Raw genomic sequence first — 57,671 nt, 5'->3', positions numbered from 1 at the left:
CATACTGACGTTGATAGGAATAGTTATTTTTGACAATTTCCAGATTACGCAGTTTTTTAGCATAATTACTAGGATTACTAAATTCAGTAATTATCCAATCTTGTTGATATAATTCTGGATAGTTTTCTATGACTGGTAAATCTTGTAATGCGTCCCAAACTGTCGGAGATTTTTGATTAGGGAATGTAATTTTTTCTGGATATTTTGGAACTTCTATATTTTGACGTGAACCGAGTAAAAATAACCTTTCCCGATTTTGTGGGACTCCATAATTAGCTGCATTTAAAACTTGATAATTTGCATTAACTTGATAACCACTTTCGGAAAATTGACTAATGATTTCTGCAATAAATTCTTTATGTTTCCCGACTGTCATTCCTTTGACATTTTCTAATACAAAAAACTTAGGTTGTAATTCTCTAACCAACCTAATAAAATGGAAAACTAAAGAGTTTCTGGGATCATCAAAAGAACGTTTTCCGATTAATGAGAAACCTTGACAGGGTGGACCACCAAATACTACATCAATTTCTTGATTAGCAATTTGAGAACTATTCCTAATTTCTTCCCCTGTTGTTTCTTCCACGCTTTTACATAATACAGTCCAAAAGGGAAAATTAAATTGATGAATTGCACAATGAATTGGGTCTATTTCCACAGAAGCAAGGACATCAAACCCAGCTTGTTCAAAACCTAATGTCATCCCTCCTGCACCTGCAAATAAATCAACTGCAATTGGTCGTTTTTTGGCCATTTTAACTATTATCTACTTTTTCATTGCTAATATTTCTTTGGCTGTGCGATCGCACACTCCCAATTCTCCCAAAGAATAGCGCATTTCTTGATAATCTGTCAAGGTTTTTTGTCTTTTTTGACAATTCAATAATAATTCCATAGCAGCTTGAGTAATATTCTCTGTTGTGGCTTTTTCCTGTAAAAATTCTGGGACAATTTCGCGCATGACAACTAAATTTACTGGAGAAGCAAAGGGAATTGAACCTTTAAGAATATGACGTGCAATCCAAGCTGTGAGAGGGTGTAGACGATATACTACAACTTGGGGAACATTTAATAATGCTAATTCTAAATTCACAGTTCCCGATTTAGCAATTGCAAAATCAGCCGCTGCGAAAACCTCTCTTTGTTGACCTAATACTACCGTAGCTTTCAAACCATAATCTTTAATTGCCGCTGTAATTGTATTTCTAAATTTTTCCAAAGATAGAGGAATCCAAAAATGGACATAAGGTAATTTAGATTGAATATTTTGGGCGGTTTTAAAAACAATTGGTAATAGATATTTTAATTCTTGATGACGAGAAGCTGGTAACAAAGCAATGGCAATTTCTGCGTCTTTAATTCCTAATTTCTCCCTGGCAATTTCTCGACTGGGTGTGTTTGCCATTCTATCAATTAAAGGATGTCCTACCCAACAGACATTTGCCCCATTTTGTTGATAATATCGCGCTTCTTCTGGAAAAATTGCTAATAGTTTATCTGTAAAACCAACAATGCGGTTAGTATTCTGAAAACCCATTGACCATACCCACTCTTGGGGAGCGATATAATAAGCAACAGGAACATCAGGTAAATTTTCCTTCATGTAAGTCCCAATTCCCAAATTAGGACCCATATAATCAATTAGTACAACCAAATCAGGGGGATATTTTTTTAGGTAGGCGATCGCACTCCGTTGTACTCTTAATGTAGGAATAACATAAGGCAAAGATTCAATCAAACCCATTGAACCAATACCGCTAGTATTACCCAAAATTTTCGCCCCAGCTTGCGCCATTTTCTCCCCACCCAAAGCCACAATTTCTAAGGTCAACCCAACAGCCTCAGCTTGACGTTGAAGTGCTGCAATTAATAACGAACCCTGCAAATCTCCAGAAACTTCACCAGTGCTAATAAATATTCGCATTTTAGATTTTAGATTTTTTACTTCCTTTTCTGTTTTCTTAATTCTTCTTTTCTGCCTTCGTGTCCTTTGCGTCTTTGTGGTTTTTTAAAACTTTATTATTCCCACCAAAATAGAGTCACTAGTAAATTTTGAGGACGGGAAAACCCCGCCCTAGATTTGATTTCCTATTCATTATTCATCACTGAGGTTTTTTTTGCCTTTTCCGGGAATTAAACCTCGTCTTCCTGGCATTTTGGAAAGTAGCAAGAAACGCCGAAGATGTTTTAACTCTTCCGTATCTCCTAAATTTTCTAACTCTTGTAAAGCATCTTTAAACAGTAAATCAGAATGATAAAGAAGACGGAAAGCCTTTTTAATTAATTGAAAATCGCTAATAGCAATCCCTGAACGTTTTAATCCTACCAAATTGAGCGATCGCACTCTTGCGGGATTTCCCTCGACTAACATATAAGGAGGTACATCTCTATCAATGCGTGCCATACCGCCTATCATTGACATTCCCCCAATATGGACAAATTGATGCACACCTAAAACACCGCTTAGTCTAGCTCGTGATTCAATATGTACATGACCCGCTAATGCTACAGAGTTAGCAATAATAACAGAATCTTGAAGCACACAATTATGACCTACATGAACATAAGCCATTAATAAATTGCCATTACCGATCACTGTCGCTTCCCCACGTCCAGTAGCACGGTTAATTGTTACGTACTCACGGATAGAATTATTGTTACCAATTCTTACCCAAGTCGGTTCTCCCAGGTATTTGAGGTCTTGAGGCTGCATACCGATAACAGCGCCAGGAAAAATCTGATTTCCCGTACCAATTTCACAAAGTCCCTCTAAGACAACATGAGGGCCAATCACGGTATCTGCACCAACTCTAACATTCTCTCCTATCACAGCATAAGCACCGACTTGCACTGTTGGGTGGAGTTTTGCGTTAGCATGGATGACAGCAGTTGGATGAATAAGTGTTTTCAAAGGTGAATCTCCCAAAATAAGTGCTTTTTTGTATTAAGTATTTCAGTTAAGAAATCTGTCGGGTAAAGTAAGTTATGTGTGAGGGCGAAAATTGAGAATTAGTCAAAAGTTGTGTTTAATTTATTCAAGTTTGCTGCATGGTGCAAGGTATCTCAACATTAGCCATTGAGATTTGATATTAATGACCAATGACTAACTAATCAAAGAAAACATCAATTCCCCTTCAGCGGCTAATTGTCCATTAACTTCCGCTTTTCCTTGCATTTTTCCAAAACGACGCTGCTTTACCCACAACAGTTCCAATGTCATTACTAATTGATCTCCGGGAACAACTTGACGACGAAAACGAACTTTGTCAATACCGGCAAATACGAATAGTCCTCCTTGTGAATCTGGCATTTGTGTCATTACCACACCCCCCACCTGTGCCATTGCCTCAATAATTAGCACACCGGGCATCAGCGATCGACCTGGAAAATGCCCTTGAAATTGGGGTTCATTAAAGCTAACATTTTTAATACCCACGGCTTTTTTTCCAGGAACATAGTCAATAATCCGATCTACCAGTAAAAATGGATAACGATGGGGTAATAGTTCCTGAATTTCCTCAATACTAAAGGTAGTTTTAATGGTCTGTGGATTGCTTGCTGACGGAGAATTAGATTCAGTAATAGTGGACATTAGTGGTACTTTATGTGAGTTATTAGACACCAAAACAAGTAACTTGGGGAATTTTAGATCAGTTCTAAAATCTTTTTTGCTAGTTTAATGTGTAAATTATGACTAGCCTTGTAAGCCAAAAAATGAGCTATGGGGAAATTTCCCAGCAAACTCAAATCTCCTACTAGATCCAAGATTTTATGACGAACTGGTTCATTTGCAAATCGTAATGGTGGATTTAACCAACCTTGGGAAGCACAAACTAGAGCATTATCTAAACTACCACCTTTAATTAATCCCGATTTTTGTAAATGTTCAATTTGATGCTGTAACCCAAAAGTTCGCGCAGGTGCAATTTCTGAAACAAAGTCAGCAGAAGACTTTTCTAAATCTGTACTCATTAAAAAACTGTGCCATTGATTACCAATCGCCGGCAAATTAAAATCTATACCATAGCTAAAACGAGTTTCTGGTGCGGGTAAAGCGCAAACAAAGGCATCACCCTCATAAATCCAGATAGGTTCAGTAATAATTAAAGGTGCAGTTATTTTCACTACTTTTTGAGAAACTAAACCGACTTCCGCAATTTTCTGACACCAAATTTCAGCCGAACCGTCTAAAAGGGGTATTTCCGGTCCATCAATTTCAATTTTGACATTATCAACCCCCATAGCCGCCAAAGCCGCCAATAAATGCTCTACAGTGCGAACACAGACTTGATTCTTACCCAATTCAGTAGAAAGCACAGTCTGACTCACAGCCGCAATTTGAGCGGGAATAATTGGTGAACGAGGTAAATCTACCCGGACAAAAAAGCGACCACTTCCCGCTGGTGCTGGTAATATTCGGACTTGAGTTTTGACACCACTATGCAACCCCACACCAGTCTGAGTAATTTCCCCAGCTAAGGTATGTTGCTGCATAGTCTCACAATCTGTGATATTGTAATTAGTATTGCCCATATCCTATCTTAAGTAGAAACCCTGATTAATATTGTCCTTATTATTTACCAAATTAAAATCTTTCCCCAATCCCAAAATTAATCCGACTTTCATTATTATCAGTGATCCCGTAATCTATCCGAATAGGTCCTAGTGGTGATTGTATCCGCAAACCTAAACCATAGCCATAACCGTCGCCACTTTTATTTAATAATTGTGCGGCTTTGGTACTAGTTCCCAGGTCACTACCATAATCAAAAAATAGTGCGCCACTGACAACGGAGAAAACGGGGAAACGATACTCAACCGCAGCTTGAACATAACTGCTACCAGATCCTAATCTACCTTCACCATAACCCCGTACCGAGTTACTACCACCCAGAGTAAAGGCTTCATAGGGAGGTAAATCTCCTAAAATCGTCCCACCTTGGACGTTAAATGCGAAAGTTTCCGGTTTTTTACCAAAACCAATCAATTTAATCGGTAAATACTGACTATAGTTACCCCGTAACCTAGTCATAAAGATACTACCTGAACCTACAGGTACAGATTGATCAAGTCCAAAGCTGAGAAAAGAACCTTTTGTAGGTTGTATGGAATTATTGCGGAGATCCCTTTGCGCTCCCAGCTTGAGTAGCAATAAATCATCTTCCCCTGAAGGCGAAACGGTCAAAGGAATTTGATTGGTGATATTACCGCTACCATCAAATAGCGCCCCTTCCGTTCTCAAATTACCGTCAGCATCACGACCAGAAACCCTTTGATACTGTAGTCCAGCGGAAGCCACCCACGTTGCATCTTTGTAAGGATTATCCGATAGAGGACGGGTAAATGTAATACCACCACCTAACCGAGTAATCCGAGGGCTAACCTGTGCATTTGTATTCGTAATATTATTAGGGTCAAAGGTTTCTATGTTTTTATCTTTACCTTCAAAAATCAAAGAAATAGAACGGCGACGGAAAATATTAGTTGTATAAGAAGTGCGATAAGGATCACCAGCAATCCAAGGATCAGTAAATCGCAGATCAAATAGTAGTTCCCGTTCTCCTAACTGTAGCTCTGTCCCCAATTTTTGGTTTCTTCCCCCCAGGTTTTGCTGCTGATAGCTGATAGTTCCAAACAAACCACTAGCGGAACTAATTCCCGCCCCTGCGGCAATAGAACCACTGCTGCGCTCTGCTACATTTATTACCACATTAACTTTACTGGCATCAGTACCGGGGTCAAGGGAAATATTAACATCTTCAAACAGCCCTAAACCAAAAACCCTTTGTAAGTCTCTTTGGACAATGTTACGGTTAAATACCTGCCCAGGTTTTAACTCTACTTCCCTGGTAATTATATAGTCTTTTGTCCGCCCCCGAATTGCTTCTCCCTTCTCGTTTACCTCTTGTCCTTCCTTATCGCGGAATTTAACTTTAACGTTTTCCACTACCCCTTCTGCTATCTGTAGGGTGACAACTCCATTTTCTGAGATTTTCGGTACTCCAATTAAGTTAGCCAATACATAACCTTGGTCTTGATAACGTTTGGTTAATTGTTTGATTCCCTCTTGTAATTCCCGCAAGTTGAGAATTTTGCCATATTGACTACTAAATATTTCCTTGACAGTTTCCGCAGGAAGTACGGAAGCTACACCCGTTCCAGGATTAGCCTCTAATTCTACTTGACTGAGAATAGGATTGGGGGTGACAATAAAACTCACCCGCACACCCAGAGGAGTATCTTCTGGAACTGCTTGCACATTGGAGAAAAGCCCAATTCCCACAATCCCATTAATATCTTCTTGCAGTTGAGAACGGGTTGCTGTCTGTCCCGCTTGCGTACGAATGACTTTGTAAATTTCCGCTTCTAATTCCGGCGTGATTTTTCCCGTCTCTGTTTTCACAACTACTTCTGACACCAACACCCGCGCTTCCGTTGTTTCTGGATTAGGAGATGATGTAGGTGGTGTTGTGGGGAGATTCTGGTTTTCTTGATTAGATTCAGTTCCAGCGGGTTGGGTCGGCTTTGGTTGTGGAACTTGTCCTGTGATCGGAAGTTTTGTGCCGTTTGGCACAATCACAGCGGCATTACTTACTGTTGCTGAATTGGTTGTTAAAACTTTAACAATAGGGTAATCTTGGAGAGATTCTTTTTCTATAATCCCTGGAGCAACCACGGGGAGATTGTCATTATGGGCCACCATGGGGGGATTGCCCCTACCTTCGTTTTTGTCAATTTTATCAGGATTCTGCTTGTCTAACTGGTTTTTATCTACTGTCAAAACTTCTGTTGTCTGAACAGCTTGAGCATTTACTCTCACAGAAGAACCAGCCATGGGGAATGTAATGGCTACCATTGCCACTAATCCCCGTGTTAAACTTGTTTTAATCATTTTTATCTCTACTACCACACACCATTAATCATTAATCGTTCACCATCAACCAGAAAAATTATTTACCATACTCAAGTAGTTTATACTACTTTTAATACTCTCTGCAAAACCTCCTGGTAAGCATCCTCTACATTTCCTAAATCACGACGAAAACGGTCTTTATCCATAATTCGGTTCTCAGGATCGGTTTGGGTTATGTCCCATAAACGACAGGTATCAGGACTAATTTCGTCAGCTAACAGTAATTGCTGTTGTGAGTCCACACCAAATTCAAGTTTAAAGTCTACCAGGGTAATCTGGCATTTTTCCCAAAACTCCTGGAGAAATTTGTTGATTTCCAATGCTAGATGGGTAATTTGATCAACTTGTTCCGGTGTCGCTAATTCTAAAAGCAATAAGCGATCGCGCGTTAGTAAAGGATCACCCAAATAATCATTTTTGTAATAGAACTCCACTAAGGGCTTTGATAAAACTGTACCTGGTATTAACCCAGTTTGCTTACACAAACCACCAGCCGCAATGTTCCTCACCACCACCTCCACGGGGATGATTTTTACAGCTTTTACTCGCATTAGATTCGGGGCTGGGCTATCAATAAAATGAGTTTTAATACCCTGTTTAGCCAATTGTTGAAATACTTGGCTAGAAATGCTACAGTTGATCATCCCCTTGTTCTCAATGCTGCCGCGTTTTTGAGCATTAAAAGCCGTAGCATCGTCTTTAAAATCAGCCAAGAAAATTTCTGGATCTTCTGTAGCGTAGAGAATTTTAGCTTTGCCTTCGTAGAGTTTAGAATTAACAGACATGATAAGATATTAAAAACTGTTTTTGGTAGTGGACGGCTTTGATGAAATCAGCTTCACCATTTTATCTTTAGTTATTAGTCATTGGTGAACAGGACTTTTCGGAATATTTCACCTAACTAAAAAATATGTATAAATCATTAATTCGATTTATTTATATTTATGTAGCTAAATATACTTAATTTTTCCGGCAGGTGGCAGTAACCATGTATCCAATCTGAATGTGTCTGATCTTCTCCCAAAATTTGATTTGCAAAATAAATAAAATATTTTAGAATATACTAATCTATCTTCAGGAATATAGTCATAACTTACAGAAGTTTATATATAATCTGTTGTTAATAAATAAGGGGATCATCAAACATGATCAATTACTCTAAATCTCCACCTATAGCTCATAAAACAACCCAATTAGTGCTAAATCTCGCTTAAGTTCCTGACTTATAAATACATATCCAGGTATTGGATGTAGCAAAAACCGGCAGGGCAAGCATTCTGTTACATTGTATTTTCGTATCGGCTCAATAAGTAGATCTGATGTAGAAAGGGCTATGTAGAAAGGGCTGGTAACGGTATATGTTTTATAGAGCATTTGAGTAAATGGAGAAAAAAATAGTGAGTATCAGTAAAGACGATTTTCTCTATCCCCGTAGTCGCTACTATGGTCATGTAAAACCAGAAAACTTGGTATTCAACGCTAATTTACAGGAGTTTGCTCAAAAAGTTGGCTATATCTGTAACCTAGAAACAGGTGGGAAAATTCCCACTGAGGAAGCATATAAACAAATAAAGTTACTTTGGAAGCAGTTGAAGCAATCAAAAAAACAACTGAAAATAGGCGAACAACCTTCCCAAAATAACAGTTTTGAAGAGGGTAGTTAACTAGTTAATTATCATGTTTTAGCCAAAGATACCGCAGGGTGGAAAAGTCCCTGTGGTTTATTTCACAGGTCACGGAAACCGGTAATTAAGAATTGAATTTTTCATGGTTGAAGACTATTTTTTGATAATAATCTTCAAGTTGTTGTGTAGCAGATGACCATCCCCATTTCTCCGCTTCGGCACGGGCATTTTTACGGATAATATTTATTTCCTGTTTTTCTTTTAACAGATCTATAGTAGCATTAATCGCTTCTTGAATATCAGCTTGGGGATCAAAAAGATATCCATTTACACCATCTGTGACAATATCAGGTATACCTCCAGAACGGGCAGCTACAACTGGACAACCGGAGGCCATGGCTTCTAGCAACACTAACCCCAGTGTTTCTGTACGGGAAGGGAAAATAAAAGCATCAGCACTGGCAAAAGCAGAGCCTAATTCTTTACCCATCAGATAGCCAACAAAATAAGTATTTGTGCCAGCAAAGTGTTTTTCTAAAGCTTGGCGGTGGGGACCATCTCCCACTAATGCTAATCTAGCATCAGGAATAGCTGCTAAAATCGGTTTAATGCGTTCAATTTCCTTTTCTGCTGAAAGACGACCAACATACAATAATAGGGGGCTATCTGGATGATTTTGGGAAAGATGCGATCGCATTTTGTGACTAGCTAAATCGGGAGAAAATAACTCAGTATCTACCCCCCGTTGCCACAAATCTACCCTTTCAATTCCATGTTCGGTAAGTTCCGTCATCATGGCCGTGGAAGTACACAAGTTTAATGCTGCTTGATTATGGCCGACTTTTAGTAACTCCCATAGTAATCCTTCTAACATTCCTAAACCGTAATGTTGCAGATATTGTGGCAAGTGAGTATGATAAGAAGCCACCAAGGGAATTTTCAGAATTTTACTATAAAAAATCCCTGATAATCCTAGAACTGCCGGATTCACAACGTGAATAACATCTGGCTTAAATTCTTCTAGAGCCTGACCAATAGCAGGGCGAGGGAGTGCCATTTTTAACTCTGGATAGAGCGGTAAAGGAAAGCCACTAACCCCGTAAACTTTCGCACCTTTATGTTCAGTTATGCCACCGTCGGGGGCAAATACTAAAACTTGATTACCACTGCGTTGTAAATGGTCAACGGTATGACGGAGGCGTGTCACAATGCCGTCAACTTTTGGCAAAAAGGTTTCTGTAAATAGGGCAATTCGCATAAAAAACCAGAAAGCAGGAGTCAGGATTTCAGGAGTCAGGATTTCAGGAGTCAGGATTTCAGGAGTCAGGATTTCAGGAGTCAGGATTTCAGGAGTCAGGAGTTCAGGAGAAAGAACCATAGAAACTTCTCTCTATAGTCACCTGTCACCTGTCACCTGTCACCTGTCACCTATTTTCGATGCCAAGAAACCTTGGGAAGAATTTGTTTGTGATCAACTCGATTCTGATACTTGACGGCAAAGTTTAATAGAGAATCAAGTAGAGAATCCGAGAGGAGGTGAGGTTGTAAACCCAAATCCAAGAGTTTGGTATTTTTCGCATTGAAATAGTGTTCTTCCTTTTCCACTCTAGGATTATCTATGTGGTTAATATCCACATTTAACCCCATAGCGTTACCGGCTTTTTTCACCATCATTGCCAAATCACCGACACTAAATAGTTCAGTAAATTGGTTAAACACACGAAATTCTCCCGGTTCAGCAGGATTGGCAATAGCTAATTCAATACATCGTACCGTATCCCGAATATCCAAGAAGCCGCGAGTTTGTCCACCTTTACCGTAGACGGTGAGGGGATGTCCTACGGTAGCTTGAATACAGAAGCGGTTCAGTGCTGTACCAAATACACCATCATAATCCAGGCGGTTAATTAACAGTTCATCCATCCCCGTTTCATCGGTTAAGACACCGTAAACTATACCTTGATTTAAGTCTGTAGCCCTTAACCCCCAAATCCGACAAGCAAAATGGATATTATGGCTATCATGGACTTTACTCAAGTGATACATTGAACCGGGCTGCTTAGGATAGGGCAGAGTATCCTTGCGGCCGTTGTGTTCAATCGTGATGTATCCTTCTTCAATGTCAATGTTAGGAGTTCCATACTCACCCATGGTTCCCAATTTCACCAAATGGCAATCTGGGAAATCTTCCCGCATGATGTACAGCAAATTCAACGTGCCAACCACATTATTGACCTGGGTGAGAACAGCGTGTTCACGGTCAATCATGGAAAATGGTGCTGAACGCTGTTCACCAAAATGCACTATCGCAGTTGGCTGAAATTGGTGTAAGGCTTTGTGCAGAAACTCGTAATTAGTAATATCGCCGATAAACAGATCAATAGACTTACTAGTCAAATCTTGCCATCGCTGGAGACGCTGTTGAATTGGTGCGATTGGGGTTAGGGTTTCTACACCCAGTTCATTATCCCAGTGTCGTCGCACCAAACTATCTAAAATGCCAACTTCATAACCTCGATTAGAAAGGTAAAGCGCGGTTGCCCAACCGCAATACCCATCACCACCAATAACCAGGACTTTCATCTTTACCAGTTTTTACTCGCTGATAGCTAAATCTATCAGGTTTATGTCCCCTCTTCATCATTAAATTCTTACTAAGACAGTAATCAGTTAAAAATCAAAAATAAAAAGTAAAAAATAATTCTTACTGCTTACTTAACTACGGACAACTGACTACTGACTAATTTTATACTTTTGAGCAATATAGTAAAACAAGCGATAATAATTTTGAAAGTCTTGACTGTCGCTTTGTCCTTGCCTTGCCAGTAATATTCCAATTCTGCTTGAGTAATGGTCAACTTAATTATAGTCACCTTTTCCTTAACTTCTACCGTCAGGACGCTAAAAACCCCTTGATTTGTCCGAAAATTATATCCTTGTTCTTGATGTTCTTGAGTTTTGGGTGAGAATTTTAATACGGGCTTACTGGCATAAGAGCGAATTTCTACGTTTTCCTTATTTGGTAAAACTAATACAACTCCATCACTGTTGTCTGGGTTTCTTAATTCTTGCCAAGTATGGGGGTAGGGAAACTCAAAACCATAACGATCATTTTTATATGTCTTCCAAGTCACATCTTTAACTTGAAAATCCTTAGCATTACACCCCCAAACAATCAGGCATGAGCCAAGACTTAAAGTAGTAGCATATAGTATCTTTTGGACATAAGTTACACCCATAACAAAATAACTTGTCGAAAAGGACAACAGAAAAGAGACAGGGTAAATAATTTTGCCTATAAACCTAAATTACCATGTTAATATCAGGACTTATGCAAAATATCTCTCAAAACCTCTTTCCTTCGTGATCTTCGCCCCTATCCCTGACGGGACGCTCCGCGAACGTGGTTCATTAGTTCGTAACTTGTGGGTAAGTTCTAAATGTGCCTAAACGTAAAAATGTAAATTATTGCTTATTAGCATAACGATAATGTAGAGATGTTTCATGAAACGTCTCTACATTGTGTTTCACCTCAAGGATACCAGAAGCTACACTAAAGCAGTGGTAAAGTTACTGATTCCTAAAGTACCAGTTAAACCTGTCACCTCAATGATGGCATCAGTAGTGGCACTAAATCCTGCGGTAGCGTCGTTAATAGCGACAAAAGTACGAGTACCAAAGGTAAATTGAGCAGCAGAGTTAGCTGTAAACACAGCAGTAGTTAACCTAGCTGCAATTCCGGTTGCATCAAGTGTTGCCACAGGTGTGGTAACATTATTGAACCCGCTGCGGGCAGTGGTAACGAGGAATAAATCATTGCCAGTAGTAGCATTGAAGTCGGTAATGACATCAAAGATACCCAAGGCAGAATTAGCTAAAGTGCGGTAGTCAAAACGGTCTGCTCCCAGCCCTCCAGTTAAGGTATCTTTTCCAAATCCTCCAGTGAGGATGTCATTACCAGCACCACCGTTGAGGATGTTATTAGCACCGTTACCAGTAATGACGTTATTACCCCCGTTACCAGTACCGTTAATTGCTGCTGTTCCTGTTAAAGTCAGGTTTTCAACGTTAGCAAGAGCCGCAATGGTGTAAGTAACACTAGATTGAATGGTGTCTGTACCTCCATTAGCAAGTTCCGTAATGATGTCAGTGGTGCTATCTACAACGTAAATATCGTCACCAGCACCACCGATTAAGGTATCTGTACCAGCACCACCGTTGAGGATGTTATTAGCACCGTTACCAGTAATGACGTTATTACCCGCGTTACCAGTACCGTTAATTGCTGCTGCTCCTGTCAGTGTTAGGTTTTCAACGTTAGCAAGAGCGGCAATAGTGTAAGTAACACTAGATTGAATGGTATCTGTACCTCCATTAGCAAGTTCCGTAATGGTGTCAGTGGCGCTATCTACAACGTAAATATCATTGCCTAAACCACCAATTAAAATATCTGTACCAGCACCACCGTTGAGGATGTTATTAGCACCGTTACCAGTGATGACGTTATTACCTGCGTTTCCTGTACCGTTAATTGCTGCTGCTCCTGTCAGGGTTAGGTTTTCCACATTCGCTGGTAAAGTCGTGGTGACAGAGGCTGTGAGAGTATCGGTTATCGTCGTAGTAACTGTTGTCACCGCACCAAGACTAGCATTAGTAGGAGAAGACAAAGTTAAAGTAAAGGTTTCATCTGCCTCATTAAGGGAATCATTGAGAATGGGAATATTGATGACTTGACTAGTAGCACCAGGGGCAAAGGTTAGAGTGCCATTGGTGGCGGTGTAGTCTAATCCTGCCGTTGCAGTACCGTTAGCAGTAGCATAGTTAACGCTGACGGTTTGGTTGCTTGCTTGGGAAAGAGTGACGGTGTAGGAGGCGTTTTGAGGAGTGGTTAAACCTTCAACAACAGTCTGATTGCTGGGACTAAGATTAATCGTGGGTAACTGAAAGTAGTTGCCAAAATTAATGCCAGTCAATGTTTGCCCCGCTGTCAAGTTGACTGCATAGGGAGTGGTGGGAGAGGTTTGTCTCCAGCCTGTTTGATTCACTTCCCGGATGGCATATTCTCCTGGTCCTAAGTTGCTGAAGGTATATTGACCATCAGCGTTAGTGACTGTGGAAAGTTCCCAAGGATCTAATTGTCCATTGGTAACGCTATCAATGTAAATTGTCCAACCGGCTAAGGCTCGTTCACCCGTGTCCCAGATACCATTAGCATTAGCATCGTTCCATTTACTGCCTTGGATGCTTCCAAGTTGGATTACTCCCTTGTCATCTTGAAGTACGAAGTCACCAAACTGTTTAGCCGACTTGATAAAGCTTGGATCTCCAGTACGAAGATAATCTATTACTGCACCAACTTGAAATTGTCCTGCCGCAACTCCTGCCGCATTAACCAAAGCAAAAGCAGCAGCTACGGCTTGGGGATCAAAGGGGTCTACAGGTTTGGGATCAATAATAATGTCTGAAGCAAAACTAGAAGCAGCAGCGGTTCGTGTTGTGGTTGTAGGAAAGAGAGATTCTGCCTGAGTAACACGCCAACTATCAGCAAATGTAGTATGGACGATAGGGTTATTTTCCCACTGTCCAGGATTCAATTGTAAGTTAGTACCATCACGCAAGGCAAAGTCATTGCTAGTAATACCGTCGCCATTACCTAAAAGTCCTTGCAACAAACCAAAACGATAATCAGCAGGATTAACATCAATATTAATATAATATCGACTAGTGTTAATCGTATCCTCATAGACAAAAGCTGTTACTAGATCATCGTCATTGGTATTAATAATACCATCTAGACCAGCATAAGTAAAGGTATATTGAGAGCCTTGACGTTTTATCTGACCGATACCCAAATCAAGGGTTTCACCACTCAATAAATTGTAACTTTGTCCATCAATAGATAGTCTTTGATCCTGTGCTAAATCTATATCATAGTTAATAATGTAACCACCAAGATTTATAGCAAAAGCAGTATTGACTGAAGCACCAATCCAATAAGGTGAAGCTTCTTGGCGAGTTTGCACTTGAAAATCATCTATCAGGGATTTGACAAGAATAAACTCCCCAACGGCTTGAAATTCATAGGGTTTTCCATCAAAAGTTGACAGATGTACATCACCCCAACCGTGACCCTTACCGACAACACCCGCAACACTGAAAAAGATGGAAAAATCTTGACCTGTAATAGGGGATACAGAACCTAGCGTCCCACCAACCGTAACCTTGTAAGCACTGTCCCACGGATCTAAACTAGCTGCTGGAATATAAATTTGTTCGATGTAATCAACCGCGTTAATAGTACCGCCAGCAACATTATCTGTTCCATTAAACCCCATACCAGAAGGTAAAAAACTAGCAGTATTGAGCGGTAAAAAACTAGGAGTGTAAATTAAACCACTATTATTCCCCGCTAACGTCAAATTTAAGTTAGCATCCGTGCTAAGACCGCCGCCAGGAACTCCTGTCCAAACTAAAGTTGCTTTAATATAGCTACCTGGAGAACGGGATAAATAACCTAAATTTACAGTTGATCCCTTGAATGTATCCTCAGCAAGTAGTTCTCTTGTTAGGGTGTTTGTCGCATTTCCTAGGTTGTTTGCGAATGAATTAGCAAGGACTAAATTAGCTTGATCTGTGGGTTCCCATAAATTTGTAAAAAATGGACTTGAACCTGGCCCATTTACAGAGGTATGGATAAGTAGTCCTTTCTCCGTGGAATCTAGCGGATCAATCAATGTTGTATTGGGTGCGGCTGGACCATCTAGCGCACCTGTAGGTATGGGAGCATAAGGGATATTAGGAATAATGGCAGGAGTACTGCCAGAAGGTAACAAAATGTTTTTAAACCGCGCCCTGAATGCAACAGGCCCACCAATCGCCGAAGGCATTGTTTGGACATTTTCATACCAAAAATTATCCTTAACATCTTGATTGAATAAGTAAGTCGACGCCAATACTAAGTCGGCTGGTGCAAGCGCTTGCTCTATCTGAATACTCTGTCCACCTACAGTAATTGTTGCCCAGTCATTCTCACCTTTCAAAGTCTGTAATGTCACAGCACTGAGAATATTACCACGCACCAACCTAGAAAAAATGTCTCCCTCATCACCAGCGCTATCCGTCTGATTGATATGAGCATCAATAAAATGCCCGTATTCTTCTAACAAAACCGCAATAATGTCTGTCTCCGTAGCTGTATCAAGAAAATTAGAAGCGAGATAAATCTTATTCGTGCTAGTCCCATAAGCACCACTAGCGTTACCAAGAATGCTACTATCAAGAATTTCAATTTGCGGAAATGAACTAAAATCACCTACAAGCCATTGAGAACGGAGATTTACGGCTACTGTATGGTCATATTGTGTGCCAAATGCTATTTCAAACAAATTCCAGAAGTCATTTAAACCAGCAAAGTTTTTCAGTTGGTTATAGGTCTTGTTGAGAGTGGCCTGAAGAAGATTAGTCATAACATCCTTTCCATCAACTACTTGTTTGCATTTACATTTAATCGATCAAGACTTATGAGACTGGCACTAGCGATCGCCCGGATACATGAAAGTAATCGCTATGTAGTAGCGTAAATGGTTTTTGCGGAAATAAATTTTTGCGGAAATAATTTTTAACATTGGATTTAAATATCGGACTATTATGTATTTAATATTACTTTATTTTTCTATGTAAATCCTAGTCAATAACTATATTATTAAGAAATGTAACAAAATAGCCATTAAAACGGCTTACCATCTTGACAACCAAGAAAAGAACAGATAGAGTGATATACATACCCGGGTAAGACCACTAGAAAGTGATATGCAAACTAAGCAAAAGGTTACGCTATATTTGTCGCCAGAATTGCACAGAAGACTGAAAATTCGTTCTGCTGTTGACTCAGAACCGATGTCAGATATGGCAGAACGAGCGCTTAATTTCTACCTGACGAACTCAGAAGTAGTAGAAGAATTAGAAGCGTCTTCTTATGGGCGAACCCATCGGCTTTATTCCTGTCCTACTTGTGAAACTTCACTGGTGTTACGGAATGGAGAACTAGTGGATTTGGGTAATCCAGCGGGAATAATAGGTGAAGAATGTTTACCTATTGACAACAGAGAAAAAGATCAAACCCATCCTAAGAGTGAGGAAGAATTAGTCCCTTGCTAGATAGGAATTGTTAATGATTAATTCATAGTATGGCTTCAGGCCAGGCTACCGTTATTAGTGCTGTCTCTATAAGGTCTCAAGTAGGTCGATAGTATGAAAGAAGAGCTCAATATTTTAATTCAAGCTCAATACCCTTTAATCTACCTTGTGACCTCCGAGGAAGAACGGGCAGAGCAGGCAATTTTTAAAGTCTCTCAAGAGTTAAAGCCCCAAAGGCGAGTATATGTGTGGACAGTAACTCACGGTATCGTGGAGTACGGTCAACCTCGCAGTACAACCCAACACAATACTGTTTCTCCCGAAGCAGCGATTGATTGGATAATTCGTCAAAAAGAAGCCAGTATATTTATTCTTAAAGATTTACATCCCTTTATTGATGCGCCAGCAACGACTAGATCGCTCCGGGACGCGATCGCTAGTTTCAAAGGAACGCACAAGAACATTATTTTAATGTCCCCTGTGCAACAAGTTCCCATTGAATTAGAAAAAGAAGTTGTTGTTTTAGATTTTCAATTGCCTGACATGGCTGAGTTGAATAAAGTTTTAACTGCCCATCAAGAGCAAAATCGGGAACGACGGCTGACAACCGAGGCGCGAGAAAGGCTTCTTCGAGCGGCTTTAGGTCTAACTAAAGATGAAGCTGAAAAAGTATACCGTAAAGCACAGGTAACAACGGGGCAATTGACGGAAAATGAAGTTAATATAGTTCTGTCTGAAAAAAAACAACTCATCCGCCGTAACGGTATCTTGGAGTACCTCGAAGAAGATGAAACCATTGATGCCGTGGGTGGTTTGGAAGAGTTGAAAACCTGGCTAACCCAGCGCTCGAACGCCTTTACCGAAAGAGCGAGAGAATATGGTTTGCCTCAACCTAAAGGAATGTTAATTCTCGGTGTTCCCGGTTGTGGTAAGTCACTAATTGCTAAAACTACCTCCCGTTTATGGGGTTTACCAATTCTGAGATTAGATATGGGGCGGGTCTACGACGGCTCAATGGTGGGTCGCAGTGAAGCCAACCTGCGGAACGCCCTGAAAACGGCAGAATCAATTTCCCCCACGATTCTGTTTATTGACGAATTGGATAAATCCTTTGCGGGTAGCGGTGGTTCTGGCGATTCTGATGGGGGGACATCAAACAGAATTTTCGGCTCTTTCCTCACCTGGATGCAAGAAAAAAAATCTCCAGTTTTCGTAATGGCCACTGCTAACCGCGTAGAACGCCTACCTGGGGAGTTTTTGAGGAAAGGTCGTTTTGATGAAATTTTCTTTGTGGATCTGCCCACACCTGAAGAACGTCAGGATATCTTCGGTATTCACCTGACCAAACGCCGGGAAGATATTGCTAGATTTGATTTAGGACAACTAGCAAAAATGTCCGATGGCTTTTCGGGGGCAGAAATTGAACAGGCGGTCGTGGCGGCTATGTATGAAGCCTTCGCCCAAGATCGGGAGTTCACCCAATTAGATATTATTGCTGCATTGAAGTCTACTTTGCCGCTGTCACGAACGATGCAAGAACAGGTCACAGCCTTAAGGGACTGGGCCAGACAGCGTGCTAGACCCGCAGCCTCCTCTGTTGCTGAATATCAGCGCATGGAGTTTTAAAAGCTTTCCTCTGCTATATCAGGGGGAAAGGTTAGTCACAAGACTAACAGTTAGAAAAAAGCCGTTCCCAAATCATGCGGCTTCGCTGAAAAAAAAGAACCGTTGTCGTTTTTCTCATCAATCTTCTTATTGGAGGAAACCCAAATGTCTCACTTTAGCACTCTGCGTACCAAGATCACCGATGCCGAAATTCTCAAATCTTCTTTGCGCGACTTGGGTATCAGTGTAAAAACTGAAGCTGATGTTCGTGGTTATAATGGTCAACGTCTCCGCTCCGACATCGTTGCTGTATTGGAAGGCGAGTACGATTTAGGTTGGTCTCGTAACAGTGACGGTTCTTTTGACCTCATTGCTGACCTTTGGGGTGTTGCTAAGAAGCACAACCAGACTGAGTTAATCAACTCTATTAACCAAAAATACGCTGTTAATAAGACTTTGGCTGAAGTAAAACAGCGCGGTCTGCAAAACGCTAACGTTAAGTTGGTATTGCAGTAACAATTTCTCTAGCGCGTTCCCAAAGTGAAACGGGTTAACCTTCTAATCAGCGGTTAGCCCGCTTTTTTTGTGGGTAAATTTTCCATCAGAGTAGACACAACAAAAAAGTTGTGTTATAATCAGATTATCAAATACTTTCAAACACTTTCAAACACTTTCAAACCCACTCAAAGGAGAAGTTCATGTTTACTGTAGTTAACGGAAAAAGGATAACTGAAAATGATCCCAAAGTTCGAGCAAAATGGAAATTTACCTGCTGGTATTCATCCTTCCACCTGGGAAGAAATCAAAGATGTTCTAGCTTTTAATGAAGACCGTCAACAACTTTTAGAAGGTATGAAAAGAGTTAGTGAAATATTAAAACAAGCAGGGTGTAATAGAATTTATATTGGTGGTAGTTTTGTTAGTAGAAAAACATATCCAAAAGACTTTGATATTTGTTGGGATGATGAAAAAGTAGATTTTGAGCTTCTAAGTAATTTAGATATAAACTTATTAGATGCTGGTAGGAATAAAAGACTGTTACAAAAGAGGATTTATGGGGGTGAAATTTTTCCTGCATCAGCTTATGCTAATGATTATGATACTTTTTTAGAATATTTTCAAAAAGATAAGAACCTAAATAATAGAGGAATAGTTGCCATAGATTTATAGAACATCAAACAAAGAATATTACTCTAATTTGGGTAATATTCTGACTAGAATGAAGAGTAAATAAGGAGGTTAACAATGATTTTGAATGAACGTCAATATATGATTACTAAAGCTCAGATAAAAAAATTTCAATCAGCAATAGAAAATCTGGAAAAAAAAGTACCCCCACAAGATAATAAAAATGAACAGTTACGGCATCAATCATATCTAGCTTCACTTAATGGTGAAATAGAAGAACTATCAGAACAAGTCGAAGAATATGAAAAATTGAAAGCACAGCAAATAGAAAAGTTAGAATGTAATTCTTTAGAAGAATTACCAGAAGCATTGATTAAAGCTCGAATTTTTCGCGGTTTAACTCAGGGACAATTAGCCAAACGTTTAAATGTGAAGGAACAACAGGTGCAACGTGATGAGGCTAATCAATATGCTAATTCTAGTTTCACAAAAATTTTGAAAGTTCAACGTGCTTTGGATATTGAGATTAGAGAGGAAGTAATTTTTAAATAACTTTCTCAAGTAATGAGACTCTATTTATCAACAAAAATAATAAACTACTTTCAATTAATTTTTACTTAAATTATTTAATCATGGTTGTTAATAATTTCCACAGCATTACAGAAGTTTTACCAGCAATTATTGGATTTTCAATTGCTGGAATACTGATATTAAAATCTATATTTTCTGTTAAAATTCCTCAATATAATGAAAATCCTCCAGGAATTTTAATCTCAAGTTTTATTTTTATAGCATCTGGCTTTCTTTTTGAGATTATTTATATTTGTTGGCCTTCAATTCAATGTTGGGCTAAAAATAACTCTAACATTGCCTTTTTATTTACAATTGTAGGAGGTTTCTGTACTAATGGATTTTTAAAAAAATTAGCAGATGATAAAGAAAAGAGAGAAATATCTGTTTTATTTAGAAACTCTATTGATTCACAAGTAAAATCATTACAGTTTATTAATCTTTATTTATTATTTACTTCAATTAAAGAAAATATCAATTATATAAAAATCTACAAAAATGATCTGCTCACTTCTAAAGCCTATGAGACAGCATTGAATAAGATAGGCATTTATGATGAAAAAGATATTGATATAATCTCCAAATATTCAAATGAATTACAACAATGTTCTAATTATATTGAACGTTTCTTAATTGAATTAGATGAACATATTACAGTTAAGAAAACTCATGTTAATGAAACTGAGTATAAACCTCAATATCAAAGAACTTTAATAATTGTTAAAATTGCCATCTTAACAACTTCTATTTTTGGTATATTCACAAGCTACTATTTATCAAAACGTTATTTAACTAATAATTTAGGAAAGTTACAGAATGAGTTTTTTAATGATTATGAAGAGATATTAGATAAGTTTAAAGAGGAATTAAGTTTTAGTGAATTCTATATAATGAATAGAGTTATTTCTAGTGATTTATTTGATAAACTAAAATATATAAGAAATAATTTTATTGAAAGTAGCAATAATTATAATGTATCCTCCCGAAAGCCTATCTATCTCTATAGACTTATTATAAAAGAACCAGTTTCTATAAAAGAACCAGTTTTAAATTTGGATAAAGATATTTACCCTGATGAAACCATTCTAAAATGGGTTATCAATAGTACAGAAGATATTGTTACATTTGGTGAATCACCAGAGGATGCAAAAAATAACTGTAATAGTATAATTGAACATTTAAAAAATAAGCATAACTTGGAAACAGAAATTCAATATTCTGATATAATTACTGAAATTATTTCTCCTTGGAATTAACTAAGCGAATTGTATATTTCTACAAAAGCAGTGCGACAGGGAACTAAATAAATTAAAAATGATTCTTTTGCAGAATTTGCTAATAACTAACTGATTTAACGCAAACAACGAATTACTTATACTGTAGACTGTAGTGCGTCTACAGTGATTAGTGTCTAAAAGATACATCAAAATTCAGCTTCAGATCGGGTATCGTAAACAAGCTGGAGACATTTCTCAAAGTCATCACCTTGCCAAGTTCCAGCAAATTGTAGCAAATCTTTGGCTTTAGATCCGCGTAATATTGGTTCTCCATCTTTTACAGGAATACTGCTTGATTTAATAGCAGAAGCATTTATTTTGGTTTTGAGATATTCGAGATAGTCGAGGGTTTGTTCCAGAATAGGTTCTGGTGCGTTTTCAATTGACGCAATGAGTTTTTCTTTAATGGTGGTCATGGGGTGCTAGGGAGATAACAAGTTCATAGTATTAATATTTTAGTAGTTAATAGGACTTACGTAAGATGTGGCTGAACACCTTATTCTTGGGTAGGGGTAATTCATGAATTACCCCAAATTCGGTTCTTTTTGCGTAAGTCCTGGTTAATTACAAATTAAAATAAATAATTGTCTGATAGCGAAGCGTGGCGTAGCCATATCAGGATGTCCAGGATTTGAGGATTTACAGGATTTAATAAAAGTTGTGACTTGAGTAGGTATGAAAAATATGTTATTAAAATCATCCTGATTAATGTAAATATATTTAACAAATACTGGTTTAGATGGGTTAGGTTTAGTATAATGCTTACTCAGGTGATTTATAATGATGCTGTGTAAAAAAGATGCTGGTTTATGAAAATTGATACAGAAGCGATCGCTCATCGGCTTAACCAAGCCTTAACCTTTGACGGCATTATTGCCAAAGTCTCTGTTAAAAATGATTGTCTCAAAATAGCCCTGGAGTCAGTGGCAGTTACAAAAAAAGATCAACTGTTACCAGTTATCATGAGAGAAATAGCCAATTTCAAATTAACATCCATTAAAACTGTAAAAATTTACGGAAAACAAATCAAAACTTTTGATCCAAATTGGTATCATAATTTTGATTTATATCCACAAAATAACTATGATTATTCTCAATCAAACAAATCTAAAAATAACAGAAATACATCTAATGATCAAGTAGAAATCCCAAAAGGTAAAGTATCTCAAACTGAATTTGAAGAGGCATTAAGAAAATGCTCAGAAACAGCTAACTCCGCCTATAATCGTAGTTCAATCTATGCACATAAAATAGAATCAGCTATCAAAAAACTTAATAGCTATATTATAGCAATCAATTATGAGATTTTAAGTAAAAAAGGTGCTGATAAATTCCAATTTGCTACTACATTAAAACAAATACAGTCAGATATTAAAACATTATCTGAAGATAGTTTAGAAGATTTGGTTATTTCTTTAGATAAGAAAAGAAAACATCTCAAAAATTTTACAGTTGCTTTATTTGGCAGAACTAAAGCTGGTAAAAGTACCTTACGAGAAACACTAACTCGCGGTAATGGTAGCACAATTGGTAAAGGTTCACAACGTACAACCAGAGATGTAAAAGAATATTCTTGGGAAGGTTTACGGTTACTGGATACACCTGGAATTGAGGCTTATCAAGGTGATGATGATACAAATAAAGCTAATGATATTATTGATCAATCTGATATTGTTTTGTTTTTAACTAGTGATGATTCTGTGCAACCTGGTGAATTTCAAGCAATGGCACAATTGCAGAAAATTAATAAATACTTTGCTGTAATTCTCAATGTTAAACATGATATTTCTAATAATTTAGAAGATTTAAAGATGTTCATTGATATTCCAAAAATGGTATTTGATGAAGATAGGTTATCACAACATAAAAATCATATTCAAAGTCACATTCAGGAATATTTGAATTTAGATAATGTAGATATAGTTCCTATTCATGCTCAATCTGGGTTTTTGAGTACCAAATCAGAATATCAAGAGTATAGTAGTCAACTTTGGGAGTTGAGTAAAATAGAGGAATTATATTCTTTAATTGCCTATCAAATTTATACTCATGGTAAGAATTTACGCTTATCAACTTTCGCTGATAGCTTGAAAAATTTTATAAATTCAATTAATCAAAAATTAGCTGCTGCCAAATCTCAGTTATCTGTTCAGTTAAACTTTATGGAACACAAACAAAGAGAAATCGAAAAGATATTTGCAGAAATCGAAAAAGAAGGTGATAGAAAAATTAAAGATAAATGTGACTCTTTATATGATCTGATAGAAAATCAAATAGGTAATTTTGTTGATAATTATTCAGATATGGATATCAATAGAAGACAGAGAGAATGGAAGAAAATAGTTAATGAAAAAAATATTGAAGAAACTATGAAATCTTGTATAGAGGCAATATTTTCAGATTTAGGAGAAAAACTCAAGGAATTTGAACAGGAATATGAATATGATCTGAAAAATATTCAAATTGATATGGCAATGAATTTGAGTAACATTAACAAAGACGATACAGGAAAGTGGATAAAATGGGGTAGTGTAGCTGTTGGTGCTGTTGGTGCAGCAGCTTTTGTAGCAGCAAATTGGTGGAATCCTGGAGGGTGGGTTGTGGGAGCAGGGTTAGTAACTACTCTTGCTAGTATGGGTGGTAGTTTTGCTGGTGACTGGAAAAAAGCAGATGATGATAAAAATTATAAAAAGGATATTGCAAAAGAAAAAGATTCACTGAAAAAACAGGTAAAACAAAAAAGAGATATCACAATAAAAGCCTATGAAGATTCATTTTTTAAGAATGTAATTGAATATGAGAATAAAGTGGTTTCTCAAATAAAAATATATATTCAGGGATTATCGGAAATAATTCAAAAATTAGATGATAGTTGCCATGAAATTGCAAAAATAAACAAACAAATGCAAGAAGATTTCGATAAATTAAAATAATTACATCAGGAGAATAAAACAATGTCAAATTTTCAATTTAATGCTAAATCCCAGAAAGTTAACCAACTTTGCCAAGAAACAATAGATATTTTAGAAATTCGGACAGAAGATGAAGTTAAAAAATTAGTTGATGATTTTCAAGACTCCTGGGAAAAATATCAACAACAGAAAAAACTATCTATTGCTTTTATTGGACAGTACAACGCTGGTAAATCTACTTTAATTAAAGCCTTAACTAGAGATGAAAGCGTGAGAATTAGTGCAGAAATATGTACTGATAAAGTTACAGAGTATGCTTGGCAAGATGTATTACTATTAGATACGCCAGGAATTTATGCAGGTAATAAACAACATGATGGTATTACTTCAGAAAGAATTTCTAAATGTGATTTATTAGTGTTTGTCGTTCCCAATGAATTATTTAACCCCCAAGGTGCAGCATTTTTCCAAAAAGTAGCTAACCAAATGCAGAGAGTTGGCCAAATGGTGCTAGTAGTTAATAAAATGAGTCGTGAATCAGGAAGTCCCCAAGATTTATTATCAACAATTACACAAGTTATAGAACCATTTTATCCTCAACAATTTTACACCTGTTTTATTGATGCTGATTCCTACCTCAAATCTCAAGACCCTAAATATATCAAATATCAGCAATCTTTACAAACTAAATCTAATTTTCATGATTTTCTTGATTCTCTGCAAAAGCTAATTCAAAAAAATGAACTTTCCGCTAAATTAGTGACTCCTTTACATCGTGCTGTTGATACTCTAGAGAAATCACTAAACTTTTTAAGTACAGGTGATAAAACAACCCGTAATTTATTAGAGAGATTACGACGCGAAAAAATCATCGTACAAGCATCTCAAACTAGAGCTAGAAATGCTTATCGTTCTGAATTGGCTAAACTTAAACATGAAGTGATCATGCTAAGTGAAAAAATAGCTAGTATGATTGATGGACACCATGCGAAGGAAGAAATTGAAGTAGAAATAGAAAAAGTCACACAAGAAATTACCACTTTGTCAGAGAAGATTATAGGAAAAATTCAAGCTGTTTTAGAAGAAGAATTAACAAACCTTCAAAAGAAATTAGAAGACTTACAAAACTCTCAATTAGGTAAAACTATTGATAGGGAAATAGTTATTGATTTAGTAGATGGTAAGAGGATTAGCGATCCTAATATTCCTGATGAATTTGGACAATCAATCTTAGAAAAAAAAGGTGGTGAAATCCTGCAAGAAATTGGAAATTTATCATCCAAAGTATCCAGAAAATTAGTTTATAAGACAGGAAAATTTCTGGGGTTTAAATTTAAACCATTTGGTGCTATAAAGGCAGCTAAATTTATCCGAGTTTTAGGACCAGTTATTGCTATTGGTGGTGTAGCATTGGATGCAGCTATGACAGCTAAAGAAGAAAAAGAATATGAAGAATATAAACGTGAGCTACGTAATGCTAGAAACCAGGTAAGAGAAGATTTTAGAAAGGTAGCTGAAGAAATGGTAGAAGAGTATGAATTAAACATTGAGGAAGCTATAAATTTCTATGATAAGGCATTAAATGATATTGAAACCGAGCAGCAAGAGTTGAGGAATTTTGACCAATCTAAACATGAGATATTAACTCAAATTGAGAATAAACGCCAGGAGATAAAGCAGGAGATTAAACAATTAATCAAGTAGTATATCCCCGACTTCTTAAATAATTCATCTATAACATGATAGAACTAATCAAAGAAGTTGGGTATATTTAAACATCCTGTAAATCCTTAAATCCTGGATATTCTGATTCTGACAAATGATTTTTAGAATAGAGTTTTCACAAACCAGAAGTTATGCTATGATCTTATAGGATCATAAATCAATCTTTATAAAAATGAAAAATATTGATTGTAATTAGGATATCAAAATCATGAACTCTCTGGAATTAAGACAAAAAATCGAACAAAATTTATTAACTATCTCACCAGAAAATTTGAAATTTATTGATGAATTTGTGGAATTTATTAAATATAAACAAGAAACAAGTTTATCAGAAAACACTAACTATAGGCCAGCTTCAGGACGTTCAATTTTACGTCATGCTGGTACATGGGTAGGGGATGACTTGGAACAATGTCTGAAGTTAGTCTCACAAAACTAGAGGTAAAGTGAAAATTAATAATCGTATTAATCCTTTTGAGGGATGTATCTTTTTATATGTAATTTAGATATAAACTTATTAGATGCTGGTAGAAATAAAAGGTTGTCACAAAAGAAAATTTATGGAGGTGAAATTTTTCCTACATCAGCTTATGCTAACGATTATGATACTTTTTTAGAATATTTTCAAAAAGATAAGAACCTAAATAATAGAGGAATAATTGCCATAGATTTGTAGAACATTAAACAAGGAATATTACTCTAATTTGGGTAATATTATGACTAGAATGAAGAGTAAACAAGGAGATTAACCATGATTTTACAGCGATTTCCGGTCATATAAGGTACATCCTAGCCCCCTCATCGCACCCCCCTGAATCCCCCCGCAGCGGGGGGAAGAAAAGGATAAACTTTTGATATTGGAGGGGGTTGGGGGTGGGGTTGTTGTTGTTGTTCCAGGTTTGATGACAATTTGCTGTAAATGAAGGTTAATATATGATTACTAAAGCTCGGATTAAAAAATGTGGGATTTAACTCAATTGTGCCACAAGTTGATTTTCTAATAAGGTGTTATTTGTCAATAAGTCCTCAACGGTAATTCTTAAAAACCGTTGTTCATCAACTTGAAAATAGATTTTAATGCGATCGCTTCCCGGAAACCCAGGAGGTGTGAGTTTAGCGATTTTACTGGCTTCTGCTGTATCATTAAGGGGCTTGACAATGGTTGCGGTACTATCAAGCTCACGAGTAATTAAACGGTAGCCGTGCTGTCCAAAGGCATCACCATCAAAATATACCTCTGTTGCGCTGCTTTCTGCTCCTAATTCCCCAATTATTAATTCAATACTTGGTTGATTTTCCACAGAAGCACCCAAAACTAATTCTACCGGTTGACTCATGGGGTAAACTTGTCCGGTTTTAATGATAGGATGCCAATTATGTCGCTGATTGCGACGATCCCAATAACGCACACCATAGCTATGATAGAGATAGTCCTTGATTTGTATTCCTTGAGTGATTTGTAACGCACCCTGAGCGATAGCTTCAAAAGGCAGTTGACGACGGATTTTTTCTGGTTGAAAATACTGTTCTACCCACCCCTGTACTGCTGGTAATTGGACAGTTCCACCGACCAATAATACTGTATTAATATCATCAATTTCTATACCGTAGCGCCGCCCTTTTTGTAATAGCGTCATCATGACACTATCCAGTTTGTCGAAAAATCCCTTTTCCTGCAAAATATTCTCAAAGGTATCACGATCAAGATCCATTTCATAACTTGTAAAGGTCTGATCATCAAAATAAACTTCACCAGCTTGATCTTGAGTAGATAACTGAATTTTCACCCGTTCCGCTAACCGTGCTGTCAGGGAACTAACTGGTAATCCTTGGGTTTTAGCAAAATAATCTACTATCCAGTTATCAATATCAGTTCCGCCCAGATTTTGCCCTGCTTTCGCCAATACACGCGCTGTTTTGGTCTTTTGTTTAGAATCTTCACCAAGACTTCTATCACCCCATTTGAGCAGAAATCCCAGGGGTTTTGTTTTGGCTTGTGTTCCTTGATCTAAACTGACTAAAGATAAATCTAAAGTTCCACCACCAAAGTCAATAACTAACAAAGTTCCTGGATCTGTTAAACCATATCCTAAAGCCGCAGCGGTGGGTTCATCTAACATCCGTATCTGTTGGACGGGTAGTGATTGACAAACTTTAGCTAACCAGTAACGATAGACTTCAAAACTGTCTACAGGTGCGGTTAAAACCAAAGAATCTATACCCCCTTCGATGATTGCCAATTCTGCAATTACTTCAGTTAAAAACCATTTTCCCACTTGTTCAAAAGTAATATTTTTACCATCAAGTTCTGGTAAAAATCCCTGGATATCTGCACCAATTCCCCGTTTAAAGTTACGGAAAAATCTGGTATCGGTTTTCAGATCCAAACCGCGATCACATACCTGTTGACCAGCTATAATTTTACCAAGTTTGGCATTTTCTACATACACTAAACTGGGAATCAGTGGGGGATTAAGATATTGTTGCGTTGATAACCCAGGTAAATTAAGGGTTTCTGCCTGTTTGGTAACGGGATTCCAACGAGTGATTACTGTGTTACTTGTACCAAAATCAATAGCGATCGCCATATTTTACGCCATATTTTATCAAATATTTTATCAATTAGTCATGGAAAATTATTTTCGCATTTGATTTACCGAAGCTGCTTAGATTATAAATCCAGACTTAAGGTAGTACCGCGGGGCGGAAGTCAAAAGTCAGAAGCAATAGCAATGGTCGGTAAATATCGAGTCAAAGGCTTTTAGTCCAGTTGTGCTGGGGGTTTAATCCCCATTGTTTAACGCGAAATTGATATGCGGAACCCGGGACTTGAACCCGGAAGCCTTGCGGCACTAGAACCTGAATCTAGCGCGTCTGCCAATTCCGCCAGTTCCGCTGACATTGAATTGTATTTACATCATAGTTTATTATTGTTGCTTAACTATTTGCATTTGTCAAGAAAAAATTTGCGAAAATGGGGAACGGGTAACAATACCTTCGTCAACACCCTAAAACCCTACTGATAGAGTAAGGATTTTATTGGGTTTGGGACTTATTTTTGGAAAATTGGCATAGGTATTGGGTAGTTCTGAAATTTTTCTCCCATGTAGCCAATACCGATTTTTCCAATCAACCCGGCATAGTCCATGATAGAATCTAACGACTTTAAAGCAGTTGATAATAAGTGTGAAAAATCTTCCAGCTTCCGGCTAGAGGATTGTTAATGTAAAATCAAAACAAACATCAATACTTTATAATTACGTATTTTTTGGGAGGGAGGCTTATTAATTCTTCTAGCAGCTTACCAGATGCCAAGTCAACAGATGCAGACTCCTCAGTCTTGCAAATCTGTGGTGGCCGTCCTTTGTCTGGTCATGTAAAAATTAGCGGGGCTAAAAATTCGGCACTGGTAATCATGGCAGGAACTTTACTATGTTCCGGTGATTGTCGCATTCGTAACGTTCCTTTATTAGCGGACGTAGATAGCATGGGACAAGTCTTATCAGCTTTAGGACTACGTTTAAGTAGGGAAGGTGATATTTTAGATATTGATGCTCGTGAAATTACCACATCTAAAGCCCCTTATGAACTTGTTACCCAACTACGAGCCAGCTTCTTTGCTATTGGTCCAATTTTAGCCCGGTTAGGAGTAGTACAGATGCCTTTACCAGGAGGTTGTGCCATTGGTGCTAGACCGGTAGATTTGCACGTTCGGGGACTGCAAGCCATGGGTGCTGAGGTGCAAATTGAACATGGTATTTGTCATGCTCACGTTCCCGGAAATAATGGCAGATTAAGAGGCGCGAAAATATACTTAGACACTCCTAGTGTCGGAGCGACAGAAACATTAATGATGGCTGCTACCTTAGCAGACGGGGAAACTATCTTAGAAAATTCCGCCAGAGAGCCAGAAGTAGTAGATTTAGCCAACTTCTGTAACTCAATGGGTGCAAAAATTCAAGGTGCGGGAACAAGTACAATTACTATAGTTGGTGTACCTAAATTACACCCTACAGATTATACCATTATTCCTGACCGGATTGAGGCTGGAACATTTTTAATTGCTGGAGCAATTACACGCTCTGAATTGCTTCTATCCCCAGTTGCACCTGAGCATTTAATTCCCGTCATTGCCAAATTACAGGAAATAGGTGTATCAATTGTTGAAGAATGTGAGGATTGTTTACGGATTTTACCCGCTAAAACCCTGAAAGCTATCAATATTGATACCTTGCCTCATCCCGGTTTTCCCACGGATATGCAAGCGCCTTTTATGGCTTTATTAACTTTGGCGGCAGGGGATAGTATTATTAATGAATCAGTGTTTGAAAATCGCTTGCGTCATGCTTCTGAGTTGAACCGTTTGGGGGCAGATATTCGTGTCAAAGGTAACACTGCTTTTGTTCGCGGCGTGCCAATGTTATCGGGCGCACCAGTGATAGGTACGGATTTAAGAGCTTCCGCAGCCTTAGTTTTAGCAGGGTTAGCAGCATCAGGAACAACCACAGTTCAAGGACTGCAACATTTAGATCGGGGGTATGACCGACTTGATATGAAGTTGCAGCAATTAGGAGCAAAAATTATGCGTGTCAATAAAGCATATAAAGATGCAGATTTACCCAATTAAGATACTAATTCTCCAGCCTCAACTGTAGGTGAGAGAATTTTGTATTTACTAACTTAATGGCAATTGTTTTTACCTGTTAATTAAACAGCAGATTAATAACTTTGGCCATTGAGGTTTCTCAAAAGTCAATTATTTGCTACAATTATTGATTAAATAAACTGAAATAAACTTGAAAAAATTCGATATGATTGGGGTAGCAATTGTTGGTACAGGATTTGGTCAAAAAGTACACATTCCCGCATTTCAAGCACATCATAATACTAAAATTGTCGCTGTTTATCATCGAGATATTCATCAAGCTAAAACTATTGCGGAAAATCACAATATCCCCTATGTTAGTGATAATTTAGGAGAAATTCTGGCTTTACCTGATGTTGAAGCTGTGAGTATTTCTACACCACCATTTTTACACTATGAAATGGCCAAACAAGTCTTACAAGCTGGTAAACATCTTTTATTAGAAAAACCTGTAACTTTAAATGTCAATGAAGCCAAAGAATTATATCAGTTAGCAAAAAGTCAAGGTGTCATTGCTACTGTAGATTTTGAATTTCGGTTTGTTCCCCAATGGCAATTTTTCGCTCAACTCCTAGCTAGAAATTATGTAGGGAATATTCGGTTAATTAAAATTGACTGGTTGGGTTCTTCTCGTGCTGATGTTTCTCGTCCTTGGAATTGGTATTCTTCTCAAGAAAAAGGTGGTGGTGTATTAGGTGCTTTAGGTTCTCATGCTTTTGATTATATTAACTGGTTATTCGGTGCAGTTGGGAAATTGAACGCTCATTTAATGACTGCTATTCCTGAAAGAATTAACCCTGCCACCGGTGAATTACAATTAGTTGATAGTGATGATACTTGTTTATTATCTCTAGAATTAGTAAATGCTATACCTGTCCAAGTTTCTATTAGCGCGGTTGTTCATGCACCTAAAACCCATTGGATAGAAGTATATGGAGATAAGGGAACATTGGTTTTAGGTAGCAAAAATCAAAAAGACTATATTCATGGTTTTCAGGTTTGGAGTTCTCAACCGGGTGAACCTTTAAAAGAAATAGCAATTCCCCAGGAATTTCTCTTTCCTCAAAATTATCATGATGGGCGGATTTGCGCTTTTCTGCGTGTTGTTGATGAATGGGTAAAAGGAATTAGTAACCATGAACAAACTACACCTTCTTTGCGAGAAGGGGTTTATTCGCAATTATTAATGGATTTATCCCATGAATCTCATCAAACAGGAAGTTGGATAAATGTACCAAATTTGAGAGAGTTTTTAGATTAATCAAGTCATGATTCCTGGTAATTATTGAGGAATATTATCAGAGGAGGTTTCCAAAGTCTAAATTAATACCCATTGAAAATCTCGTTCCCAGTCTCAGACTGGGAATACTCATTATCTAGTCACAGAAACTGGTACAGGAATTTCTATGTGAGGATATAATGGAAAGCGATCGCACAATGTCGCAACTCGTCTCAAACAATCCGCAGTTACTATTTCTGAATCTGGAGAAAGTAACCGATCTGCAATAATATTACCAATTTCGGTAAATTCTGCCACACCTAAACCCCTGGTAGTCATAGCGGGAGAACCTAATCTTAAACCACTGGTAACAAAAGGCGATTTAGTATCAAAGGGAACTGTATTCTTGTTGGCGGTGATATTAACGGTGCTGACTAGCTGATCTCCTTTTTTCCCAGTCATGTCAATACAACGTAAATCTACTAACATTAAATGATTATCTGTGCCATCAGATACTAATTTAAAGCCTCTGTTTTGCAGTTGGGTAGCTAAAGCGCGGGCGTTTTCAACAACTTGGGCAGAATATTGTGTAAACTCAGGTTTAAGAGCTTCACCAAATGCCACGGCTTTACCAGCAATGACGTGTTCTAAAGGTCCCCCTTGAGTTCCTGGGAAAACTGATTTATCCAGCTTTTCTCCCAATTCTGGATCACGAGTCAAAATCAAGCCGCCACGGGGGCCACGTAAGGTTTTATGGGTTGTGGTGGTGACGACATCACAATAAGGTAGGGGGTTAGGATGATGACCTGTAGCGACTAAACCCGCAATATGAGCAATATCAGCGAGTAAATAAGCGCCAACTTCATCAGCAATACTGCGGAATTTTTCAAAGTCAATAATCCGGGGATAGGCTGAATAACCACAAATTAACAGTTTAGGCCGTTCTTTAATAGCTAAATCCCGAATTTGATCATAGTCTAATTGTTCGGTTTCTTTGCTGACACCATAATGACGAACTTGAAACCATTTACCAGAAACATTCACCGGTGAACCGTGGGTAAGATGTCCCCCATGAGACAAGTCCATACCCATAATTGTGTCTCCTGGTTTTAACAATGTCAGGAAAACGGCAAAATTAGCTTGCGCCCCAGAATGAGGTTGGACATTGGCATGGGCAGCGCCAAATAACAGTTTAGCTCGGTCAATGGCTATTTGTTCAATTTTGTCAACAAATTCACAACCGCCGTAATAACGTTTACCTGGTAGTCCTTCTGCGTATTTATTGGTCAATACTGAACCTTGGGCGGCTAATACGGCAGGGGAGGTAAAGTTTTCACTGGCAATTAATTCTAAGTGATCACGTTGTCGCTGTAGTTCTTGATTAATTAGTTCGTTAATGGTAGGGTCTGAATTTTTTAAGAAGTCTGAGTTAGTTTTGGTCACTTTGATTATCCTTAGGGAATTTGGTAAAAATCGAGATCACGGTTAAACCTAAGCTATTAAGCCTCTAAATTTTATAATCCTCATCTGGCTAGATGTTGTGGTGCGGGCATCTTGCCCGCTAGAATCATACAAATTCCTTGCCCGCTAGAATCATACAAATTAAATGCAAGCAAAGTTACCGGGCAACCTGTCTATGATCAGAATTTAGGCTGAAGTTCTTTAGAGAGATAGAAATGTGATCATATAGGAATTTTTGATTTTAGTAAATGTGGTGATCTAAATTTATGTATTTTTTGGTACTCAATTTAACAAAAATTTTAGACATCTAAGATACAATCAAATCCAGTACATTTAGCAGCCTTCTAAGGTTGCCAGAATTTTTTATCAATCATTTCCTAAATCATTCATATAAATTTCTCCTAATTATAACAAAAAGGGATTTAGATGTTAGTTATTTTCACCGATAATCAAATCCTTAGCCCAGAAACAGTTTGTCAGTCTTGTTTATTGGCAAATGGTAAGGGACAACCTCGCTGGAGTGGGGGAAAACTGCGCTGTGGTCAAGCAATTAATAATTTTACCCAACAACAGCCAGAGCAATATGAGTGTATGATGGGTTTTCGGGTTGCCAATATAGAATAATTGGATTCGTTATCAAGATCAAGCATCTGCGTTATCCTAAGCTCAATAGCTGTTGAAATTTAGCCACAGGAGAATATAAAATGTCTTGGCGCGGGTCTACAACTTTCCCTGATCGAATTTTCGCTTGTTTACCTTATTTATTGCCTTTAATTGAGGTGTTTGCCTTCGGTCAGTTCTTTCTCAATGATTTTCCACTGCTGAAACTGATATTTTTACCGCTTTTACCTCTGTTAAGAATTTACTCTGGTATTCCCTATGCAGGAATGATTATTTTCTTTGCTTTGTGGCTTTTAGTGGTGAGAAACGAGAAAATTAGTCATTTTATTCGTTTTAACACCATGCAAGCCATCATTTTAGATATTGTGATCTTTTTATGTAGCATTTTGACTGATATTGTCAAATTCGTTCCTGGTAGTGGATTTGCTATGCAAACACTCTATACAACCATTTTTATGGGAATAGTAGCAGCGGTTGTTTATTGCGTCGCTCAGTCGTTAATGGGGAAATATGCGGAAATTCCGGCAATTTCCGATGCTGTTTATATGCAGGTACGCTAAAGATTAACTGCGGATAACTGTGTTTTCTAGGCGACCAATACCTTCTATTTCTATACAGATGCGATCGCCTATTTGCAAAGCTCCTACACCCATAGGTGTACCAGTTAATACTATATCCCCAGGTAATAAAGTCATCACTTGACTGATATAAGACACCAAAAAATCTGGGGAAAATACCATTTGATCAATACAAGCAGATTGGACGGGCTGGGGATGATCATTCAAAAAAGTCTGTAATTTAGCTCCTGGGTTTAATTCTCGGACAATCCAAGGACCAAGAGGACAAAAAGTATCAAAACCTTTAGCTCTTGTCCATTGGTGGTCTTTTTGTTGTAAATCCCTGGCTGTGACATCATTGGCAATGGTGTAACCCCAAATTTTACTTTGGGCTTGATCTGGGCTACAATTAGTTGTGCGATCGCCAATCACAACGGCCAACTCTCCTTCATAGTCCACCCTTTGAGATTGGTGGGGATATTTAATTTCTCTATCTGACGCAATTACAGATGTAGGCGGTTTCAGAAATATAAGCGGTTCAACCGGTACTGACGCTCCCATTTCCGCTGCATGATCAACATAATTCCTCCCCACGGCGACAATTTTGGAAGGCGCACAGGGGGCTAGAATTGTATAACAGTTGGGTTCTAGGGTTAAATCCGTAGGTTGACCATGCAACCAGGGTGGAGCGTCTAGCACTTCCACATTCTGGGATAACTGGAGCAACCCATAATAAATTTTACCTTCTTGACTTTGAACTCGCACATATCGCTGCGCCATAACCTGAATGAATATCCTTAAATCTGCTTTATTAAACCAGGATTTGACTAATGATTGTCATTGAAAACTGGTTACATTATAAGATAAATACGCAAAACCTCCTAAATTTACTCCAAAAATAAAGTTGAGCAGGAAAGGAATATTGGGGAAAATTGTGCTAACATAGAATAGCTAAAAAATTGTCAAAATTCCTTGTTGTTTGAGAAGTTGATTAATCAAAGTATCGCTAACAGCAGTATTTGTATGAATTAACACCTCTTCAGCCATTTTGTCCAAAAGGTGAATTAACGAATATGACCACAGTTTACGAAACGATGTACATTCTGCGTCCTGATTTGGGAGATGAGCAAATAGTACAACAAATTGCCAAATATGAAAACTTGATTCGGGAAAACGGCGCTGAGAATATTGAAATTCAAAACCGTGGTAAGCGTCGTCTGGCTTATGAAATTAAAAAGCATCGTGACGGCGTTTATGTGCAAATGAATTATACTGGACCTGGAACTGCGATCGCTATTATGGAACGCGCCATGAGATTAAGCGAAGAAGTAATTCGCTATATGACAGTTAAGCAAGAAGTTCCTAAGCAGAAAGTAGAAGCAGAAGCAGCAGCCTAATAACAACATTTTTAGGTGACAAGTATCAGCCGTTCACCTACCTCATCGGTAGGTAATGGTATAAAAATACAGATATAGTCAATAGTTTCAGTAAACTGGAAATTCAGGATATTTTTAAACAACGGGAATGTTAATATCACAGTTATATACAAGGGGTATAAGTGACTGTGAACCAATCTGATATACCAAACATTCCAGAACTCTCTACCGAAATGTCCCGGTTGCGAGAAGAGTTACAACTGCGAGATCAATTAGTAGAGCAATTATCTCAAGAGCTATTCCGGCTGGCCAAGAGTAAGACTAACTTTACACCGCCACAAACTGATCCAGGGATAGATTTGAGTCAATTGCAGGTGTTAAGAGATAAACTTCAATCTGTGGAAGAGCAGGTGAGATGCTACGAAGAGGAAATTAGGACTCGTGATACCGAAATTTACCAACTACGACAGTCAGTGCAAAACCTAACTGATCGAAATAGAATGCTAGAGCAGGTAGTAGAGGAATTACCCCAAATTTACCGCCGTAAGTTTGAAGAACGCATAAAACCAGTGCGAGATCAGGTAGTAATATTACAAAAGGAAAATCGCCAATTACAAGCCGAATTACAAAGTGTAAGTTATCGTTTAGCACTCAAAAACCGCCACACAAATCATGGTGGTCTTGATTTACCTACTTTTCCTCGTTCAGAAGTTGCAACAGATCATATATCTGCTCCTCAAAACACCTAAAATTTGTGACTGTGTTTTCCTCGTCAAAACCTCTATGCCGCAGTGTCTAGACTTTTAGATACTGCGGCTTATAAGTATTTATGGAGAAAATACTGTAAATTAGCTTGCTAATAACGACTGTTGATCTTGAGCGGAAGTAAAAATATCTTCATAATTTGGGAAAATTTCAAATACTGAATCAAGTTGGGTCAGTTCCAAAATCAACTTCACAGGGGCTTTGACATTGCAAAGAACTAACCGACAACCACTTTTACGCGCTGTAGTCAGACCCTTGACAAGGGGAACTAATCCAGAACTATCCATAAAATCTACATCTGCTAAATCTATAACCCAAAGTTGATGGCCTTGAGGTTTAATTTGGTCCATTTGTTCACTCAAGTTCGTACCACTGTCTAGGTCTATACTACCCTGGGGTTTAAACAAAATCACTTGGCGTTCTTGTGTAAGAGTCATAAATTTAACCGAGTATTTGAAACACTAAGAAAGAAAAAACTGACATTAATACTGTTTATAATTCAACCGCAAAATGACTATTTTCGCAAATTTACCTGCATTAACAGCAACGCGGCTAGAAAAAATTTTCAGTATTTATATCGTATAATTTGTTGATATGTTTTTCTAGTATAGGCATAATTCTTTGCCAATTTCAGTAACAAACTTATCATTATTGAAATAATTTGACTTAAATAGTTTGACACTCTCACCAAAAATAAGCAAAGATATGGTACAGGTAAAAATTTGTAAACTCGGTGGTAGCGGATGTCTTTTGAGCTAATTTCACTAGAAAACATCCAAGAAATTGCTCATAATTATGGTTATTTAGCGATTTTTTTGGGAATATTGCTAGAAAATTTAGGTATTCCTCTTCCTGGGGAAACCGTAACCATTGTTGGTGGTTTTTTGGCTGGTAGCAATGAATTAAATTATTGGCTGGTTCTTGGTAATGCAGTCGGAGGGGCTGTAATTGGTGGTAATTGCGGCTATTGGATAGGTAGAGTGGGTGGTTGGCCTTTTCTGCTGCAAGCTGGGAAGATTTTCCGCATTTCAGAGGTACGACTGTTGAGTATTAAGGATCAATTTACCGAAAACGCCGCTAAAGCTGTATTTTTTGGCCGCTTTTTTGCCTTATTGCGAATTTTTGCTTCACCACTTGCAGGTATAGCGGAAATGCCCTTTGGTAAATTCCTGATTTATAATGTAGCTGGGGCGACTGCGTGGGGTAGTGTCATGGTGACTTTAGCTTTTTTTGCGGGAAGAATTATTTCCCTGGAACAATTGGTGGCCTGGGTAAGTAAATTTGCAATTTTGGCGTTACTTATTTTAGTTGCTGTCATTGTTATCCCAATTTGGTTGGAGTCCCGCGAAGTGAAGCAGCAAACGGAAGAGTAAAGGATTAATGGTCAGGTTAAGCAGGTATTTTATCTGCTTGACTATACTAAATTAGTGATGAAAAACAAGATACCTAAATTTTGCGGGTATTGTAGGGTGCGTTACGCTGTCGCTAACACACCCTACGTATCTACTATCAACTTACGTTATTAGGTATTTTCTATGATTTGAATTTCCTCTGGTGTTAATTCATAAAGTTGATAAACTAGTTGATCTATTTCTGTTTCTAATGTGGTTGTATCTGCTTTTGGATCTGATTTTTTAGCAGTGAGAATTTGATTAACTATTTTAATCAGAGGAAATTGATCTTTTCTAGAAAGTGGATAAAAGGGTAACATTCCTAAATGAAATGCTTTGACCTCTGCTAAAGCTTCTCCCCTTTCTGGATTGATACTAGTGTAAACAAAATCAACTAATTTTGAGTTTAAGATACTTAGCAGATATTTAAGATCGAAAATATCAAACTTTTCATCTTTTTTGAGAATAATATGAACGTTATTCCGTATGATAAATCCAGAGGAAATCAAAGTTCCAATTATTTGATCACTAGTCTGTCTGAAAATTAGTTTTTCTTTGGCTTGAAATATTGATTCTTCTCTGGGTGCTGCGAGCCATTGACCATAACTTATCCAGAAATTTTCATTCCATAAAATCACATATTTATGAAAATAACGTCCACCTATTAATGGCTGAAATTTATCATTTAATTTAGTTTCAGCAGTATAAGGTTTTTCATCTAATATTTTTTTCGTCTGTGGTGGATAACCTTTACCAACTTCGTAAGGTTTAACACCATTTTTTATTTCAAAGTAATCTTTTACTAAGAAGGAGCATGATTGAATTTTATCTAATAACAATATTTGCTTCTCATGAAGTGAGAAATTAAAAAATCGCCGTTCTAATAAAGTATTTTTTGATAGAATATTGACACGCTCGACTATATTTCTATTTCTCAGTTTTATGTTTACATTATATTCTGCTAATTTATTTTTTTGAATCAAGATAATATCACAGTCTACCGTCGCTTCATCAAAGATTTTTGTATTAAATTCATCTATACCCAAAAAATAAAACTCACTAATTAAAGTCTGTCTAAACTGCTGTGCTACATCAATTAATTTCCAAGTATTAGGTATTATATAACATAGGTATCCATGAGCTTTTAAAATATCCTTTAAACCTAATAAGCAGAATGTAAAATAGCTGTCTTTTAGGGAATTATTTATACCTAGATAATTATATTTATTAATCAATAAGACTAATTCTGATTTGGAAGGAAATAACCCATAAGGAGGATTTCCAATAACCACATCAAAACCAATAAAAACACCATCATTATTTAACACTTCAGGAAATTCAAAGCGCCATTCTAAAGCATTTTCATACATTCTACCATTTTCTATATCCTCAATCTCAAGTTTTAATTTATCAATTTCATTATTCAACTTAGCAATTTTTTTCTCCCGTTTTGTTTTCTCAGCTTTAGTTTCTGGAATCAAAAAAGTTTGACCCTCCAAATTCTCAACCTCACCCTCTAATTTTCTTAATTTAGTCTTATTTGGATCACTTCCTTGTAATGTTATTTTAAAATTACCCTTAATATCAGCAATCATTTTTTTCATTTCCCGTTTTTGCTCCTTATTTTCAGCATTGCGATAGGTTTTAACAGCATTTCTATAACTTTCTATACTGTATTTACTTTTATTTAAAGCTTGTCGCAAATCACTATCTAAAGCAAAACGACTAATTAAAGAATTACCACATTTAATATTAATATCAATATTAGGTAAAGTCTCCAACTCTCTCATATTCCCCTCTCCTTGTAGGAGAGGGGTTAGGGGTGAGGTCTTATAATAAGCATTTTTCAAAAGTTCAACCCATAACCGCAACTGACATATTTTCACAGAATTAGAGTTAATATCCACCCCAAATAAACAACCTTCAATAATCCTTTGTTTCTCATCAAACAAAGTTTCCTGAACCCGTTGACTTTCCTGACTTTTAGGATTATACTCAAATAATAAACCATCTTCATCTGTAATTATTAACTCATCATTCACAACTTCAATCTGATATTCCTTTAATCTTTTACCTTCCCTATCCAATAAAATTTTTAATTCGCTTTTAATTGCGATAATTTCATTCAAAGCCGAAACTAAAAAATGTCCTGAACCTACCGCAGGATCACATATTTTTAAACTATTAATAATCCTATTAGCATCTTTTTTATCCTCTATCTTATCATATAAATCATCAATATTTTCACAATTCCAACCTTTAATTTCATTAAACTTTTGTACAACCGCTCTTCTAATTGTTTCCCGACACATATACATAGTCATAAAACCAGGAGTAAAGAAAGAACCGTCTTGATAACCATTAATTTTCTCGAAAATTAAACCCAGTACAGACGCATTAATTAATCTTTTATTCTCCTCTTGAATTTCTTCCCCAGTTTCACTACTAAAATCATAAGCGTCCAGAAATTCAAATAAATATTCTAAAGCGTTAATTTCACCAAATCGTTTTTTCCCGTTATTATCTTTTAAGACAGTAGCAGAGAAAATTTGTAATTTCTCATTTCTCAAATTACTAATAAAAATCGTTGCTTGTTCCATTTCCGTAGGTTCAAATAAAGAACTATTTAAATAAGGAACATGAGCAAATTTGTTTTTAAAACCCTCGTTTCTGTCTTCTGGTTTTCGTGCTAATACACTAAAAAATAGACTATTAAGATCATCATAATTTTGCACCTGATTTAAATTCAAAAATCCCCAAGCTAGATCATTTTGATGATATTTAATTAATTGTGCTTCTAATAGTTTGAGAAAGAGGATTCTATTTACCCAAGTAATTGCTAATTCTAAACCAACATTAAAAAGTTGTAATTGGTCAGTTTCTCCAAATTGTTCTGGTTCTTTGACTTGAGAAATTTTATCTAAACTATCAAGTTGGACAATAGCATTTTCAATAAGTGAACCTGTATTTCTATCATTTGATTTTTTGCGTTGAATGAGTTTTTTACCACCTTCTTTAACTTCTGTTAAACCGATAATATGTAATAACTCATGATAAAATCCTTTATCAAGAGTATTACTATCATTTGCGAAAGGTAACTTTAATAAATGTTCTGGAGAAAGTAATTTAAACAGTAGAATTAATTTATGATCATCAGGATTTTCTCCAGGTTGTAAATATTCTTGATATTCTCGAATATCAAAATGGGTAAAAGTGATTTTATCTGCAATTTTGGTAATAGCAGTTTGAGCAATTTCTTGATAAAAAAAATCAGTTTTTTTACTTATTAATCTTCCGTCGGTAAAATCTTTAAATTGTTGAACTAGGGTTTTATTTTCCTGAAATAATTTATCAAAATATTGAGCATCAAAAATAAACCATTCGTAGATATTAGTTGCTATTAAATATTTCAGTTCTAGATTTTTTTCAGTTAAACGTTCTCTGAGAAAATATAAAACTAATTCCTGAAATGCTTTAGTGTTTAAATTATCAATTTTGAGCATTTCGCTTTTATTTGTTGGCTTTTTAACTTCTAAAATTACACCAACACTGGTTTTAGGGTCTTGACCATTATGAATAACCAGGTCATTTCGTCCTTTAGTATTAATAAAGTGATTAGAACTGTAATATGTGTTCTTTAAAAAATCAGCAATGAGGTTTTTATGAAATTCCTCTGATTCAGATTCGTTAATTTTTGCAATTAGATTTTTTAAATGTTTTTTGAAAGTTTCAATATCATTTCTAAAGGGATTGATTTTCAGAAATGCTTTATTTAATGATTCTCTGGGTTGTAGTTTCTGTGAGTTCATTTGTTTTAAATTTTTAATCTAGTTTGTAGGCTGGGTTGACCCAAGGAAACCCAACAAAATATATAATATATAATAATATATACTTATTCACCAGTACAAATAAAAAACCCCCAAGGGGGGGACTGTAGGTTATTCGAGTGGAGTGAACAACTAAGTAATAAATACCTAGAGTAAATAGAGTAACCCGAATAAAACAATCCAAATTACATCTACAAAGTGCCAGTAAATTTCCGCCGCTTCAATGCCAAAGTGATTTTTATTACTGTAATGTCCCGGAGTAAGCGATCGCCACAAAACTGCTACAATTGCCAAAACACCGATAGTAACGTGCAAACCGTGAAAACCGGTTAAAACATAAAAGGCACTAGCGAATAAATTAGTAGTCAGACCGAACTCTAAATGAGTATATTCATAAACCTGACCTGCCAAAAAAACAGCCCCCATAAGCGCGGTAATTGCCAACCACAGCCGCATTCCCTTAGTATCATTCTTTTTGATAGCAGTATCAGCATTGTGCATAACAAAACTACTAGCTATCAAAATAGAAGTATTCACAGTGGGTAACAGTAATTCCAAATCTGGAGTTCCTGCTGGTGGCCAGACAGGAATAGTAGAACGGTAAGTCAGGTATGCACCAAACAAACCCATAAAAATCATACCCTCGGCCACCAGAAACATAAACAGACCAAACAAACGATGATCTGGGTGTGCTTCGTGACCAGAAACTGATTGATGATGATTTAACTCAGTATTAGTCGCCTCAATAATTTGACCTTGCATAAATTATTAAATTGGTAATGGGTAATTGGTAATGGGTAATTGGTAATGGGTTAAAAGTTTTTAGCGTTGCTGAACTGAGGTAAATCAAAAGACCCTATTTCTTACCCTCCGCGCCTTTGCGCCTCTGGGAGAAAAAATTCCTTTATTCAGCAACGCCAAATTTTCTCTTTCCTTAAAGTGCTGATTCAATTTGGGGAGTTAACACGGGTTCAACTTCAACTCGTTCCTTACTCACTCCATAATCATAAGGGCCAGTAGTCAAAACAGGGAGAGTTTCAAAATTCTCGATACTAGGAGGGGAACTAGTCATCCATTCTAAAGTTAATGCTTGCCAGGGATTATTACCAGCTTTTTCCCCATAGAACCAACACCAAACAGCATTAATGATAAATGGCAAGGTAGAGACGGCCAATATATAAGATCCCCAGGTGCAGATTTCATTCAAAGCGGTGAATTTAGGATCATATTCAGCAATACGACGGTTCATACCCATTAATCCTAGTTTGTGCATGGGTAAGAAAGTCATGTTGAGACCAATTATGGTTAAAGCGAAATGCACTTGACCCCAAAATTCATTCATTTTCCGTCCCGTCATTTTCGGGAACCAGTGGTAAATGGCCGCGAAAATGCCTAACACACTACCACCGAATAAGACATAGTGGAGATGTGCCACTACAAAGTAAGTATCGTGAACGTGAATATCAAAAGGAACTGCGGCCAACATCACACCGCTAATACCACCAATCACAAAAGTTGCTAAAAAGCCAATGGCAAATAACATGGCGCTAGTAAAGCGGATTTTACCACCCCAAATAGTTGCCAACCAACCGAAAATTTTAATCCCAGTGGGTACAGCGATGATCATGGTAGTGATCATAAAAAACATCCGTAGCCAACCAGGGACACCGCTGGTAAACATATGGTGCGCCCAGACGATTAAACCTAAGAAACTGATAGCTAGGGATGAGAAAGCGATCGCTTTATAGCCAAAAATCGGTTTTCGGGCGTGAATTGGCAGAATTTCCGAAATTGCCCCAAAGAAAGGCAAAATCATGATGTAAACTGCTGGGTGGGAATAGAACCAGAACATATGTTGATAAACAACAGGATCACCTCCACCACTGGGGTTAAAAAACGTTGTTCCGGCCAACAAATCAAAACCCAGTAAAATCAAAGCCGCCGCTAATACGGGCGTAGATATTAATACCAGTGCAGAAGTTGCCACCATTGCCCAACAAAATAAGGGCATTTGATAGATACCCATACTAGGAACTCGCATTTTCACAAGAGTGACGAGAAAATTAATCGCCCCCAAAATGGAAGAAGTTCCCAAAAGCAATACACTCATAATCCAAATACCCTCACCCACCTGGCCTGTCACCAAACTCAGGGGGGGGTAAGAAGTCCAACCGGCATCAGGGGCATCACCTACGGCTAAACTAGCAATTAGTAGGATACCTGCGGGGGGAACCATCCAAAAAGCCACAGCATTGAGGCGAGGAAATGCCATATCTCTGGCCCCAATCATCAGGGGAATTAAATAGTTAGCAAATCCTGCTCCTGTTGGCACAATCCACAAGAAAATCATGATTGTGGCATGGAGTGTAAACAGGCTGTTATAGATTTCTGGTGTGACAAAATCTACTTCTGGAGTGCGTAATTCTGTCCGCACTAAATCAGCCATTACGCCGCCAATGCAGTAAAAAATAAACGAAGTGACTAAGTATTGAATCCCAATCACCTTATGATCTGTACTAAAACCAAAAAAATCTCGCCAATGCCTTTCTTTATGTTCTTCAGTATGATTGTGGTTGTGATCTGTTTCTTGTAATTGTGCTTGTGTCATATTTTAAAGAAGTTAAATGGGCGATGAAAACCACGTCTACACAGTCCCAACCTAGATGATGCGTGGTTTAAATTACTTAATTTTTCATTAGTCCACGCAAGTGGACTTTGTTTGTGTAGCCATGAATTATATTCGCTGTATTCTGTAATTCCCTACTTAATTTGATGCAAAATTTCTGAATTAATGCCCATATCCTGAATATAAGGAGAAAGGAATTTATCAGCGTTCATAGCCATCGTTTGATTGGGTATATCCTTACTTGCAATTAATTGTTCTTGCATCCATTGATCAAAAGCCTCCTGTGTCTCTACTACCACTGGGCTTTTCATGACCCCGTGATAAGGTCCACACAATTCAGCACAAATTAAATTATATTCACCCGTTTTTGAGGGAGTAAAACGCAAATTTGTTTGTCTACCAGGAATAGCATCCTGTTTAAGCCGAAATTCGGGAATCCAAAACGCGTGGATGACATCATTAGCTGTCAAGTTAATTTCTACGGTTTTACCAATGGGTAAATGAAGTTCACCAGTTGTCACTTCCGTGGCTGGATAGGTGAATAACCAAGCATATTGAAGTCCAGTCACATTGACAACTAATTCCGCTGGTTTAGTAACGGTATCGGAATTATTATCTAATTGTGCTACTTGTACAGATGCTTCCTTTAAGGTAGCGGCCATAGCCGTTCCCGGCATATTCATGGATTCTTCCATCATGGGTGCTGCATGGGCTGAATGGGGATCAAAACCGCCCATGTTATTGTATACATCAAAACTGTATACAGAAATACCGATAACGATAATTGCGGGGATCGCAGTCCAGAGGATTTCCAGAGGCACATTACCTTCAATTGCTGGACCATCTTCATTGTCACCAGCACGACGACGATATCTAACAACGGCGTAAATTAAAACACCTTCAACAATCAAAAATATGCCTGTAGAAACAGTCATCATGGCATTGAATAGACCATCTACCAAGGGGGCTTCATCGGAGGCCGCTGTAGGCAACAGACCGTGATTTTGACCGTACCAGAGACTTGTGAGGGTGAGGACAATGCCAATGAGTAATGTCCAGATTGTACTTGGAATTTTCATGGCGAATTTCTTATCAATTAACTAATTTATCTTAAAGTTACTTCAACCTTGAGTTACGCACCGCGCCCTAATGAACCACAAAGACGCGAAGATCACGAAGGGGGGAGACGTTGAGAGATATTTTGCGTAAGTTCTGTTCACTGAAAAAAGTGACTCCACTTACTAAGGTAATGCAGGGTATGAGATATAGTATGCGCTGGTCTGAAATCTTTATTAATTTTTTGGATTAGGATCACAATTTTGAGTACAAGGGAGATAAGTTATCCGTCCCCAGATTAAATGGCAATTTAGCCGAAAAATTCGCAGAAATTCCCATTTATCAATGTTTCTACCCAGTGGAATCCTAACTTTTTTCCCCCTCCTTCCCTGTTCCTATCTACAAAACAGCACAAAATCTTACAGCTAAAACTAGCTAAAGTGATCCAAAGTATAAGGGAAAGCCGATTTCTACATTCTGACCTATAGGTTAGGGTGAAGGGAGATTGGCACTAAATCAAAATACAAAATTTCCCACTCTTCAAAGCACAAGCAGTCTCAAGGTATTGTTAATGAACGAATTTGTCTTAGAACCACAAAATCAAGCGGCAAAAGTTAGACAACAGCCCCAGGACATGATTCGTCGCTTGGTGTGGAAAATCTGCATAGCCACCTTAATTTTGATGGCTATAGGCAGCGCCACCCGCGTCATGAATGCTGGCCTTGCTTGTCCTGACTGGCCTTTATGCTATGGGGAGTTAGTTCCAGCCCAGCAAATGAATCTCCAGGTGTTTTTGGAGTGGTTTCATCGTCTAGATGCGGCTTTAATTGGCTTTAGTGCGATCGCCCTTTGTAGTTTATCTTGGTGGCATCGTTCTTCTTTACCCAAGTGGCTACCTTGGGCTTCTACATTCGCCTTATTTTTAATTGTCTTCCAAGGGATTTTGGGAGGACTGACTGTAACTGAATTGTTGCGGTTTGATATCGTTACTGCCCATTTGGGAACAGCACTGCTATTTTTCACCACTTTGTTAATTATCGGTACAAGTCTGGCCTCTTATCAAGGAACGGGAACAGTAGGTAAGTTACCCATGCTGGGTTTAACTGCTGCTATTTGTGTCTATTTACAAAGTCTACTCGGCGCTTTAGTGGGTTCTCGCTGGGCTTTACACCAGTGTTTGGCAGGTGAACAACTTTGTGATGTCATGTACAGCCATATTTTTGGCTTAGTACCCCCAACTATAGCTACTTTGGCGGTGGTATTGATTTCTTGGCGCACACCAGCACTACATCCTGTTTTGCGGAAACTGGCCAATATGGCGGGTGGTTTGTTGATTTTACAACTTTTATTGGGTGTGGCTACCTTCCGCTTACATTTACAAGTTGAACCTCTCACTGTTTCTCATCAAGCTATTGGTGCAACTTTACTCGGTACTTTGGTGGTATTTACAGTTTTATCACTGCGGGATTCATTCACTCCCACTCATAGCCCAAATCCATAAAGCCACATCTTCATATTGCTACCACAAAGCGCTTTGCTGACCAGTTCTTGAAAAATAAGGAAAAGGCCCAACATGATTGAGACTAATGTCTCTCGTCGTCAGCACGACACATTTCTCCAAGTCGTTCACAGTTACTACCAGTTAACTAAACCCCGAATTATCCCCCTGCTATTAATCACTACTGCTGGAAGTATGTGGATAGCCGCCCAGGGAGAGGTAGATCCTTGGTTGTTAATTATTACCATGATTGGTGGGACTTTGGCCGCAGCCAGCGCCCAAACCATTAACTGTATCTATGACCGAGATATAGATTATGATATGGAGCGCACACGCCACCGTCCCCTGCCTTCTGGTAAGATACAACCCCGTGATGCTTTCATTTTTGCTATCGTTCTGGCTGTACTGTCTTTTACTCTCCTCACCGTATTCGCTAATCTCCTAGCCGCATTTTTAGCCTTCTCTGGCATCATCTTTTATGTTTTAGTCTATACTCATTGGCTCAAACGTCATAGCACTCAAAATATCGTCATTGGTGGTGCAGCTGGGGCAATTCCCGCTTTGGTTGGTTGGGCTGCGGTGACAGATACTTTAAGTTGGGCAGCTTGGTTAATTTTTGCCATTGTCTTTTTGTGGACACCTCCCCATTTCTGGGCTTTGGCTTTAATGATTCGTGATGATTACGCTAAGGTAGGGATACCAATGTTACCTGTGGTGGCAGGGGATCAAGCCACGGTAAGACAAATTTGGTTTTATACGGTAATTACTGTTACTGCTACTATATTGCTGTTTTATCCCTTACACGCCAGTGGTATTGTCTATGCTGTTATTGCCTTGACTTTAGGCGGTGTATTTGTCCATAAGTCTTGGCGTTTATTGCAAAATCCCGCAGATAAAACCATAGCACGGGAGTTATTTTTATACTCCATTTCCTACATGATGCTGTTGTGTTTAGGGATGGTGGTAGACAGTTTACCTGTGACTCATCATCTGCTAACTATAGTGCTGCATTACTTACACTTGTAGAAACTTTTGATCTAAACTTGTTTACAAGTGTGCTATGGTCAAAATTGAGAACATGACCAAAATAGGGGTAATTAATGAATTACCCCTAAAAAATTAATTATATATTTGAAAATTTGAAAAAATATGAATCAACCTATTTTGCAATTTATAGAAAGTCGAAATTATAAAAACTTATCCTTATCTCAGCCAGTAGAATTAGAAAAACTCAATATCTTTATAGGTTCTAATGGTTCAGGTAAAAGCAACTTTATCAGTTGTTTGAAATTTTTGAAAGACTGTTTAACTACAATCCCTGATGAAAGTCGTGGAGTAAGTAGTTTTGAAGATGCAGTTAGTAAAATGGGGACTGATAGAATTTTAGATAATACTGTAGAAAGTCCTGCTGTTATCAATTTTGCATATTGTTTTTCACAACTATTATCAAATGAACAACTTCCCGAAAAATTTAGCACAATGCTGACTTTAAACCTATTTGTTGATAGGAAGAAAAATAAAGTAAGTCTTACTAAAGAGTTTTTATTTAGTGGACAAGATTTAAATAAATTGAATTCACCACCTTTTTACTATTATAAATTTCATGATAGAGAAGTTGGTAAAGGGGCTGTATCAGTTTATAATCTTCCTGGACAAAATTCAGGAACACACTTTGAAGGTTTAGATAATATACCCACTAATGCTTTAGGGTTGACCATACTGCCCAGATTACTAGAAAATAGCCAATATTCACCGGAAAATACACCTGCTTACAGAACGAGAAGAGATTTAGTTGAATTTATTTCCCAATGGCAATTTTATAATGCCAATAATATGGAATTAAATCAAATTAGAACCTCAGAACCAAAAATTGGCGGTAGTGATATTCATTTATCTATATCCGGTGATAACTTACCTTTAGTATTAGATAATTTGATTGAGCAAGATATAGATTTTGAAGATAGTATCAACCAAGCGATGAAGTCTATTTTACCCAAAACTCGTCGTATACGTCCTATCCGTTCAGGTCGCTTATCATTAACTGTAGAATGGTATTTTGAAGATACTAAAGAACCATTTTATTTAAGTGAAATGTCAGATGGAACTGTAAGAATGTTATGTTGGGCAACTATATTACATTCACCTTTACTACCTTCATTATTAGTCATTGATGAACCAGAATTAGGTTTGCACGTTTCATGGATGTCAATTTTAGCAGAATGGATAAAACAAGCATCAAGAAAAACCCAAATAATTATTACCACACATAGTCCTGATTTATTAGATCATTTTACAGATTGTTTAGAGAATGTTTATTGTTTTTACGCGGAAGATAAAACCCATTTTTCTATGAAAACACTTTCTCAAGAAATGCTTGATGAAAAACTGAAAGAAGGTTGGGAACTAGGTGATTTGTACCGAGTTGGTGATCCTATTATTGGAGGATGGCCGTGGTAGTATGGGTTTTTGCTGGTGGTGGTGAAGCTGAAGTTAGAGGACTAATTCCTTTTTTAGAAAAAAATTTTCCCAGTTGCAAGTTTGAACGCAAAACACCAGTGCTTCAAAAACCAGGACCCAAACCGGGGAAAGCAAGTGGTTATGGTAAAACAGGTAAAAGTTTAATTGCTCAAATTAGTAAAGAACTACCTATTACTCTAAAAAATGAACCAAATAAATGTGACTTAATTTTAGTGTTTGACGATTTAGATTGTCGAGATCCAATTGCAGAAAGAGAAAAGTTTTTAGCAGTTATATCGAAAATATCTGAATGTGCTGATATAGAAAAATTTGTTGGTTTTGCTGCACCTGAATTAGAATCTTGGATTATTGCAGATTGGGATAATACCATAGCTAAACATCCAGATTTTCGTAGTAGACATGAACGGATGCGTTGGTGGTTAAGTACACAAAGGAATATTCCTTTTGATAATCCTGAATCATTTAGTGAATATGACCTAACCAGAGATTGCTGTCAAGAAAAGCTATCAGAAGCATTAGTTGAATCAAGCATCCTGAAAGAATTTGATAGTAGTTATTCACGATTCTCTAAAGGGTCACATACTCCCTTACTTTTATTAAAAATAAGACCTGATGAAGTGCAAAGAAAATGCCCTTGGTTTCGGGAAATGTACAATTATCTTACGAAATTACAAAAAACCTAGATTTGTAGGGGTTTAGCAGTGCTAAACCCCTACCCCCAGAATCAAATGATTCAGCAGTGCTGAGTATATGAAGCGATCGCCAAATATAAATAAAATATAAATAATTGTGGAGCGCCCACATTCCCCAGGAATTTTGGTAATTATCCATAACTCAATAATAACAAGGCTTTCAGCCAATGATACACAATTATACATATTAGTAACCTGCTGAAGAAAATATTTTAATTATATTTACTTATACTAAATGTAGGTAAAAAATTTTTTACCCCTAATTTGTTATCAGAATATCTTAATATAAAAATGTTGATTAATATAAATATCTTATCATTCATTTCAATCTCTTGACATTAATACATATTCTATGATACTAAATTTTATTTGGGAAGGCTAACCAATATCCCTACATCAATAGTCTATTGTTTGGATTTAGTACCCAAAATGCTACTAATATCACTCTCCTCAGTACACTAACCACCTAGAGATTAACTAATAGTTACTCATTAACCCATTAACTTGTGTCATGGTAATTGGATATCTAATATTGTTGATATAGATATCCAAAATTTTAGCCTGTGCTAAAATCAGCATACCGGCACGACGCAGGTGATGGGAAAAATGCCATGTTTGAACGCTTCACAGAAAAAGCCATTAAGGTAATCATGCTGGCCCAAGAAGAGGCCCGCCGTTTAGGTCACAACTTTGTCGGAACTGAGCAGATCCTCTTGGGTCTGATTGGCGAAGGTACAGGGGTGGCCGCTAAGGTGCTGAAATCAATGGGAGTTAATCTCAAAGATGCTCGCATTGAAGTTGAAAAAATCATAGGACGGGGTTCAGGCTTTGTCGCCGTAGAAATTCCGTTTACGCCACGGGCAAAACGGGTTTTAGAACTATCCTTGGAAGAAGCACGCCAATTGGGGCATAACTACATTGGTACCGAGCATCTGCTGTTGGGCCTGATCCGCGAAGGTGAAGGTGTGGCAGCTAGGGTGCTAGAAAACCTGGGTGTAGATTTGACCAAGGTGAGAACCCAAGTGATTCGGATGTTGGGAGAAACGGCGGAAGTTACGCCGGGTGGCCCCTCTGGTCGCACTAAAACCCCAACTCTCGATGAGTTTGGTTCAAACCTGACCCAAATGGCCATAGATAACAAGCTCGATCCTGTGGTGGGACGCGCCAAGGAAATTGAGCGGGTAATCCAAATTTTGGGTCGCCGGACGAAAAATAATCCCGTGTTGATAGGGGAACCAGGTGTTGGTAAAACCGCTATCGCCGAAGGTTTAGCTTCACGTATCGCCAGCAAGGATATCCCCGATATCCTGGAAGATAAGCGTGTAGTCACTCTTGATATTGGTCTGCTGGTAGCAGGAACTAAATATCGCGGTGAATTTGAAGAACGTCTGAAAAAAATTATGGATGAAATCCGCTCGGCGGGTAATGTCATCCTAGTTATTGACGAAGTTCACACCCTCATCGGTGCGGGCGCGGCGGAAGGGGCGATTGATGCGGCGAATATCCTCAAGCCAGCTTTGGCGCGAGGTGAATTACAATGTATCGGCGCGACTACTTTGGATGAGTACCGCAAGCACATTGAACGGGATGCAGCGTTGGAAAGACGCTTCCAGCCTGTGATGGTGGGTGAGCCAAGCGTTGATGAGACAATAGAAATTTTATATGGTTTGCGCGATCGCTATGAAGCACACCACAAGCTGAAAATATCCGATGAAGCATTGGTGGCGGCAGCTAAGTTGTCTGATCGTTATATTAGCGATCGCTATTTGCCAGATAAAGCCATTGATTTGGTGGATGAAGCCGGCTCACGGGTGCGCTTAATTAACTCCCAACTGCCCCCAGCAGCTAAGGAATTAGACAAGGAACTACGGCAAATCTTAAAAGAAAAAGATGATGCAGTCCGTTCTCAGGACTTTGATCGGGCGGGGGAATTGCGCGATCGGGAAATGGAAATCAAGGCCGAAATCCGCACTATTGCCCAAACTAAGAGTAACGGCTCTAGTGGTGACGGTATTGAACCCGTAGTTACAGAAGAAGACATTGCTCACATTGTCGCTTCCTGGACTGGTGTACCAGTTAACAAACTCACTGAATCTGAGTCCGAGAAGTTGCTACACATGGAAGATACCTTACATCAGCGGCTCATCGGTCAAGATGACGCTGTGAAGGCTGTTTCCCGCGCCATTCGTCGCGCTCGTGTCGGTTTAAAAAATCCGAATCGGCCGATCGCTAGTTTTGTCTTCTCAGGTCCAACTGGGGTAGGTAAAACTGAATTGGCGAAGTCCTTAGCTTCTTATTTCTTCGGTTCAGAAGAAGCGATGATTCGCTTAGATATGTCCGAATACATGGAGCGTCACACCGTCAGTAAGTTGATCGGTTCACCTCCTGGTTATGTCGGTTACAACGAAGGTGGTCAGTTAACAGAAGCTGTCCGTCGTCGTCCTTACACCGTGGTGTTATTCGACGAAATCGAAAAAGCCCACCCCGATGTCTTCAATATGCTTTTGCAAATTTTGGAAGATGGGCGTTTAACTGACGCGAAAGGTCGCACGGTGGACTTTAAGAACACTTTGCTGATTTTAACTTCCAATATTGGTTCTAAGGTCATTGAAAAAGGCGGTAGCGGTATTGGTTTCGATTTTGCTGAAGATGCTAACGAATCTCAGTATAATCGCATTCGTTCTTTAGTGAATGAGGAACTGAAGAATTACTTCCGTCCTGAGTTCTTGAACCGGTTAGATGAAATTATCGTCTTCCGTCAGTTGAATAAGGCTGAAGTCACGGAAATCGCCGATATCATGCTCAAGGAAGTGTTTGGTCGCTTGACGGAAAAAGGCATTGTCTTAGAAGTTACAGACCGCTTCAAGGATCGCTTGATCACTGAGGGTTATAGTCCTAGCTACGGTGCAAGGCCATTACGTCGGGCAATTATGCGCTTGTTAGAAGATAGTTTGGCGGAAGAAATTCTGTCTGGACGTATCAAAGACGGCGATACTGCTCTTGTTGATGTTGATGAAAATGGCATTGTGCAAGTTAGTTCTCAACAAACACGGGAGTTGTTACCCCAAGGTGTTGAGTCTTAGTTAGGTTTTTTAATTGTTAATTGAACGGTGGAGGATTTCGGTTCTCTACCGTTTTTTTTGTTTCGCGCAAAGGCGCTAAGGAGCAAAGGCGCAAAGAGGAGAAGGAGTGATATATTCGTTATAATGAGTTTGATTGAGGAGTACGGGTCATTCCTACATCTGAGCAAAAAACGCAGTTATTTATTCTGTGTTGTTGGTTAACTAAACTATATTTACCCATAAACTTGGTTCGAGTTGATAAACGTACAGGTAATGTATTTATCCTCGCGGGTGAAGAGAATATGATAGAAATATATCCTAATGGTAAATGGAGGTATGTGGTATGAGTCAGCCTAACTTCCAAGGTATGAGTACAAAGGAATTACGTGCTTATGTTTTATCTCATCGAGATGACCAAGAGGCATTCTACATTTATGTAGATAAATTGAATGCTGAGGCAAATTGGGTGGAAATGCCACCATCAGAATCGGTTGATGATTTGATGAATTACCCTGAATTTTTGCAGCGTTTTAGTAATGGTAAAAGATTAATTGAAAGTGAAGAATAACTATTATGATTTTTACTGATGTGGTAGAAGCAATAAAAGGGTTTTCAATTGAAGAAAAGTTACAAATTCAATTGTTATTGCAGCAATATTTAAGAGAAGAAGGCCGCGAGGAAATTTATCAAAATTTGCAAAGTGTGAAGCAAGAAGAAGAAAATGCTGAACTCACGTTTTCTGAAAATATTGATGAGTTAAAACAAAAGTTTCTCAGCCGTCGTGAATTTATAAAGTTACCTATAGAAGAACGAAAAAAGATTTTAGCGTTACAATCTGATTTAATGTTAGAGCATTACCAGCAAGATAAAGAATGGCAAGAATTACAGACAGGAGACTTAATTGATTACTAATTCTTCTATTCCTAAACGGGGTGATATCTGGCTGACTAATTTTGATCCAACTGTGGGAGCAGAAATTAAAAAAGTAAGACCCGCTATAATTGTCAGTTCTGATGGTGTTGGTAAGTTACCAATTAAATTAATTGCACCAATTACAGATTGGAAGGAATATTATGCTGAAAATATTTGGCACGTTAAGATTGAGGCAAATATCAAGAATAGTTTGTCGAAAGATTCTGCTGTAGATATTTTACAATTGCGTGGCGTAGATGTACAAAGATTAATTCGTAAAATTGGAGAATGTTCGAGTGAAATAATGGAAGAAATCGCTGCGGCTATTGCGGTGGTGGTTGAGTATAATGAATAGTATGTATGATGCTGGAATGATAAAGATTGTGGTAAAAATAAAAAAAATTCGCTTTTGATTAAAAAAACGAAAAAATATTTATATGATTTTATTCAAGTTATACAATTATATTGGTCTAATAAAAACTTGAACTATCATACCATCTGTAGTTTTGCTTAAATCGTTTTCAATACCACGAGGATTTTTAATTCTTCTTTCTGGATCATAAACAAAACAAATGAGAGTTTTACAGTCAGTATGTGATTTATAACGAGTAATGTCTATAATTAATTCTTCTCCAACTTTTTTATCAGCAAGATTTTCGCGTGTCTTCTTAAGTTCAATAACAATTTGCTCCTCTTTTAAAAGAAAGTCTGTTCGTGAAGCTTTACCAGCATAACTTGGAGTCCATTCTTCATCTCTGATATCGTCAAAATATAAAGTTAGTAAAGCATGAAATAAATCCTGAACATCATACTCATCATTAATTTCTATGGTATTTCTGCTACTGTGTCTAGTTTTTAGTTGTCTGGCAACTAAATCAAATCTATTGCAAAGAAGTTCAATCTTATTTAAATCAGGAATAATAGGTTGATTGATGTTGTTTTCCTCCCAATAATCTACTATTTCCTGTATCATGGATTCCAAAATCATGCGTCCTTTTTCCAAGCCTCCCTTGAATGTTTCTTCATAAGTTTTTTGAGGAGTGGAGGCAGTAGCTACAAATGGACTATAAGAAATATTTTTAAATTCCTTTATATGTCGAGTATCATTTCCAAATATCCATTCAATTGAAATTTCTGTATCTCGTTTCCATTTAGTGAAGTCTTGGCTAAATCTAGGTTGTGATTTTAAATTATCAATTAATTGAATTTGACGTTTAAGTTTTTCGATGGCCTCTTCTTTTTTCATTTTTTTCACCCTGATTTACAACATAGCTGCATTGTAACATTTATGATCACTAACGCGAAAGATGTCGTTTAGTAAAGCTTACCGAAGCGATCGCTCTTAGTTAAACTATACTGGAGATGTGCAATTGTGCGGAACTCAGTTTCAAAGGCGATCGCAAAGCACCCCGCAGGAATCGCTCTTAGTTAGACTATGGTGGAAAAGTGCGATTGTGCGGAACTCAGTACCACAGGCGATAGCGAAGCGCTCCGCAGGAATCACTTTTAAGTAAAAAGGTAATAAATGGTAAAATACATAACCCATTTACCATTGTTGTTAAGAGAAATATTTGAATGATTAATTTAGATACTGGAACTGCTATAGCTCTTATAGCCGAAAATTCCCCTCATCGCTATGAATTGCGACAATACGTAAACGGAAAAGAAATGGTAATGACTCAAACTGCTTTTACTGAGTTCACTAACATAGTGAAAACTATTGCTAGACTATCAGAACAAAACAGAGCTAATCGCCTTTTGCAAAGAGTAACTATCATCCCCGATAACCCATCACCTAAAGCTTTAAACCTACAACCAACACGAAAATTAGGAATAAACGATATTATTATATTAGGTACAGGTGATCAACTAAATATTGTCACCACCACAGCAGATGCAAAAGCAGTCAGAGCCGCTTCTGCTCAAGGTGTGGATTTCCATGTATATATTCATCCACCTTTTCCTTTAACTGGTAATTAATCATGCAAATCACTATTTCACCACATCTACAAAGTACATATAAATTAATTCAATGTGCTTTTCCCAAGGGGATAGAACCACAAAATTATTTACCGCTTTTAGCATTACTCAGTGAAGAAATGTCAGATAGAAATTTAGCTGAAGTTGTAGCTTACTATAGCGGTAAAGATTATAGTGTTGTTCTCAATGATGTATATCGAGTGCAATCAATTGATGTACCCACATCTGAAGCGATCGCTAATTTAAAGAAAAGATTGCTGATATGTGGTTATGAACAGTGGCTTGAGGAAGGATAAACTGTACTACTAAATCAAGTACAATAAATATATAATCACGAAAAAGGATGAAATAAAATGCAAGCCATTCTCCTCAGCAGCGAAGAAGTCGCAAAACGTGCCAAAGAATTATATGATAATGGCATTCGTCAGCAAGTAGAAACAGCAGAAAACATCGGTAAAATGATCATTATTGATATAGAAACAGGTGAATATGCTATTGATAAAATAGGCATAGAATCAGCGCATTATTTACGGAATAAAAACAGATTTGCTCGACTTTTTGGGATTCGCATTGGTTATAAAGTTGCTGCCTCCTTTAGTGGAGAAACGGAGCGTGATTATCGGTGATAATCTGTGAGAATTTGAGAAATTGCATCTTGAGCAACTTTTACACCTGCTGCTTTACGAATAATATAATAAATATTAGTAATTGTAGTAGCAGCAATAAACCCTATAATCTCCCCTGCATCAATTTTTGCAAATAGCTTGACTGCATCTTCTACAAAAGGTTCTCTTTCTAGTAAAAAATCTCAAACTACATTCGTATCAATAAAAACTCGCTTCATTGGTATTTTTCAGTTAGATAAGTAACATAATCTCTATTAATATTCTCATTATTTGAGATATTTACACTCTTAGCAATACCACGCAGTCGAGATAAATTACCCTGCTTTGATGGTGATATAGTTTCTTGTTGTATTGATTCTAATACAGTTTGTACCAATTGCCAGCGATCGCTCATTGGTAACTGTAATACTTGTTTTTGCAATTCTTGTAATGTCATAAGAAGATATCAAAAATTATTCATTTTAATTATATATTAATTTAACTGATGGTGGAGATGTGGGATCACATAGCATCTCGAAGATATCCCCTTTTGCAAAGAGTAACTATATGAATGGATTTGGGAAAATTGCTTGTGATAGCACTAGGAATAAAAATTCCGTGTAATATTCTGTTAAATCGTGTAAATCGTGATTTATCTAACATATTCGGCATGAATCCATGTTCTTTATTATGAGTGCAAGCCTTACTGTGGTTGTTGTTGAAGAACATCGCTGCACACAGAGCCGTTGTGATAATTTCTGCATCGCTCACCACTCTACGACTATCTTCGTTATGCCCAATCGCTTTCAACAAGTCATCTGTGATAGCATATATGGCAATTATTGAGTTTAACATACACCCGACCCAAAAAAGCTAACTAATGCTAACAAAAGCCGGCTTTTTCTTCCTGCTTCATCCTAGAAGTGTCGGCACTATCTAGTCCACAGGCTAACACGGTTAATCTAACCGCTTCTTGTTTTACATTAATTGCAGCGTTTACATCTCTATC

Annotated in this window: 50 protein-coding genes and 1 tRNA gene (1 of these 51 running past the window's edge); 28 read left to right on the top strand and 23 right to left on the bottom strand. The window is 37.6% G+C overall.

The window, feature by feature from the left end; translation table 11 throughout:
• The 7 genes from H6G25_RS07060 to purC all read right to left on the bottom strand — a co-directional run.
• Nucleotides 1-754: the 5' portion of a DNA cytosine methyltransferase gene (locus tag H6G25_RS07060; RefSeq protein WP_190391864.1), read on the bottom strand. 494 nt of this gene lie to the left of the window's left edge; the window shows 754 of its 1,248 coding nt (coding positions 1-754); its start codon is at nucleotides 752-754; its stop codon lies beyond the left edge, outside the window.
• A gap of 12 nt (nucleotides 755-766) precedes the next feature.
• Nucleotides 767-1,924, bottom strand: a complete 1,158-nt coding sequence (lpxB, locus tag H6G25_RS07055; protein ID WP_190391863.1) for a lipid-A-disaccharide synthase — start codon at nucleotides 1,922-1,924, stop codon at nucleotides 767-769.
• A gap of 171 nt (nucleotides 1,925-2,095) precedes the next feature.
• Nucleotides 2,096-2,911: an acyl-ACP--UDP-N-acetylglucosamine O-acyltransferase gene (lpxA, locus tag H6G25_RS07050; protein ID WP_190391862.1), complete on the bottom strand. Its 816-nt coding sequence runs from the start codon at nucleotides 2,909-2,911 to the stop codon at nucleotides 2,096-2,098.
• Nucleotides 2,912-3,103: 192 nt separating this feature from the next.
• Entirely contained in the window at nucleotides 3,104-3,592 is a 489-nt protein-coding gene (gene fabZ / locus H6G25_RS07045; RefSeq protein ID WP_190391861.1) for a 3-hydroxyacyl-ACP dehydratase FabZ, read from the bottom strand.
• 53 nt (nucleotides 3,593-3,645) lie between these two features.
• On the bottom strand, nucleotides 3,646-4,494 hold the full coding sequence (lpxC, locus tag H6G25_RS07040; RefSeq protein WP_190391860.1) for a UDP-3-O-acyl-N-acetylglucosamine deacetylase: 849 nt from the start codon (nucleotides 4,492-4,494) through the stop codon (nucleotides 3,646-3,648).
• A 91-nt stretch (nucleotides 4,495-4,585) separates the two neighbouring features.
• Nucleotides 4,586-6,892 (bottom strand): BamA/TamA family outer membrane protein, encoded by a 2,307-nt coding sequence (locus H6G25_RS07035; protein ID WP_190391859.1) that lies wholly within the window; start codon nucleotides 6,890-6,892, stop codon nucleotides 4,586-4,588.
• Nucleotides 6,893-6,972: 80 nt separating this feature from the next.
• Nucleotides 6,973-7,698: a phosphoribosylaminoimidazolesuccinocarboxamide synthase gene (gene purC / locus H6G25_RS07030; RefSeq protein ID WP_190391858.1), complete on the bottom strand. Its 726-nt coding sequence runs from the start codon at nucleotides 7,696-7,698 to the stop codon at nucleotides 6,973-6,975.
• Nucleotides 7,699-8,295: 597 nt separating this feature from the next.
• Here purC and H6G25_RS07025 point away from each other — a divergent pair.
• Entirely contained in the window at nucleotides 8,296-8,577 is a 282-nt protein-coding gene (locus H6G25_RS07025; protein ID WP_190391857.1) for a hypothetical protein, read from the top strand.
• A gap of 85 nt (nucleotides 8,578-8,662) precedes the next feature.
• On the opposite strand, the gene H6G25_RS07020 is transcribed toward H6G25_RS07025, so the two are convergent.
• The 4 genes from H6G25_RS07020 to H6G25_RS07005 all read right to left on the bottom strand — a co-directional run bounded on the left by H6G25_RS07020 (nucleotide 8,663) and on the right by H6G25_RS07005 (nucleotide 16,004).
• Nucleotides 8,663-9,796 carry a glycosyltransferase family 1 protein gene (locus H6G25_RS07020; RefSeq protein ID WP_190391930.1) on the bottom strand — a complete coding sequence of 378 codons (1,134 nt, stop codon included), beginning with the start codon at nucleotides 9,794-9,796 and terminating at the stop codon, nucleotides 8,663-8,665.
• Between the two features lie 170 nt (nucleotides 9,797-9,966).
• Nucleotides 9,967-11,121: an NAD-dependent epimerase/dehydratase family protein gene (locus tag H6G25_RS07015; protein WP_028091029.1), complete on the bottom strand. Its 1,155-nt coding sequence runs from the start codon at nucleotides 11,119-11,121 to the stop codon at nucleotides 9,967-9,969.
• Between the two features lie 128 nt (nucleotides 11,122-11,249).
• The gene (locus tag H6G25_RS07010) at nucleotides 11,250-11,777 is read right to left on the bottom strand and encodes a hypothetical protein (RefSeq protein ID WP_242034903.1); all 528 of its coding nucleotides are present in this window, start codon (nucleotides 11,775-11,777) and stop codon (nucleotides 11,250-11,252) included.
• Nucleotides 11,778-12,086: 309 nt separating this feature from the next.
• Entirely contained in the window at nucleotides 12,087-16,004 is a 3,918-nt protein-coding gene (locus tag H6G25_RS07005; RefSeq protein WP_190391856.1) for a bluetail domain-containing putative surface protein, read from the bottom strand.
• Nucleotides 16,005-16,347: 343 nt separating this feature from the next.
• Between H6G25_RS07005 and H6G25_RS07000 the strand changes: the two genes are divergently transcribed.
• The 6 genes from H6G25_RS07000 to H6G25_RS06975 all read left to right on the top strand — a co-directional run bounded on the left by H6G25_RS07000 (nucleotide 16,348) and on the right by H6G25_RS06975 (nucleotide 21,233).
• Nucleotides 16,348-16,695, top strand: coding sequence for a hypothetical protein (locus H6G25_RS07000; protein ID WP_137907001.1), 348 nt, complete (start codon nucleotides 16,348-16,350; stop codon nucleotides 16,693-16,695).
• 93 nt (nucleotides 16,696-16,788) lie between these two features.
• Nucleotides 16,789-18,300, top strand: a complete 1,512-nt coding sequence (locus H6G25_RS06995; protein ID WP_028091052.1) for an AAA family ATPase — start codon at nucleotides 16,789-16,791, stop codon at nucleotides 18,298-18,300.
• A 144-nt stretch (nucleotides 18,301-18,444) separates the two neighbouring features.
• Entirely contained in the window at nucleotides 18,445-18,795 is a 351-nt protein-coding gene (locus H6G25_RS06990; protein WP_015081375.1) for a DUF1257 domain-containing protein, read from the top strand.
• 219 nt (nucleotides 18,796-19,014) lie between these two features.
• Complete coding sequence (locus H6G25_RS06985) at nucleotides 19,015-19,449, top strand: hypothetical protein (RefSeq protein WP_190391855.1); 435 nt, start codon at nucleotides 19,015-19,017, stop codon at nucleotides 19,447-19,449.
• 75 nt (nucleotides 19,450-19,524) lie between these two features.
• Complete coding sequence (locus H6G25_RS06980; RefSeq protein ID WP_190391854.1) at nucleotides 19,525-19,959, top strand: helix-turn-helix domain-containing protein; 435 nt, start codon at nucleotides 19,525-19,527, stop codon at nucleotides 19,957-19,959.
• 80 nt (nucleotides 19,960-20,039) lie between these two features.
• Entirely contained in the window at nucleotides 20,040-21,233 is a 1,194-nt protein-coding gene (locus H6G25_RS06975; RefSeq protein ID WP_190391853.1) for a hypothetical protein, read from the top strand.
• A 167-nt stretch (nucleotides 21,234-21,400) separates the two neighbouring features.
• Here H6G25_RS06975 and H6G25_RS06970 read toward each other — a convergent pair whose 3' ends face one another.
• Nucleotides 21,401-21,670: a hypothetical protein gene (locus H6G25_RS06970; protein ID WP_190391852.1), complete on the bottom strand. Its 270-nt coding sequence runs from the start codon at nucleotides 21,668-21,670 to the stop codon at nucleotides 21,401-21,403.
• Nucleotides 21,671-22,177: 507 nt separating this feature from the next.
• Between H6G25_RS06970 and H6G25_RS06965 the strand changes: the two genes are divergently transcribed.
• The 3 genes from H6G25_RS06965 (at nucleotide 22,178) to H6G25_RS06955 (ending at nucleotide 26,330) form a co-directional block, all read left to right on the top strand.
• Nucleotides 22,178-24,187, top strand: a complete 2,010-nt coding sequence (locus tag H6G25_RS06965) for a GTPase (protein WP_190391851.1) — start codon at nucleotides 22,178-22,180, stop codon at nucleotides 24,185-24,187.
• Nucleotides 24,188-24,208: 21 nt separating this feature from the next.
• Complete coding sequence (locus tag H6G25_RS06960) at nucleotides 24,209-25,870, top strand: GTPase (RefSeq protein ID WP_190391850.1); 1,662 nt, start codon at nucleotides 24,209-24,211, stop codon at nucleotides 25,868-25,870.
• 229 nt (nucleotides 25,871-26,099) lie between these two features.
• Complete coding sequence (locus H6G25_RS06955) at nucleotides 26,100-26,330, top strand: hypothetical protein (protein WP_242034902.1); 231 nt, start codon at nucleotides 26,100-26,102, stop codon at nucleotides 26,328-26,330.
• 529 nt (nucleotides 26,331-26,859) lie between these two features.
• Here H6G25_RS06955 and H6G25_RS06950 read toward each other — a convergent pair.
• Both H6G25_RS06950 and H6G25_RS06945 read right to left on the bottom strand, forming a co-directional pair.
• On the bottom strand, nucleotides 26,860-28,479 hold the full coding sequence (locus H6G25_RS06950; RefSeq protein WP_190391849.1) for an Hsp70 family protein: 1,620 nt from the start codon (nucleotides 28,477-28,479) through the stop codon (nucleotides 26,860-26,862).
• Between the two features lie 226 nt (nucleotides 28,480-28,705).
• A tRNA-Leu gene (locus H6G25_RS06945) sits at nucleotides 28,706-28,787 on the bottom strand.
• A 372-nt stretch (nucleotides 28,788-29,159) separates the two neighbouring features.
• Between H6G25_RS06945 and murA the strand changes: the two genes are divergently transcribed.
• A complete protein-coding gene (gene murA / locus H6G25_RS06940; protein ID WP_190391848.1) occupies nucleotides 29,160-30,518 on the top strand; it encodes a UDP-N-acetylglucosamine 1-carboxyvinyltransferase in 1,359 nt (452 codons plus the stop codon).
• 184 nt (nucleotides 30,519-30,702) lie between these two features.
• Entirely contained in the window at nucleotides 30,703-31,797 is a 1,095-nt protein-coding gene (locus H6G25_RS06935; protein WP_190391847.1) for a Gfo/Idh/MocA family oxidoreductase, read from the top strand.
• A 111-nt stretch (nucleotides 31,798-31,908) separates the two neighbouring features.
• On the opposite strand, the gene glyA is transcribed toward H6G25_RS06935, so the two are convergent.
• Entirely contained in the window at nucleotides 31,909-33,198 is a 1,290-nt protein-coding gene (gene glyA, locus H6G25_RS06930; RefSeq protein ID WP_190391846.1) for a serine hydroxymethyltransferase, read from the bottom strand.
• Between the two features lie 444 nt (nucleotides 33,199-33,642).
• On the opposite strand from glyA, the gene H6G25_RS06925 reads away from it, so the two are divergent.
• Entirely contained in the window at nucleotides 33,643-33,840 is a 198-nt protein-coding gene (locus H6G25_RS06925; RefSeq protein ID WP_028082437.1) for a hypothetical protein, read from the top strand.
• An 80-nt stretch (nucleotides 33,841-33,920) separates the two neighbouring features.
• A complete protein-coding gene (locus tag H6G25_RS06920) occupies nucleotides 33,921-34,397 on the top strand; it encodes a Tic20 family protein (protein WP_190391845.1) in 477 nt (158 codons plus the stop codon).
• A gap of 3 nt (nucleotides 34,398-34,400) precedes the next feature.
• Here the strand turns inward: H6G25_RS06920 and H6G25_RS06915 are convergent, their stop codons facing one another.
• Entirely contained in the window at nucleotides 34,401-35,174 is a 774-nt protein-coding gene (locus H6G25_RS06915) for a fumarylacetoacetate hydrolase family protein (protein ID WP_190391844.1), read from the bottom strand.
• Between the two features lie 293 nt (nucleotides 35,175-35,467).
• Between H6G25_RS06915 and rpsF the strand changes: the two genes are divergently transcribed.
• On the top strand, nucleotides 35,468-35,791 hold the full coding sequence (rpsF, locus tag H6G25_RS06910) for a 30S ribosomal protein S6 (protein WP_137906831.1): 324 nt from the start codon (nucleotides 35,468-35,470) through the stop codon (nucleotides 35,789-35,791).
• 167 nt (nucleotides 35,792-35,958) lie between these two features.
• Nucleotides 35,959-36,519 carry an Npun_F5560 family protein gene (locus H6G25_RS06905; protein WP_190391843.1) on the top strand — a complete coding sequence of 187 codons (561 nt, stop codon included), beginning with the start codon at nucleotides 35,959-35,961 and terminating at the stop codon, nucleotides 36,517-36,519.
• 99 nt (nucleotides 36,520-36,618) lie between these two features.
• On the opposite strand, the gene H6G25_RS06900 is transcribed toward H6G25_RS06905, so the two are convergent.
• Nucleotides 36,619-36,972 carry an STAS domain-containing protein gene (locus tag H6G25_RS06900; RefSeq protein WP_190391842.1) on the bottom strand — a complete coding sequence of 118 codons (354 nt, stop codon included), beginning with the start codon at nucleotides 36,970-36,972 and terminating at the stop codon, nucleotides 36,619-36,621.
• A 306-nt stretch (nucleotides 36,973-37,278) separates the two neighbouring features.
• On the opposite strand from H6G25_RS06900, the gene H6G25_RS06895 reads away from it, so the two are divergent.
• The gene (locus H6G25_RS06895; protein ID WP_190391841.1) at nucleotides 37,279-37,908 is read left to right on the top strand and encodes a DedA family protein; all 630 of its coding nucleotides are present in this window, start codon (nucleotides 37,279-37,281) and stop codon (nucleotides 37,906-37,908) included.
• Between the two features lie 149 nt (nucleotides 37,909-38,057).
• On the opposite strand, the gene H6G25_RS06890 is transcribed toward H6G25_RS06895, so the two are convergent.
• From H6G25_RS06890 to H6G25_RS06875, 4 genes are all read right to left on the bottom strand, one after another.
• Nucleotides 38,058-41,735 (bottom strand): TaqI-like C-terminal specificity domain-containing protein, encoded by a 3,678-nt coding sequence (locus H6G25_RS06890; protein WP_190391840.1) that lies wholly within the window; start codon nucleotides 41,733-41,735, stop codon nucleotides 38,058-38,060.
• A gap of 165 nt (nucleotides 41,736-41,900) precedes the next feature.
• Nucleotides 41,901-42,515: a heme-copper oxidase subunit III gene (locus H6G25_RS06885; RefSeq protein ID WP_190391839.1), complete on the bottom strand. Its 615-nt coding sequence runs from the start codon at nucleotides 42,513-42,515 to the stop codon at nucleotides 41,901-41,903.
• Nucleotides 42,516-42,687: 172 nt separating this feature from the next.
• Nucleotides 42,688-44,361: a cytochrome c oxidase subunit I gene (gene ctaD / locus H6G25_RS06880; RefSeq protein ID WP_190391838.1), complete on the bottom strand. Its 1,674-nt coding sequence runs from the start codon at nucleotides 44,359-44,361 to the stop codon at nucleotides 42,688-42,690.
• Between the two features lie 152 nt (nucleotides 44,362-44,513).
• Nucleotides 44,514-45,458: a cytochrome c oxidase subunit II gene (locus H6G25_RS06875; protein ID WP_190391837.1), complete on the bottom strand. Its 945-nt coding sequence runs from the start codon at nucleotides 45,456-45,458 to the stop codon at nucleotides 44,514-44,516.
• Nucleotides 45,459-46,006: 548 nt separating this feature from the next.
• Between H6G25_RS06875 and H6G25_RS06870 the strand changes: the two genes are divergently transcribed.
• The 8 genes from H6G25_RS06870 to H6G25_RS06835 all read left to right on the top strand — a co-directional run bounded on the left by H6G25_RS06870 (nucleotide 46,007) and on the right by H6G25_RS06835 (nucleotide 54,432).
• Nucleotides 46,007-46,936 (top strand): heme A synthase, encoded by a 930-nt coding sequence (locus tag H6G25_RS06870; protein WP_035371832.1) that lies wholly within the window; start codon nucleotides 46,007-46,009, stop codon nucleotides 46,934-46,936.
• A gap of 72 nt (nucleotides 46,937-47,008) precedes the next feature.
• Nucleotides 47,009-47,959 carry a heme o synthase gene (locus H6G25_RS06865; RefSeq protein WP_190391836.1) on the top strand — a complete coding sequence of 317 codons (951 nt, stop codon included), beginning with the start codon at nucleotides 47,009-47,011 and terminating at the stop codon, nucleotides 47,957-47,959.
• Nucleotides 47,960-48,082: 123 nt separating this feature from the next.
• Nucleotides 48,083-49,390: an AAA family ATPase gene (locus H6G25_RS06860; protein WP_190391835.1), complete on the top strand. Its 1,308-nt coding sequence runs from the start codon at nucleotides 48,083-48,085 to the stop codon at nucleotides 49,388-49,390.
• Nucleotides 49,384-50,094 (top strand): hypothetical protein, encoded by a 711-nt coding sequence (locus H6G25_RS06855; protein WP_347239149.1) that lies wholly within the window; start codon nucleotides 49,384-49,386, stop codon nucleotides 50,092-50,094. The genes H6G25_RS06860 and H6G25_RS06855 overlap by 7 nt, the downstream gene beginning before the upstream one ends.
• Before the next feature lie 620 nt (nucleotides 50,095-50,714).
• Complete coding sequence (locus tag H6G25_RS06850; RefSeq protein WP_137908204.1) at nucleotides 50,715-53,186, top strand: ATP-dependent Clp protease ATP-binding subunit; 2,472 nt, start codon at nucleotides 50,715-50,717, stop codon at nucleotides 53,184-53,186.
• Between the two features lie 322 nt (nucleotides 53,187-53,508).
• Nucleotides 53,509-53,733 carry a hypothetical protein gene (locus H6G25_RS06845; protein WP_190391833.1) on the top strand — a complete coding sequence of 75 codons (225 nt, stop codon included), beginning with the start codon at nucleotides 53,509-53,511 and terminating at the stop codon, nucleotides 53,731-53,733.
• A 5-nt stretch (nucleotides 53,734-53,738) separates the two neighbouring features.
• Nucleotides 53,739-54,077 (top strand): hypothetical protein, encoded by a 339-nt coding sequence (locus tag H6G25_RS21100; RefSeq protein ID WP_242034901.1) that lies wholly within the window; start codon nucleotides 53,739-53,741, stop codon nucleotides 54,075-54,077.
• Complete coding sequence (locus tag H6G25_RS06835; RefSeq protein WP_168651965.1) at nucleotides 54,067-54,432, top strand: type II toxin-antitoxin system PemK/MazF family toxin; 366 nt, start codon at nucleotides 54,067-54,069, stop codon at nucleotides 54,430-54,432. Before H6G25_RS21100 ends, H6G25_RS06835 begins: the two co-directional genes overlap by 11 nt.
• 105 nt (nucleotides 54,433-54,537) lie before the next feature.
• Here H6G25_RS06835 and H6G25_RS06830 read toward each other — a convergent pair whose 3' ends face one another.
• Nucleotides 54,538-55,323, bottom strand: a complete 786-nt coding sequence (locus H6G25_RS06830) for a hypothetical protein (RefSeq protein WP_190391832.1) — start codon at nucleotides 55,321-55,323, stop codon at nucleotides 54,538-54,540.
• A 329-nt stretch (nucleotides 55,324-55,652) separates the two neighbouring features.
• On the opposite strand from H6G25_RS06830, the gene H6G25_RS06825 reads away from it, so the two are divergent.
• From H6G25_RS06825 to H6G25_RS06815, 3 genes are read left to right on the top strand one after another with little or no spacing between them, the layout of a single operon-like run.
• Nucleotides 55,653-56,057, top strand: coding sequence for a DUF1308 domain-containing protein (locus H6G25_RS06825; RefSeq protein WP_168696446.1), 405 nt, complete (start codon nucleotides 55,653-55,655; stop codon nucleotides 56,055-56,057).
• A gap of 2 nt (nucleotides 56,058-56,059) precedes the next feature.
• A complete protein-coding gene (locus tag H6G25_RS06820) occupies nucleotides 56,060-56,353 on the top strand; it encodes a DUF3349 domain-containing protein (RefSeq protein WP_190391831.1) in 294 nt (97 codons plus the stop codon).
• A 57-nt stretch (nucleotides 56,354-56,410) separates the two neighbouring features.
• On the top strand, nucleotides 56,411-56,683 hold the full coding sequence (locus H6G25_RS06815) for a hypothetical protein (RefSeq protein ID WP_190391830.1): 273 nt from the start codon (nucleotides 56,411-56,413) through the stop codon (nucleotides 56,681-56,683).
• Between the two features lie 214 nt (nucleotides 56,684-56,897).
• Here the strand turns inward: H6G25_RS06815 and H6G25_RS06810 are convergent, their stop codons facing one another.
• On the bottom strand, nucleotides 56,898-57,119 hold the full coding sequence (locus H6G25_RS06810; protein WP_190391829.1) for a hypothetical protein: 222 nt from the start codon (nucleotides 57,117-57,119) through the stop codon (nucleotides 56,898-56,900).
• Nucleotides 57,120-57,671: the final 552 nt, after the last annotated feature.

Source organism: Dolichospermum sp. FACHB-1091 (assembly GCF_014697585.1).
Lineage (GTDB): Bacteria > Cyanobacteriota > Cyanobacteriia > Cyanobacteriales > Nostocaceae > Dolichospermum.
Note: the sequence above shows the minus strand (reverse complement) of the source record. Positions and strands in the feature narration are given on the sequence as shown.

Excerpts from the sequence above, each read along its gene's own strand:
- lpxB (WP_190391863.1), bottom strand. The coding sequence starts at position 1,924 with ATGCGAATATTTATTAGCACTGGTGAAGTTTCTGGAGATTTGCAGGGT.
- fabZ (WP_190391861.1), bottom strand. The coding sequence starts at position 3,592 with ATGTCCACTATTACTGAATCTAATTCTCCGTCAGCAAGCAATCCACAG.
- lpxC (WP_190391860.1), bottom strand. The coding sequence starts at position 4,494 with ATGCAGCAACATACCTTAGCTGGGGAAATTACTCAGACTGGTGTGGGG.
- H6G25_RS07035 (WP_190391859.1), bottom strand. The coding sequence starts at position 6,892 with ATGATTAAAACAAGTTTAACACGGGGATTAGTGGCAATGGTAGCCATT.
- purC (WP_190391858.1), bottom strand. The coding sequence starts at position 7,698 with ATGTCTGTTAATTCTAAACTCTACGAAGGCAAAGCTAAAATTCTCTAC.
- H6G25_RS07025 (WP_190391857.1), top strand. The coding sequence starts at position 8,296 with ATGGAGAAAAAAATAGTGAGTATCAGTAAAGACGATTTTCTCTATCCC.
- H6G25_RS07020 (WP_190391930.1), bottom strand. The coding sequence starts at position 9,796 with ATGCGAATTGCCCTATTTACAGAAACCTTTTTGCCAAAAGTTGACGGC.
- H6G25_RS07015 (WP_028091029.1), bottom strand. The coding sequence starts at position 11,121 with ATGAAAGTCCTGGTTATTGGTGGTGATGGGTATTGCGGTTGGGCAACC.
- H6G25_RS07010 (WP_242034903.1), bottom strand. The coding sequence starts at position 11,777 with ATGGGTGTAACTTATGTCCAAAAGATACTATATGCTACTACTTTAAGT.
- H6G25_RS07005 (WP_190391856.1), bottom strand. The coding sequence starts at position 16,004 with ATGACTAATCTTCTTCAGGCCACTCTCAACAAGACCTATAACCAACTG.
- H6G25_RS07000 (WP_137907001.1), top strand. The coding sequence starts at position 16,348 with ATGCAAACTAAGCAAAAGGTTACGCTATATTTGTCGCCAGAATTGCAC.
- H6G25_RS06995 (WP_028091052.1), top strand. The coding sequence starts at position 16,789 with ATGAAAGAAGAGCTCAATATTTTAATTCAAGCTCAATACCCTTTAATC.
- H6G25_RS06990 (WP_015081375.1), top strand. The coding sequence starts at position 18,445 with ATGTCTCACTTTAGCACTCTGCGTACCAAGATCACCGATGCCGAAATT.
- H6G25_RS06985 (WP_190391855.1), top strand. The coding sequence starts at position 19,015 with ATGATCCCAAAGTTCGAGCAAAATGGAAATTTACCTGCTGGTATTCAT.
- H6G25_RS06980 (WP_190391854.1), top strand. The coding sequence starts at position 19,525 with ATGATTTTGAATGAACGTCAATATATGATTACTAAAGCTCAGATAAAA.
- H6G25_RS06975 (WP_190391853.1), top strand. The coding sequence starts at position 20,040 with ATGGTTGTTAATAATTTCCACAGCATTACAGAAGTTTTACCAGCAATT.
- H6G25_RS06970 (WP_190391852.1), bottom strand. The coding sequence starts at position 21,670 with ATGACCACCATTAAAGAAAAACTCATTGCGTCAATTGAAAACGCACCA.
- H6G25_RS06960 (WP_190391850.1), top strand. The coding sequence starts at position 24,209 with ATGTCAAATTTTCAATTTAATGCTAAATCCCAGAAAGTTAACCAACTT.
- H6G25_RS06955 (WP_242034902.1), top strand. The coding sequence starts at position 26,100 with ATGAACTCTCTGGAATTAAGACAAAAAATCGAACAAAATTTATTAACT.
- H6G25_RS06950 (WP_190391849.1), bottom strand. The coding sequence starts at position 28,479 with ATGGCGATCGCTATTGATTTTGGTACAAGTAACACAGTAATCACTCGT.
- H6G25_RS06935 (WP_190391847.1), top strand. The coding sequence starts at position 30,703 with ATGATTGGGGTAGCAATTGTTGGTACAGGATTTGGTCAAAAAGTACAC.
- H6G25_RS06925 (WP_028082437.1), top strand. The coding sequence starts at position 33,643 with ATGTTAGTTATTTTCACCGATAATCAAATCCTTAGCCCAGAAACAGTT.
- H6G25_RS06920 (WP_190391845.1), top strand. The coding sequence starts at position 33,921 with ATGTCTTGGCGCGGGTCTACAACTTTCCCTGATCGAATTTTCGCTTGT.
- H6G25_RS06915 (WP_190391844.1), bottom strand. The coding sequence starts at position 35,174 with ATGGCGCAGCGATATGTGCGAGTTCAAAGTCAAGAAGGTAAAATTTAT.
- rpsF (WP_137906831.1), top strand. The coding sequence starts at position 35,468 with ATGACCACAGTTTACGAAACGATGTACATTCTGCGTCCTGATTTGGGA.
- H6G25_RS06900 (WP_190391842.1), bottom strand. The coding sequence starts at position 36,972 with ATGACTCTTACACAAGAACGCCAAGTGATTTTGTTTAAACCCCAGGGT.
- H6G25_RS06895 (WP_190391841.1), top strand. The coding sequence starts at position 37,279 with ATGTCTTTTGAGCTAATTTCACTAGAAAACATCCAAGAAATTGCTCAT.
- H6G25_RS06890 (WP_190391840.1), bottom strand. The coding sequence starts at position 41,735 with ATGAACTCACAGAAACTACAACCCAGAGAATCATTAAATAAAGCATTT.
- H6G25_RS06885 (WP_190391839.1), bottom strand. The coding sequence starts at position 42,515 with ATGCAAGGTCAAATTATTGAGGCGACTAATACTGAGTTAAATCATCAT.
- ctaD (WP_190391838.1), bottom strand. The coding sequence starts at position 44,361 with ATGACACAAGCACAATTACAAGAAACAGATCACAACCACAATCATACT.
- H6G25_RS06875 (WP_190391837.1), bottom strand. The coding sequence starts at position 45,458 with ATGAAAATTCCAAGTACAATCTGGACATTACTCATTGGCATTGTCCTC.
- H6G25_RS06870 (WP_035371832.1), top strand. The coding sequence starts at position 46,007 with ATGAACGAATTTGTCTTAGAACCACAAAATCAAGCGGCAAAAGTTAGA.
- H6G25_RS06865 (WP_190391836.1), top strand. The coding sequence starts at position 47,009 with ATGATTGAGACTAATGTCTCTCGTCGTCAGCACGACACATTTCTCCAA.
- H6G25_RS06860 (WP_190391835.1), top strand. The coding sequence starts at position 48,083 with ATGAATCAACCTATTTTGCAATTTATAGAAAGTCGAAATTATAAAAAC.
- H6G25_RS06850 (WP_137908204.1), top strand. The coding sequence starts at position 50,715 with ATGTTTGAACGCTTCACAGAAAAAGCCATTAAGGTAATCATGCTGGCC.
- H6G25_RS06845 (WP_190391833.1), top strand. The coding sequence starts at position 53,509 with ATGAGTCAGCCTAACTTCCAAGGTATGAGTACAAAGGAATTACGTGCT.
- H6G25_RS21100 (WP_242034901.1), top strand. The coding sequence starts at position 53,739 with ATGATTTTTACTGATGTGGTAGAAGCAATAAAAGGGTTTTCAATTGAA.
- H6G25_RS06830 (WP_190391832.1), bottom strand. The coding sequence starts at position 55,323 with ATGAAAAAAGAAGAGGCCATCGAAAAACTTAAACGTCAAATTCAATTA.
- H6G25_RS06825 (WP_168696446.1), top strand. The coding sequence starts at position 55,653 with ATGATTAATTTAGATACTGGAACTGCTATAGCTCTTATAGCCGAAAAT.
- H6G25_RS06820 (WP_190391831.1), top strand. The coding sequence starts at position 56,060 with ATGCAAATCACTATTTCACCACATCTACAAAGTACATATAAATTAATT.
- H6G25_RS06815 (WP_190391830.1), top strand. The coding sequence starts at position 56,411 with ATGCAAGCCATTCTCCTCAGCAGCGAAGAAGTCGCAAAACGTGCCAAA.
- H6G25_RS06810 (WP_190391829.1), bottom strand. The coding sequence starts at position 57,119 with ATGACATTACAAGAATTGCAAAAACAAGTATTACAGTTACCAATGAGC.